Origin of the sequence: Amycolatopsis sp. CFH S0740, assembly GCF_004522315.1 — a bacterium.
GTDB classification, from domain to species: domain Bacteria; phylum Actinomycetota; class Actinomycetes; order Mycobacteriales; family Pseudonocardiaceae; genus Amycolatopsis; species Amycolatopsis nivea.
In genome coordinates this window covers 1-56,974 of the sequence record NZ_SDLS01000003.1, presented here as the reverse complement: position 1 = coordinate 56,974, position 56,974 = coordinate 1, and the positions used below count along the sequence as shown (strand labels likewise).

The 56,974-nt window shown below is 68.6% G+C and carries 54 protein-coding genes; 31 read left to right on the top strand and 23 right to left on the bottom strand.

Translation table 11 applies throughout. The annotated features are described in order from the left end of the window. Nucleotides 1-98: 98 nt before the first annotated feature. Complete coding sequence (locus EIZ45_RS06500) at nt 99-1,238, bottom strand: epoxide hydrolase family protein (RefSeq protein ID WP_134664494.1); 1,140 nt, start codon at nt 1,236-1,238, stop codon at nt 99-101. Nucleotides 1,239-1,297: 59 nt separating this feature from the next. Between EIZ45_RS06500 and EIZ45_RS06495 the strand changes: the two genes are divergently transcribed. Beyond that, nucleotides 1,298-2,254, top strand: a complete 957-nt coding sequence (locus EIZ45_RS06495) for a YafY family protein (RefSeq protein WP_134664492.1) — start codon at nt 1,298-1,300, stop codon at nt 2,252-2,254. A gap of 1 nt (nt 2,255) precedes the next feature. Here the strand turns inward: EIZ45_RS06495 and EIZ45_RS06490 are convergent, their stop codons facing one another. The 6 genes from EIZ45_RS06490 to EIZ45_RS06465 all read right to left on the bottom strand — a co-directional run bounded on the left by EIZ45_RS06490 (nt 2,256) and on the right by EIZ45_RS06465 (nt 7,856). Then, nucleotides 2,256-2,882: a response regulator transcription factor gene (locus tag EIZ45_RS06490; protein WP_009085782.1), complete on the bottom strand. Its 627-nt coding sequence runs from the start codon at nt 2,880-2,882 to the stop codon at nt 2,256-2,258. A gap of 72 nt (nt 2,883-2,954) precedes the next feature. After that, nucleotides 2,955-3,935 carry a hypothetical protein gene (locus EIZ45_RS06485; protein WP_134664490.1) on the bottom strand — a complete coding sequence of 327 codons (981 nt, stop codon included), beginning with the start codon at nt 3,933-3,935 and terminating at the stop codon, nt 2,955-2,957. Nucleotide 3,936: 1 nt separating this feature from the next. Further along, entirely contained in the window at nt 3,937-5,865 is a 1,929-nt protein-coding gene (locus EIZ45_RS06480) for a hypothetical protein (protein ID WP_134664488.1), read from the bottom strand. Between the two features lie 77 nt (nt 5,866-5,942). Beyond that, nucleotides 5,943-6,695 carry an adenylate/guanylate cyclase domain-containing protein gene (locus tag EIZ45_RS06475; RefSeq protein WP_134664486.1) on the bottom strand — a complete coding sequence of 251 codons (753 nt, stop codon included), beginning with the start codon at nt 6,693-6,695 and terminating at the stop codon, nt 5,943-5,945. Nucleotides 6,696-6,804: 109 nt separating this feature from the next. Continuing rightward, nucleotides 6,805-7,473: a Crp/Fnr family transcriptional regulator gene (locus EIZ45_RS06470; protein WP_158714396.1), complete on the bottom strand. Its 669-nt coding sequence runs from the start codon at nt 7,471-7,473 to the stop codon at nt 6,805-6,807. A 62-nt stretch (nt 7,474-7,535) separates the two neighbouring features. After that, nucleotides 7,536-7,856, bottom strand: a complete 321-nt coding sequence (locus EIZ45_RS06465) for a nucleotide pyrophosphohydrolase (RefSeq protein WP_134664482.1) — start codon at nt 7,854-7,856, stop codon at nt 7,536-7,538. Nucleotides 7,857-7,964: 108 nt separating this feature from the next. Between EIZ45_RS06465 and EIZ45_RS06460 the strand changes: the two genes are divergently transcribed. Further along, nucleotides 7,965-8,828: a hypothetical protein gene (locus tag EIZ45_RS06460; RefSeq protein ID WP_205670019.1), complete on the top strand. Its 864-nt coding sequence runs from the start codon at nt 7,965-7,967 to the stop codon at nt 8,826-8,828. On the opposite strand, the gene EIZ45_RS06455 is transcribed toward EIZ45_RS06460, so the two are convergent. The 4 genes from EIZ45_RS06455 to EIZ45_RS06445 form a co-directional block, all read right to left on the bottom strand. Further along, nucleotides 8,825-10,378: a DUF1841 family protein gene (locus EIZ45_RS06455; protein ID WP_167756359.1), complete on the bottom strand. Its 1,554-nt coding sequence runs from the start codon at nt 10,376-10,378 to the stop codon at nt 8,825-8,827. The two genes, EIZ45_RS06460 and EIZ45_RS06455, sit on opposite strands and share 4 nt — an antisense overlap. A 34-nt stretch (nt 10,379-10,412) precedes the next feature. Then, on the bottom strand, nt 10,413-10,562 hold the full coding sequence (locus tag EIZ45_RS45980; RefSeq protein ID WP_009085794.1) for a hypothetical protein: 150 nt from the start codon (nt 10,560-10,562) through the stop codon (nt 10,413-10,415). A 164-nt stretch (nt 10,563-10,726) separates the two neighbouring features. Continuing rightward, nucleotides 10,727-11,662, bottom strand: coding sequence for a type I pantothenate kinase (gene coaA, locus EIZ45_RS06450; protein ID WP_043837852.1), 936 nt, complete (start codon nt 11,660-11,662; stop codon nt 10,727-10,729). A gap of 134 nt (nt 11,663-11,796) precedes the next feature. Then, on the bottom strand, nt 11,797-12,420 hold the full coding sequence (locus EIZ45_RS06445) for a macro domain-containing protein (protein WP_043837850.1): 624 nt from the start codon (nt 12,418-12,420) through the stop codon (nt 11,797-11,799). 98 nt (nt 12,421-12,518) lie between these two features. Between EIZ45_RS06445 and pheA the strand changes: the two genes are divergently transcribed. From pheA to EIZ45_RS06430, 3 genes are all read left to right on the top strand, one after another. Next, the gene (gene pheA, locus EIZ45_RS06440) at nt 12,519-13,424 is read left to right on the top strand and encodes a prephenate dehydratase (RefSeq protein ID WP_134664476.1); all 906 of its coding nucleotides are present in this window, start codon (nt 12,519-12,521) and stop codon (nt 13,422-13,424) included. Continuing rightward, a complete protein-coding gene (locus EIZ45_RS06435) occupies nt 13,421-14,038 on the top strand; it encodes a histidine phosphatase family protein (protein WP_037807031.1) in 618 nt (205 codons plus the stop codon). The genes pheA and EIZ45_RS06435 overlap by 4 nt, the downstream gene beginning before the upstream one ends. A gap of 151 nt (nt 14,039-14,189) precedes the next feature. Next, nucleotides 14,190-14,858, top strand: coding sequence for a DUF4232 domain-containing protein (locus EIZ45_RS06430; RefSeq protein ID WP_037807032.1), 669 nt, complete (start codon nt 14,190-14,192; stop codon nt 14,856-14,858). Nucleotides 14,859-14,878: 20 nt separating this feature from the next. On the opposite strand, the gene EIZ45_RS06425 is transcribed toward EIZ45_RS06430, so the two are convergent. From EIZ45_RS06425 to EIZ45_RS06410, 4 genes are all read right to left on the bottom strand, one after another. Beyond that, on the bottom strand, nt 14,879-15,337 hold the full coding sequence (locus tag EIZ45_RS06425; protein ID WP_043837845.1) for a hypothetical protein: 459 nt from the start codon (nt 15,335-15,337) through the stop codon (nt 14,879-14,881). Nucleotides 15,338-15,393: 56 nt separating this feature from the next. Beyond that, entirely contained in the window at nt 15,394-16,635 is a 1,242-nt protein-coding gene (locus EIZ45_RS06420) for an MFS transporter (RefSeq protein WP_205670018.1), read from the bottom strand. A 153-nt stretch (nt 16,636-16,788) separates the two neighbouring features. Then, nucleotides 16,789-17,139, bottom strand: coding sequence for a metallopeptidase family protein (locus EIZ45_RS06415; RefSeq protein ID WP_037807040.1), 351 nt, complete (start codon nt 17,137-17,139; stop codon nt 16,789-16,791). A 3-nt stretch (nt 17,140-17,142) separates the two neighbouring features. After that, entirely contained in the window at nt 17,143-18,132 is a 990-nt protein-coding gene (locus EIZ45_RS06410; RefSeq protein ID WP_043837843.1) for a septum formation family protein, read from the bottom strand. 97 nt (nt 18,133-18,229) lie between these two features. Between EIZ45_RS06410 and EIZ45_RS06405 the strand changes: the two genes are divergently transcribed. From EIZ45_RS06405 to EIZ45_RS06390, 4 genes are read left to right on the top strand one after another with little or no spacing between them, the layout of a single operon-like run. Further along, complete coding sequence (locus tag EIZ45_RS06405) at nt 18,230-18,844, top strand: hypothetical protein (protein ID WP_106961492.1); 615 nt, start codon at nt 18,230-18,232, stop codon at nt 18,842-18,844. Further along, the gene (locus tag EIZ45_RS06400; protein ID WP_037807043.1) at nt 18,845-20,011 is read left to right on the top strand and encodes a glutathionylspermidine synthase family protein; all 1,167 of its coding nucleotides are present in this window, start codon (nt 18,845-18,847) and stop codon (nt 20,009-20,011) included. A 54-nt stretch (nt 20,012-20,065) separates the two neighbouring features. Continuing rightward, complete coding sequence (locus EIZ45_RS06395) at nt 20,066-20,518, top strand: DUF350 domain-containing protein (protein ID WP_037807046.1); 453 nt, start codon at nt 20,066-20,068, stop codon at nt 20,516-20,518. Nucleotides 20,519-20,555: 37 nt separating this feature from the next. Then, nucleotides 20,556-21,470: a haloalkane dehalogenase gene (locus EIZ45_RS06390; RefSeq protein WP_043837841.1), complete on the top strand. Its 915-nt coding sequence runs from the start codon at nt 20,556-20,558 to the stop codon at nt 21,468-21,470. A gap of 108 nt (nt 21,471-21,578) precedes the next feature. On the opposite strand, the gene EIZ45_RS06385 is transcribed toward EIZ45_RS06390, so the two are convergent. Beyond that, nucleotides 21,579-22,859, bottom strand: a complete 1,281-nt coding sequence (locus tag EIZ45_RS06385) for an aspartate aminotransferase family protein (RefSeq protein WP_043837839.1) — start codon at nt 22,857-22,859, stop codon at nt 21,579-21,581. Nucleotides 22,860-23,011: 152 nt separating this feature from the next. Between EIZ45_RS06385 and serS the strand changes: the two genes are divergently transcribed. From serS to EIZ45_RS06370, 3 genes are all read left to right on the top strand, one after another. Further along, nucleotides 23,012-24,280: a serine--tRNA ligase gene (serS, locus tag EIZ45_RS06380; protein WP_078870231.1), complete on the top strand. Its 1,269-nt coding sequence runs from the start codon at nt 23,012-23,014 to the stop codon at nt 24,278-24,280. Between the two features lie 26 nt (nt 24,281-24,306). After that, nucleotides 24,307-24,780, top strand: coding sequence for a hypothetical protein (locus EIZ45_RS06375; protein ID WP_134664472.1), 474 nt, complete (start codon nt 24,307-24,309; stop codon nt 24,778-24,780). Between the two features lie 76 nt (nt 24,781-24,856). Continuing rightward, nucleotides 24,857-25,858, top strand: coding sequence for a DUF3558 family protein (locus EIZ45_RS06370; protein WP_134664470.1), 1,002 nt, complete (start codon nt 24,857-24,859; stop codon nt 25,856-25,858). A 19-nt stretch (nt 25,859-25,877) separates the two neighbouring features. Here EIZ45_RS06370 and lhgO read toward each other — a convergent pair whose 3' ends face one another. Together lhgO and EIZ45_RS06360 are read right to left on the bottom strand one after the other, a co-directional pair. Then, nucleotides 25,878-27,062 carry an L-2-hydroxyglutarate oxidase gene (gene lhgO, locus EIZ45_RS06365; protein ID WP_037807063.1) on the bottom strand — a complete coding sequence of 395 codons (1,185 nt, stop codon included), beginning with the start codon at nt 27,060-27,062 and terminating at the stop codon, nt 25,878-25,880. A gap of 61 nt (nt 27,063-27,123) precedes the next feature. Continuing rightward, nucleotides 27,124-30,201 (bottom strand): BTAD domain-containing putative transcriptional regulator, encoded by a 3,078-nt coding sequence (locus EIZ45_RS06360; protein WP_134664468.1) that lies wholly within the window; start codon nt 30,199-30,201, stop codon nt 27,124-27,126. Between the two features lie 114 nt (nt 30,202-30,315). Between EIZ45_RS06360 and EIZ45_RS06355 the strand changes: the two genes are divergently transcribed. The 7 genes from EIZ45_RS06355 to EIZ45_RS06325 all read left to right on the top strand — a co-directional run bounded on the left by EIZ45_RS06355 (nt 30,316) and on the right by EIZ45_RS06325 (nt 36,293). Further along, nucleotides 30,316-31,464 (top strand): DegT/DnrJ/EryC1/StrS aminotransferase family protein, encoded by a 1,149-nt coding sequence (locus EIZ45_RS06355; RefSeq protein WP_093572722.1) that lies wholly within the window; start codon nt 30,316-30,318, stop codon nt 31,462-31,464. A gap of 26 nt (nt 31,465-31,490) precedes the next feature. Further along, the gene (locus EIZ45_RS06350; RefSeq protein WP_134664465.1) at nt 31,491-32,420 is read left to right on the top strand and encodes an NAD-dependent epimerase/dehydratase family protein; all 930 of its coding nucleotides are present in this window, start codon (nt 31,491-31,493) and stop codon (nt 32,418-32,420) included. A gap of 37 nt (nt 32,421-32,457) precedes the next feature. Then, nucleotides 32,458-33,675, top strand: a complete 1,218-nt coding sequence (locus EIZ45_RS06345) for a glycosyltransferase family 4 protein (protein WP_370318125.1) — start codon at nt 32,458-32,460, stop codon at nt 33,673-33,675. Continuing rightward, on the top strand, nt 33,675-34,292 hold the full coding sequence (locus EIZ45_RS06340; protein ID WP_134664463.1) for a DapH/DapD/GlmU-related protein: 618 nt from the start codon (nt 33,675-33,677) through the stop codon (nt 34,290-34,292). The genes EIZ45_RS06345 and EIZ45_RS06340 overlap by 1 nt, the downstream gene beginning before the upstream one ends. An 84-nt stretch (nt 34,293-34,376) precedes the next feature. Further along, nucleotides 34,377-34,949: a Uma2 family endonuclease gene (locus EIZ45_RS06335; RefSeq protein ID WP_134664461.1), complete on the top strand. Its 573-nt coding sequence runs from the start codon at nt 34,377-34,379 to the stop codon at nt 34,947-34,949. A 109-nt stretch (nt 34,950-35,058) separates the two neighbouring features. Further along, nucleotides 35,059-35,559 (top strand): SigE family RNA polymerase sigma factor, encoded by a 501-nt coding sequence (locus EIZ45_RS06330; RefSeq protein ID WP_037807080.1) that lies wholly within the window; start codon nt 35,059-35,061, stop codon nt 35,557-35,559. Beyond that, on the top strand, nt 35,556-36,293 hold the full coding sequence (locus tag EIZ45_RS06325; RefSeq protein ID WP_134664459.1) for a hypothetical protein: 738 nt from the start codon (nt 35,556-35,558) through the stop codon (nt 36,291-36,293). Before EIZ45_RS06330 ends, EIZ45_RS06325 begins: the two co-directional genes overlap by 4 nt. Here the strand turns inward: EIZ45_RS06325 and EIZ45_RS06320 are convergent, their stop codons facing one another. Further along, entirely contained in the window at nt 36,294-37,247 is a 954-nt protein-coding gene (locus EIZ45_RS06320) for a Gfo/Idh/MocA family protein (RefSeq protein ID WP_134664457.1), read from the bottom strand. It abuts the gene before it with no gap. Then, nucleotides 37,244-38,350: a DegT/DnrJ/EryC1/StrS aminotransferase family protein gene (locus tag EIZ45_RS06315; RefSeq protein ID WP_134664455.1), complete on the bottom strand. Its 1,107-nt coding sequence runs from the start codon at nt 38,348-38,350 to the stop codon at nt 37,244-37,246. The genes EIZ45_RS06320 and EIZ45_RS06315 overlap by 4 nt, the downstream gene beginning before the upstream one ends. A 191-nt stretch (nt 38,351-38,541) precedes the next feature. On the opposite strand from EIZ45_RS06315, the gene EIZ45_RS06310 reads away from it, so the two are divergent. From EIZ45_RS06310 to EIZ45_RS06280, 7 genes are read left to right on the top strand one after another with little or no spacing between them, the layout of a single operon-like run. Next, nucleotides 38,542-39,285: a UDP-N-acetylglucosamine acyltransferase gene (locus tag EIZ45_RS06310; RefSeq protein WP_134664453.1), complete on the top strand. Its 744-nt coding sequence runs from the start codon at nt 38,542-38,544 to the stop codon at nt 39,283-39,285. Nucleotides 39,286-39,294: 9 nt separating this feature from the next. Then, on the top strand, nt 39,295-39,540 hold the full coding sequence (locus EIZ45_RS06305; RefSeq protein ID WP_134664451.1) for an acyl carrier protein: 246 nt from the start codon (nt 39,295-39,297) through the stop codon (nt 39,538-39,540). Continuing rightward, entirely contained in the window at nt 39,533-40,264 is a 732-nt protein-coding gene (locus EIZ45_RS06300) for an SDR family NAD(P)-dependent oxidoreductase (RefSeq protein ID WP_134664449.1), read from the top strand. Before EIZ45_RS06305 ends, EIZ45_RS06300 begins: the two co-directional genes overlap by 8 nt. Before the next feature lie 28 nt (nt 40,265-40,292). Beyond that, nucleotides 40,293-41,702 carry an AMP-binding protein gene (locus tag EIZ45_RS06295; RefSeq protein ID WP_134664447.1) on the top strand — a complete coding sequence of 470 codons (1,410 nt, stop codon included), beginning with the start codon at nt 40,293-40,295 and terminating at the stop codon, nt 41,700-41,702. Continuing rightward, the gene (locus EIZ45_RS06290) at nt 41,699-42,751 is read left to right on the top strand and encodes an acyl-protein synthetase (RefSeq protein WP_134664445.1); all 1,053 of its coding nucleotides are present in this window, start codon (nt 41,699-41,701) and stop codon (nt 42,749-42,751) included. Before EIZ45_RS06295 ends, EIZ45_RS06290 begins: the two co-directional genes overlap by 4 nt. Beyond that, complete coding sequence (locus tag EIZ45_RS06285) at nt 42,748-43,992, top strand: acyl-CoA reductase (RefSeq protein WP_134664443.1); 1,245 nt, start codon at nt 42,748-42,750, stop codon at nt 43,990-43,992. Before EIZ45_RS06290 ends, EIZ45_RS06285 begins: the two co-directional genes overlap by 4 nt. A 14-nt stretch (nt 43,993-44,006) precedes the next feature. Then, the gene (locus EIZ45_RS06280) at nt 44,007-45,038 is read left to right on the top strand and encodes a lysylphosphatidylglycerol synthase transmembrane domain-containing protein (RefSeq protein ID WP_205670017.1); all 1,032 of its coding nucleotides are present in this window, start codon (nt 44,007-44,009) and stop codon (nt 45,036-45,038) included. A 66-nt stretch (nt 45,039-45,104) separates the two neighbouring features. Here EIZ45_RS06280 and EIZ45_RS06275 read toward each other — a convergent pair whose 3' ends face one another. Further along, on the bottom strand, nt 45,105-46,643 hold the full coding sequence (locus EIZ45_RS06275; protein WP_134664440.1) for a tachylectin-related carbohydrate-binding protein: 1,539 nt from the start codon (nt 46,641-46,643) through the stop codon (nt 45,105-45,107). A gap of 47 nt (nt 46,644-46,690) precedes the next feature. Beyond that, on the bottom strand, nt 46,691-47,224 hold the full coding sequence (locus EIZ45_RS06270; RefSeq protein ID WP_134664438.1) for a hypothetical protein: 534 nt from the start codon (nt 47,222-47,224) through the stop codon (nt 46,691-46,693). 259 nt (nt 47,225-47,483) lie between these two features. On the opposite strand from EIZ45_RS06270, the gene EIZ45_RS06265 reads away from it, so the two are divergent. From EIZ45_RS06265 to EIZ45_RS06255, 3 genes are all read left to right on the top strand, one after another. Next, nucleotides 47,484-51,449 carry a nucleic acid/nucleotide deaminase domain-containing protein gene (locus EIZ45_RS06265; RefSeq protein ID WP_167756358.1) on the top strand — a complete coding sequence of 1,322 codons (3,966 nt, stop codon included), beginning with the start codon at nt 47,484-47,486 and terminating at the stop codon, nt 51,447-51,449. Between the two features lie 130 nt (nt 51,450-51,579). After that, complete coding sequence (locus EIZ45_RS06260; RefSeq protein WP_134664434.1) at nt 51,580-52,056, top strand: hypothetical protein; 477 nt, start codon at nt 51,580-51,582, stop codon at nt 52,054-52,056. Next, nucleotides 52,049-52,468 carry a hypothetical protein gene (locus tag EIZ45_RS06255; RefSeq protein WP_134664432.1) on the top strand — a complete coding sequence of 140 codons (420 nt, stop codon included), beginning with the start codon at nt 52,049-52,051 and terminating at the stop codon, nt 52,466-52,468. Before EIZ45_RS06260 ends, EIZ45_RS06255 begins: the two co-directional genes overlap by 8 nt. Nucleotides 52,469-52,487: 19 nt before the next feature. Here the strand turns inward: EIZ45_RS06255 and EIZ45_RS06250 are convergent, their stop codons facing one another. After that, nucleotides 52,488-54,383: a DUF6541 family protein gene (locus EIZ45_RS06250; protein ID WP_240690711.1), complete on the bottom strand. Its 1,896-nt coding sequence runs from the start codon at nt 54,381-54,383 to the stop codon at nt 52,488-52,490. Nucleotides 54,384-54,603: 220 nt separating this feature from the next. Between EIZ45_RS06250 and EIZ45_RS06245 the strand changes: the two genes are divergently transcribed. Continuing rightward, nucleotides 54,604-56,121, top strand: a complete 1,518-nt coding sequence (locus tag EIZ45_RS06245; RefSeq protein ID WP_134664430.1) for a hypothetical protein — start codon at nt 54,604-54,606, stop codon at nt 56,119-56,121. Nucleotides 56,122-56,186: 65 nt separating this feature from the next. Continuing rightward, nucleotides 56,187-56,918, top strand: coding sequence for a 1-acyl-sn-glycerol-3-phosphate acyltransferase (locus EIZ45_RS06240; protein WP_043837805.1), 732 nt, complete (start codon nt 56,187-56,189; stop codon nt 56,916-56,918). The last annotated feature ends 56 nt before the right edge of the window (nt 56,919-56,974 follow it).

Genomic DNA, 56,974 nt, shown 5'->3' with positions numbered 1-56,974 from the left:
CCACTCCCTGGAAGTCGGCTACCCACAGCTCTGTCTTGGACGCCGAGAACCCCGTCCGCAGCAACGCGGGCGGGGTTTGGGCGCGGAATCAGCAGGGGTCAGTCGCGGTTAGCGAAGAAAGCGCGAATGTCGCCGGCGAGGAGGGCGGGGCGTTCCATCGCCGCGAAGTGGCCGCCTTCCTCGAAGCGGCTCCAGTGCACGATGTTGGTGTTGTCGCGTTCGGCGAAGGTCTTGATGGTCTGGAAGTCGTCCTTGAACACCGCGACCCCGGTGCGCGCGTCGCTCACCCGCGGCTCGGCCTGTGCGCGGGCGTTCTCCAGGTAGCTGCGGCTCATCCCGGAAGCGGCGTTGGCGAACCAGTTCACGCTCACCTCCAGCAGGATCGTTTCCAGCGGCACCAGCGAGGTCCCGTTGCCGAAGGAGTTGAACAGCTCGCTGTAGGCGAGTAATCCGATCGGGGAGTCACTGAGGCCAACGGAAACCGTCTGGGGGCGCGACGCGTTCATCGTGTTGTAGCCACCGACTGATTGAAACCATTGCATGTGCGCGAGGCCGGCGTGATCGGCCGGTTCGAGGCGTTCGAATTCCGCCGGGTCGCCGGACGGGAACGAGAACAGCTGCAGGACGTGCAGGCCGAGGAAACCGTCCGGGTTCAGCAAGCCGAGCTCCCTGGCGACCATCGCGCCGTTGTCCGAGCCGTGGATTCCGTAGCTCTCGTACCCGAGGCCGCGCATCAAGCGGTCGTACGCGGCGGCGACGCGGGCGACTGTCCAGCCCGCTTCGGCGACGGGCTGGGAGAAGCCGTAGCCGGGTGCGTCGGGGATGACGACGTCGAAGGCGTCCTCGGCGCGGCCGCCGTGTGCGACCGGGTCGACGAGGCGGTCGATCAGGTCGAGGTAGTCGACCGACGAGCCGGGATAGGTGTGCGCGAGCAGCAGCGGCGTCGCGCCGGGATGGGCGGAGCGGACGTGGATGAAGTGGAACGTCTGGCCGTCGATCTCGGTGGTGAAGTGCGGGAAAGAGTTGATCCGCGCTTCGGCGGCGCGCCAGTCGAAGCTCCGCCACGCCTCGAGCGCCGTCCGCAGGTAGGCGTTCGGGGTGCCGGCGTCCCAGTCGTCGGTCGGCGACGGCTGCGGCAGGCGCGTGCGGGCGAGGCGGTCGTGCAGGTCCGCGAGTTCGGCGTCGGTGACCTCGACGGTGAAGGGGCGGAGGGCGAGGGAGGCGGTTGCGTTCGTCATGAGAAGAACACTAGGAGGCTATTAGGTAGGATCAGTTCCTAATAGAATAAGGAGTTTCGATGGCCGATCCGACGGCGCGGTTGCTGGCGCTTCTCGCTCTCCTGCAGACGGCCGCTGGGCGGAGCGGCCGGGAACTGTCGGAGCGCCTGGGCGTCTCGGCCCGCACGATCCGGCACGACGTCGAACGGCTGCGTGACCTGGGTTATCCCGTCGAGGCGACGCGCGGGAACGTCGGCGGCTACCGGCTGGGCTCGGGCGGGAAGCTGCCACCGCTTCTGTTGGACGACGAGGAGGCGGTGGCGGTCACCGTCGGGCTGCGGGCGGCGGCGGGTATCTCCGGGATCGAGGAGGCCGGCACGCGGGCGCTCGCGAAGCTCGAACACGTCCTGCCGTCGAGGCTGCGTCCGACGGTCGACGCCCTGCGCTCGACAATCGACCGCGGTCCGGAGAACACCGGCACCGACGCGCCCGATCCGGAGGTCGACGGTGCCGTGCTGCAGGAGGTCGCGCGGGCGATCCGGCACGTCGAATGGCTCCGCTTCGACTACGCGGACGAGTTGCGGCTGGTCGAGCCGTACCGGTTGCTCAGCTGGCAACGACGCTGGTACCTGGTCGCGCGCGATCCGCAGGACGGCAACTGGGCGACCTACCGCGTCGACCTGATGCAGCCGCGGATGCCGACCCGCCGCCGGTTCGAGCCGAATCCCTTGCCCGGCGGGGATTACACCGGCTTCGCGATGCGCACGATCGCGGCGAGCGGGTGGATCGTGCACGCGCGGCTGCGCATCGACGCCTCGGCGGACGAGGTGCTGGCGCGGATCAATCCGACGGTCGGCGTCGTCGAACCCCTTGACGAGCACCAATGTGTACTCGTCACCGGCGCGGACAGTTTGGACACCGTGGCTGTCTACATTGGAATGCTGATGATGGACTTCACGGTCGAATCGCCGCCGGAGCTGATCCCGCGGCTGCAGTTGTTGTCCGAACGCTACGGTCGCGCCGTCGCGGGCAGCTGATTCACTTGCCGCGCCGGGCAATCCACGCCGCGGCCTGGGTGCGGCGCTGCATGCCGAGCTTCGCCAGCACGGACGTCACGTAGTTCTTCACCGTTTTCTCGGCGAGGAAAAGCCGCTCGGCGATCTCGCGGTTCGACAGCCCCTGTCCGATCAGCTCCAGGACGTCGCGCTCGCGGTCGGTGAGGGCGGCCAGCTCGTCGGTCGGCGGATGGCGCAGCTTGTCGAGCACGCGAGCGGTGCTGACCGGGTCGAGCAGCGACCGTCCGGCGGCGACCTCGCGGACCGCGTTCACCACGTCCTGGCCGCGAACCTGCTTGAGCAGATAGCCCGAAGCACCCGCCATGATCGCGCCGACCATGGCTTCCTCGTCGTCGAACGCGGTGAGCATGAGGCAGGCCGGCGGATTCGGCTTGGACCGCAGCTCGCGGCAGAGCGTGATGCCGTCGCCGTCCCCGAGCCGAACATCGACGACCGCGACATCCGGCTCGACGTGCATGGCCACCGCGAGCGCCTCTTCGACGCTCCCGGCCTCCGCGACCACTTCCAGGTCGGCCTCGTCGCTGAGCAGGTCGCGCAGGCCCCGCCGGACGAGTTCGTGGTCGTCTACGAGCAGCACCTGGATCGGCATATCTCCAGGTTACGGGGCATGGGGCGGTTCGTCTGCCGGTGGTGCCGCACGACACCAGCGGGCATTGAGACCTCATCCCGGACTCGAGCCGTTGGAACGCGGGCGGGAGCCGTTCCGGCGTTCGCCCGCCAGCGTCTCGTCCAGTGTTGCGCGCAACTTGGCCAGTTCGCTGTCGCGGCCCCGTGAGCTCGCCGAGTCGAGGAGCGCGAGCCGCATTTCCTGGCGGTCGAAGTCGTCGGCCTCGCTCATCAGTCGTCCCACCGCGTTGCGGAACGGGTCGTCGCTGTCGAGCAGGTTCCGGCCGATCGGGATGTCGTAGGTGTGGATGTAGTCGAGGACCGTCTTCACCTCCACCTTGTCCTGGCTCAGCATCATAGCGAGCAGGCTCACTTTGCCGGAATCGATCACTTCGCTGAAAAAGCTGATGCGCTCACGGTCCATTTCGCGTTGCTCACGGTCGACGATGCGAGCCCGCCGGATCGTCTCGAGTGCGTGCCGGTGCAGGGAACCGGCACCGTTGAGGCGGAAAAGCGTGTCGGCCTTGCCCCACGAGATGGGGCCCTCGCTGACCGGGATCATCGGAGCGAGCAGCCGGTCGGCGACGTCCGCGAGGTCTTCTACCTCGTCCAACGCGGTTCGGTGCACGACTGGGCGCAGCCGGTCCTCAACACTGCTGCGGATGGCGTCGAGGTGATCGAACTTCGGCCGGTAGATCAGGGCGACCGGATCGGTGACCTGCCAGATCACCGAGATAGTCGCCTCGACGATGCCGCCTTCGTTCGCTGTTTCGAACACGCTCGTAAAGGTCATGCTGGTCGGCGAGATGTCGACCTCGTAGAGGTCCTTCACGTGCTTCGCCATGCTCAGCCCGAGCTTGTGCACGCCGGTTGTGGAGCCCAGGTGCAGATTCGTGCTGGCCCACATCCCGTCGTCGCAGCGGGCGACCAGGACCCGGTCGTGCCGCTTGCGCGATTGATGGCGCAGGATGGCAGCGAAGGGACGGGGAAGCCGGCGCACCCCGTGCCAAGACTGGTAGGGCGATTCGTTCTCCATCTCAGATTTCCTTCACGATCAGATCGAGTTGACAGGCGAGTCCTCGAGAGTTTTCGCGATGTGCGTCCAGATATTTTCGGAGGTCGTATCCAAAACGCCGGACAAAATCGGAGTCGCCGGTGAGGAGGGTGTGCAGCAGGTATCTGCTCTTCGCGGCCTCGCTGGCGGAGATAGTCGCCAAGGCGCCCTGGTTGGCCAGCCATCGCATCATCAGCGGTCGGTACTTCCGGCTCGTGAGCAGTGCGGAGCCGACCAGCCGCACCGCGGGCTTGTCGCGTTCGGTGAGCGGTTTCTCCGCTCCAGCGACGAAAAGAGCCTTGATCGCGCACTGATAAGCCATGGCCTGGGCTTGTGCCCCTCCGGTGAGCAGCCACACCGCCGCGGTGCTCAGGACCAGGCTTCGATTGTTGGGCTCGGCCAGCAGCGCCTGCACGGCCCTCGGGATCAAGTACCGGAGGCTCTCGTCGCAGTTCTTGGTGAGCCTTCCCAGCTGGGTCATAGCGAATTCGGGATGAGCTTTTCCAAATTCGACTCCGCAGGCGATGGCGACCGCATGGCGGTAGCAGGCTGGTGCGTTCGGCTTGCTCCAATGCCGCAAGACGTCCTTGATCTGCTGGATGTACCCGGGATTGGCGCACAGCGCGCCCAGTACTGTCGCGGCCATGGTCTGGCTGTGGACTGGTTTGTCCGGGCCTAGCCAAGGAAGAACCCATTGCATCGGGTCGGGTTCCGCGGCGGAGGCCAGTGTGGTGCCGAATCGGGTCAGTGCCCTTCGTTGTGCTGGCGACTCGCTGAGCAGTTCCTTGGTGAGCGTGCACAGCCATTCCTGAATGACGGGCCGGACCCGTTCGAACTCGGTCCACACGAAGCTCAGCAGCCGTGGCCCCCAACCCGGACGGCTGAACCTGACCGGCCCTAGTGCGACGTTCGAACCAGAGGCGTTGCGCACGACGTGTGCGTGGACCGAGTTCAGCCGGTCGCTCCTGCTCCGATCGAGGAGATCAGGCGGCTGGTAAGGCCAAATTTCCCCGTTCTCTGGATTGGCCAGTACTTTTTCGAGTTTCTTGGCAGCGGAGGCGATATCGTAATACGGGCATTCTTCGAGCAAGGAAACGGTAATGGCGAGAGCCCTGCTGCTCACGTCAGGATGCTCTTCGAACCAAGCCTGGATGTCCTCGTCAGCACGGCTCGTCAACGTGGCTTTCACATCGGCCAACGAATGTTCTCCCGCTTCGACCGCGGCCAGCAGTCTAGCCACTTCCGCGGCATGGCGTGGTCCACGATGCACCGGCGAGACGGTTTCGAGGTCGATCTCGCTGAGCAGGTCGGCCCGGCGGTCGTCGGAGATTCCGCGCGCGGTCAGATGAGCCTGTACGACGGCTGATGTCGGTGGTGCGGCCAATTCGGCGACGTATTTAGTGACGTTGCCTAGTTCCGGCTTGCCCAGGAAAGTCAGCACCAGATACGAGTGCTGCGATCGAAGCCGCTCCGACAGTTGGTCCAGTGTGCGCTCGCAGTCCTCCGGCGACCAACCGGTGGCATCGTGATTTGCCCACAGGTAACCGGTCGTAGTCGCCTGGTGGGTCAAGAGGTCTTTCGGCGGACGGGTCGGGTTGAGGTGGTGCAGCGATTCGAGGTTGAGGTCGATCAGCAGGCGGATTCCAGAGTGGGTCCGCCCGCTTGAATGTCCGGCCAGCACGACGAGATGCCGCTTCCGGAGGATGGCAGCCGCATCGGCGAACCGCTCGGGGAAGCAGAACGCCTCGGCGGCTTGGGTGATCCGGTCCTCCGGCACCGGTCCTTCCACCAGGCTGGATTTGGCGGTTTCCGGTTCATCCGGCTTGAAGATCTGGTAGATGTCCCCGTTGTGGTCGCCTTCGACGTTTGTCCCGGTGACGGTGGGTGATTCGGTTCGTTCTGGGATATCCACCGGGCCCGCGGCGGCTGGACTGTCGGGTGCCGGGGACTCGGCGGACGGAGGTTCGGCGGGTGCTTCGGTTGCCGCAGTCACCGCGGCCCGCCAGGAACGTGGATGGTCGACTCGATCGGCCCGTAATTCGAGCCTTGCAGGTTCACCCCGTACACGGTTTCAGTGTTGAACTGCGGTGCCGACCCATTGCTGCTCGGGTTCCGCGCGACGCTTGGCGTCGAGGGCCGGCTGGGTTTCGCGGGCTCGGGCAATGCTTCCGGATCGAGCCCGGGCGCCCAGACCCAGCCCTGTTCTCCGAACTCCTTGTGGCCGAGGCGCAAGGGAGCGAACTGGTCCGGGCGCAGGTGGGCGGTGTGCCTGCCTTTCACCGCGGCCCGATAGGCCTGGTCCGAGACCACTAGGGCTACCGGCACCTCGCGACGGGCTTCGAGGTCCTTCACCAGTTCGTCGAACGCTTTCGCGGCCAGAAGCCGGGAGAGGTTGATCGTCGGCCGTTGATAGCGCTCGTCCTCCGTCACGACGACCGGTGCGGTATGCACTGCCAGCCGCAGCCGAATGGTCGGGCGGTGCCGGCGGTTGTGCTGGTACAGCTTCGGCTGGAGCAAGTACGCGGCGTCGATCAGCGCGGGCAGGTTCTGCTCTGGGAAAGCCGACAGGGAGCCGTCGCCGGTATAGGAGTAGTTGGCGCGTGCGGTCAGGTCGGCACCGGACTCCGTCAATGCCGCCTCGACGAATTCTTTCGCGTCGCGTCGGAGGTCGTCGAGCTGATCGTCGTCGACCTTGGACGAGTCGACGATGTCGTAGCCGAACAGCGCTTTTGAGCTGGGCATTGGCATTTTTTCTCCCCTTCCCGTGATCCGGTGCGGAGAGTCTTCGATACGACCTGGCCCGTCGACTACCACCTCGTGGGTAGACAGGGGAGCGGAATCGTGCTAATCGTCACCGCTCGACAAGCGCCCGTAAGCGAGGCAGATCACGCAGGACGAACAGCAACCGTCCGGTGCGGACGACGCCGTCGGAGGTCAACCGGGCGAGCGCGGCGTCAACCGACTTGGGCGACGCGCCGACAGTCTGGGCCAGCTCGCGCCGGGAGAACCCGGTGATGGTGATGTGGCTCGGGCCGGTGCGACCGAACGATTCCGCCCACGAGAGCAGGGTTTGCGCGACCCTGCCCAGCACGTCGACCGAGAGCTGGGTCAGTCGAGCCTGTTCGGCTCGCTGCAACCGCAGCCGGACCGCGGTCAGCAAGTACCGCATCGCCTGCGGGTGGCGGACAGTGAAAGCACGGAACGCGGATCCGGGGATCTCGGTGACGAACCCTGGCCGCCTGCCGACGCCAGAAGCCGATCGCGGACTCTTCTCCACCGCGCTCACCTCGCACATGAGTTCGCCGCGGCCGTAGATGCCGACAATCAGCTCGGTCCCGTCGGCGTCCGCCACAGAGACCGTGACCAGGCCGGATTCGATGAGAAACACGCTTCCGTGCGGATCGTCTTGCCGGAAGAGCCGGGTGCCGGTCCGGAAAGGACGGCGTACTCCCTGGCTTCTCAGCTCGTCGAGCGCGGCCTGCTCCATCCAGGTCGAGAACGCTGGCGGCGCACTATCCACCGGCTCAGTGTCTCTCAACCGATACTGCCAGGGAAGCGGCCGAGTCGGCGATTGATCCGGTTTCATCGGGCTAGCGGAGGGAACCTCTTCTCGTTCCGGTCCACCTTCGCGTTCGCCGCTTCCAGCAGGTCGATCCCCAGTACGTCCGCCAGCCGGACCAGGTACAGCATCACGTCGGCGATTTCGTCCTGGACGTTGAACTCCTGGGCCGGGTCCGCGCGCCAGTTCGCGGCTTCCTCCGGGGTCAGCCACTGGAACAGGGCGATCAGCTCGCCTACTTCGCCGGACAGGGCCATCGTCAGGTTTTTCGGGGTGTGGAACGGTTCCCAGTCCCGGGCGGCGGCGAAGTCGCGGAGGCGCTGGGTGAGGTCTTCTAGGGTCACCGGACCTGATTATCACGCGCGGTGCTCACCTGGGGTGTCCGGGTTGGGCCGAAAAGAGTACGCCGTTGGCCCACACGCCGGTTACGGGCCATACGGCAGACTGTTCGCGTGAGCGTCCCCGACCCGGTCGAGTACACCGCCAAAATCGGTGCGGTTCTCGATACTGTGCGGCGGCTGCTCGACTCCGGCAGCCGCGCTGATCTCGCTCCGCTCGCGCGGCGGGCGGTGGACGACATCGTGGGCATGCTCGAGCAGCACGGTGCGCTCGCGGCGGACCTCGAGGTGCGGCTTGACCAGGCGGTCGCCCTGTACGCGCGGGCTTGTGCGGCTCGGCCGCCCGATCCGGAGCAGCTCGCGGACTGGGTGCTGGAGGCGGCGTTCAGCGGGCGGGCGGGCGCGGTGGCGGATTTCGCGGCGGCGCTCGGGGACGCCGGACTCGCCCGGATGAAGTCCATTGTGGACGAAGTGCTGCGCGGGAAGCAGGCCGAAAAGCGCGAGATCGCCGAGCGGCTGCAGGAGGAAATCGCCGAGGCGAGCGGGGACGTGGACGGGCTGGTCGCCATTCTCGCGGCCAAACCGCCGCGGGTGGACGTCAGCCTCAAGATCGTCCGCGTGTTGCGGGCGGCTGGGCGGCACAGCGAGGCGATCGCTTACGCGGCGCGGGTGTTGACTCCGCAGCGGAAGGAAACACCGCGACAGAAAGAGGCGCCGCGGCAAAAAGAGGTGCCGCAGAAAGAAGAAGAGTCCATTCCGGAGTACCGCGAACGGATCGAGCAGCTGATCGCGCAGAAAGAAGCCGGCGCGTACCGGGAAGCGGCGCAGTGCCTCAAAAAACTGCGCACCCTCCACAAACAAGCGGGGACGGCGGAGGAGTTCACCGGCTACGTCGCCGAGCTGGTGAACGTCCACCGCCGCAAGACCCGGTTGCTCGCGGAGATCCGGTCGGCCCGGATCGCGCTGCCGAAGGGCTAGATTTCGGCCAAGGCGGCGCGGTAGGCGTCGAGGTCGTAGTCCAGCTGGTCTTCTTCCTCGGTTTCGGTCAACTGTCCTTCGAGGACGGTCACCAGGCGGTCGAGGACGTCGGCGCGGGAAAGGTCCTGCTGCAGCAGGTTCTGCGCGGCGGTCCACACCTCGGCGGGCTCGTCGTCCCACAGCTGGTCCACAATGGACGTCTCAAGCGCGAGACGGAGGCCGTCCGCGCCGTCGAATTCTTCCGCGGCCAGCGATTCGTGGTACTCCGGGTGCGCGCCGATCACCAGCAGCCGACGCTGTTCCGGGTCGCCGGGGTCGAGGTCGGTCAGTTCCTCGTCACCGATCACTGTGGACAGTTCGGGCACCGCGAACCGGCGGCGGGCCACCACTTCCAGTGCCTCGTCGGCGGATTCAGTGCCGTCGAGGTAGTCGCTGAAGTCCTCGTCCTCGTCGTCGTCCGAGAGGTACTCGCCGAGATACTCGGTGACCTCTTCCAGCAGTGCGGCCGTGGCGACTTCGGACAGTCCGGCGCGCGCCGCGGCCCAGCCCGCCCAGGACAGCACGACCGGTGCGACGGCGTCCTCGTCTTCCAGCTCGTATTCGCCGTCCAGCAAGGATTCGAGGAACCGCGCCAGCTTCTCCGGACCGACGCGCAGCGGGTTCGCCGGTTCGGTGCGGCAGCCGTGGTCGACCAGCAGATTGGCGATTTCGCGCGCCGCGTCGGCGTCCGGCAGGTTCGTGTCGGCGAGGAACTGGGTGACCGCTTCCTCGCGCTGCGCGGCGGTCCATTCGGCGACCGGCGGCGCCTCGGACGGCTCCGGCAGAGACCGCGCCCAGGTCAGCGCGATGGCGTGGAACCGCGTGTAGTCCTCGCCGACGTCCGGCTCGTCCAGCGCGTCCGTGGCCGCGATCCCGGACACCAGCAGCCGGTGCGCGTCGGCGGGCTCGATTTTCTCCAGTACGACCAGTTCGCCGTCTTCCTCGACCTGCGAGCGCATTTCGGCGAGCACCTCGTGCGGCTCCTCGATGACCACCAGGTCGCGCACCCGGCCGCCCTCGGTGAAGTCCAGCAGCGCCAGCAAACCGAGCGAGTGGTCGCCGCGGGAAAAGACGCACAGCAGCGACGATTCGTCGCCGTAGACATCCCCGGTGCGCCAGCATTCGCCGACGCTGACCTGTCCGACCTCGGCGGCCCACTCCGGCTCCGGGATGCCCCGGCCGAGCACGACGCCGAGCGCCTCGGCGGCCGCCGAACGCTCCTCTTCGGACTCCGCCAGCACCTTCAGCGCGGCCAGCAGCGCCGCCGCACCGGGCGTGATCTTGCGCTGGGCGAACGCGATCAGCTCAAGTCCCAGCTGCGATTCCGGTTCGTCCTCCACGACGACGTCCCGCCACTGCCCGACGACCTCGGAACCCAGCAGTTCGATGTCGAACGGACCGGGCTCGGCCGCGACCGCGGAGAAGTCCCGCAGCACGTCCTTGAACAGACCGTTGACGCTGGGGGCGGTGGGTAGGGAACTCTTCTTGCGCGCGCGGCTCACCGGACTCATGCCGCACATCTTGCCTGGACCCGAAGCTCAGGCCTCAGCTGGTCGGCTCCGCCGTGCCGCGTGCCTTCACGCGCCGTTCGCGCAGCGCGTCGTCGAAGTCGACGACGAACGCCCCGGCGGCCATCGCGACCAGCAGCGTCAATCCCAATACCGCGCCGACCCAGGTCAGGACGATAGTCAACATCGTGGCCTCCTCCGCAGGTCAACTGCTCTCGTCCTGCTGCTCTCAGGGTCGCTTGCGGACGGGGGCGCTGGTATCGGCCAAGTGGTTACGAAGACGCTGGCCGATCGGTCAATTACTCCGGCCGCTGTGCAGCACGAGACCGGAGAGACGCGTGTGGGTGACCCTCAGAGCTTCCGCAGTCGAACACGGTTGATGGCGTGGTCGGCGTCCTTGCGGAGCACGAGAGTCGCACGCGGACGCGTCGGCTTGATGTTCTCCATCAGGTTCGGCTCGTTGATGGTGCGCCACAGGTGCCGCGCTTCTTCGCGGGCCTCGTCGTCGGGCAGGCCGGCGAAGTGGTGGAAGTGCGAGGCGGGATCGGCGAACGCGGTGTGCCGCAGCTTCAGGAACCGCTCGACGTACCAGTGCTCGATGTCGTCGATGTGCGCGTCGACGTAAATCGAGAAGTCGAACAGATCCGAGACCGTCAGGCTCGGGCCGGGCTGCAGGACGTTCAGCCCCTCGATGATGAGGATGTCCGGCCGCTCCACGACCTGTTCCTGGTCCGGGAGGATGTCGTAGGCCAGGTGCGAGTACACCGGCGCGGACACCCGCTCGGCCCCGGACTTCACCTCGGTGACGAACCGCAGCAGCGCGCGGCGGTCGTAGCTTTCCGGGAAACCCTTGCGGTGCATGATCCCGCGCCGGGTCAGCTCGGAGCGGGAGTAGAGGAACCCGTCGGTCGTCACGAGGTCGACGCGCGGGTGGTCGGGCCAGCGGGCGAGCAGGGTGCGCAGGATCCGGGCGGTGGTCGATTTGCCGACCGCGACGCTGCCCGCGATGCCGATCACGAACGGAGCCTTGGTATTGCGACAGTCCTCGCCGAGGAACGTCGTGGTGGCCTCGTACAGCTGTTGCCGGGCCTTCACCTGGAGGTTGATCAGCCGCGAAAGCGGCAGGTACACGTCGGCGACCTCGGCGAGATCGATTTGCTCCCCGAGCCCGCGGAGCCGGACCAGCTCGTCCGCGGTCAGCGGCAGCGGAGTGGAGCTGCGCAGCTCCCGCCACTGTTCCCGATGCAGCTCTACATAAGGGCTGAGTTCACGGACCCGTGTGGGCATCGCACACTCCTCGGCCGTCGCCTGCGCTGGCTCCGTCTGCGCTACTTCCGTAACGCCGTATCAACGGTAGGGCTTACCGCGCGTGAACGCGCTGTGATGTGATGCACGCACCCCTGACCGGGCCGGGAGTTCGATCACCGAAGGTGACCGTTTGCCCCGAAAACTTCCTGCCACGCGGCGGCGACCTGCCGGGCGCACGCGGCCGGAGCCACGCCGCCGACGCCGGTGCCGAGCCCGGGCATCGCGATCGTCCGCACGGCCGAGGAGACCGGGCCGGAATCCAGCTGCCCGCGCTGCCATTGCAGGAACACCGCGCGTGCCGCGAGATACGGGTGGACGGTGTCGGCGGGCAGCCGTTCGCCGGGTTCGCGCATCGTCGGCGCGCTGATCAGCCACGCCGGTTCGGATTCGCCGGTCGGGACGATCACCGACTCGCCGATCGGCAGCTCACCGCCGTAAGAAGCCAGTACCGCGCTGCGCACGCTTTGCTCGATGCCGGGGAACGCCCGCGAGTAGACGGCGTCGATCCCGCCGCGCATCCAGCCGTAGGAGTTGGCCGGGCTGACCACCGCCTGTGCGGAGATGTCGAGCACCGAACCGCGGTGCACCCGGACGGAGCCGCCGAAATCCGCCACGGCGGAGGTCCACGCCGCGGCCAGCGGTTCATCGACGGCGCACAGCACCAATTCCGGCGTTCGGGGAGAACCCGGCAAACCGGCTTCCCCGTGCCCGGCGTGTGTGCCTGAGTCGGCGGTCACCGTTCCAGCATGGCAAAAAACGCCACCCGGCGTAACCGGTTTAGCCACCGGCTGTCCGAGTGAAAAGCGCCACGCCCGCGGTCGCTAGCCTGACCGTCGTGTTGCGGATCGCGTATTTCGGCCCTCAGGGCACGTTCACCGAGCAGGCCGCCCGCGCGCTCGCGCCGGGCGAGGACCTGACCCCCTACGAGACCGTCCGGCTGGCGTTGCAGGCCGTCCGCGACGGAGCCGCGGACGCCGCGTGCGTGCCGATCGAGAATTCCGTCGAGGGCGTGGTGCCCGCGACGCTCGACGGGCTCAGCGACGGGGACCCGCTCGTCGCCACGGCCGAGACGATCCTGCCGATTCACTTCAGCGTGCTCAAACGGCCGGGCAGCGGCGAAATCCGCACCGTCGCGAGCCATCCGCACGCGCTCGCGCAGGTGCGCGCATGGCTGGAAACGAATCTGCCGGACGCCACCCCGGTCGCCTCGTCGTCCACCGCGGCGGCGGCGGTCGGCGTGGTCGAGGGCGATTTCGACGCGGCGGTGTCCGCGCCGGTCGCGATCGAGCACTACCCGCTGGAGGAGCTGGCGACCGGCGTCGCCGACGTCCGCGACGCGCAGACCCGGTTCCTGATGGTGCGCCGCCCGGGCGAACTGCCCGCGCCCACCGGCGCCGACCGGACGTCGATCGTCGCGGCGGCGGTCAACCGCACCGGGACACTGTCCGATCTGCTGGTCGAACTGGCTGGCCGCGGGATCAACCTGACCCGGATCGACGCCCGGCCGACCCGCAACAACTTCGGCGAGTACCGGTTCTTCATCGACTTCGAGGGCCATCTCGCCGAACCGCGGATCATCGACGCGATGACCGCCCTGCGCCGCCGTTGCCACCTGCGCTTCCTCGGTTCGCACCCGCGGGCCGACGAGGTCGCGGCCACCATCGAAGAGGGCGCGGGGAACCAGGATTTCCTCGACGCGCAGGCGTGGGTCGATGCGGTTTTGAAGGGAGAGGGCGCATGAGGCTGCTGCTGGTCCGGCATGGGCAGACCGAGGGCAATGTTCGCCGGGCGCTGGACACCGCGTTGCCTGGTCCGCCGCTCACCGAACTCGGCCGCGAGCAGGCCGCGGCGCTCGCCGAACAGCTGAAAGACGAGCCGATCGTGGCGGTGTACGCGTCGGAAGCGGTGCGTGCGCAGCAGACCGCGGCCCCGCTGGCCGAGGCGTTCGGGTTCGACGTGCAGGTGATCGAGGGCGTCAAGGAGGTCGATGCCGGAGACCTCGAGGGCAACACGGACCTGGACTCGATCGGCGTCTACCTGCGGGTGGTGAAGGCCTGGACGCAAGGCGACCTCGAGGTCCCGATCCCCGGCGGCGAGACCGGTACGCAGGTGCGCGACCGGATGCTCGGCGCGGCGAACGAGCTGCGGGCCAAGCACGAGGAAACGTCGCCGGACGGGGTGGTCGTGCTGGTCAGCCACGGCGGCGCGATCCGGCTCGCCGGGGAATGGCTGGCCTCGAACGTGCCCGCGGAGCTGGCGAACGAGGCCCTGATCCCGAACACGAAGTTCGTCGAGCTGGAAGCCCGCGACCACGGATGGGAGTGCCTCCGCTGGGTCGATACCCGCCTTTCGTGAGCGGTCGGTCACTCGTGCGGGGAAACGCTGAGTGAAGCCGGGCCCGGTGGGGAACTCACCGGATGCGGAGCAACCCCGTCCGGACCTGGCACGTCCTCCGGATGAAGGTTTCACTCAGTTAGGCGTTCACCAGCACAGCGAGGCGAGTGAGATGGCAAACACGAAGAAACCGTGGATTTCCCTGGTCTTCCTGTCCGCAGTGGGCGCGTCGGGGGCGCTGCTGCTTTCCGCGTGCGGCCAGGGCGCACCCGCCGCGAGCGGCCCGGCGAGTTCGGACACCCCGTCGAGCAGCCCGATGTCGTCGGCTTCGTCCGCCGCGTCGTCCGCTCCGTCTTCCGCGTCGTCGTCCGCCCCCAGCGGCGGCACGGCGCCGGCCGAGAAACCACCCGCTGACAACGGCCTGTGCAAGGCCGGCGACGTGTCCCTGTCGCTGGGCGGCGGCGACGCCGGCGCCGGCTCGGAGTACCGGCCGCTGCTGATCAAGAACACCAGCAGCACGCCGTGCACCATCCAGGGCTTCCCGGGCGTGTCCTACGTCGGCGGCGAGAACGGCACCCAGATCGGCCAGGCCGCCGAGCGCGACGGCACCAAGGGCGCGCCGGTGAAGCTGGCTCCCGGCCAGACCGCCGCGGCCGACCTGCAGTTCGCGCAGGTGCGCAACTTCGACCCGGGCGTCTGCAAGCCGACGCCGGTCAAGGGCCTGCGCGTGTACCTGCCGCAGGAGACCGCGTCGAAGTTCGTGCCGCTCGACGGCCTCGGCTGCGCGGGCACGAACATCCCGGGCAAGCAGCTCGGCGTGAAGACCGTGCACAAGGCCTGACCGGTCGCTCTGCGCGTGGGTCAGCCCCGCGCGCAGAGTTGTTCCGCCTGGACGACGGCGGCCTGCCCGTCGCGGTTGTCGAAGCGGCTGCTGAGCACCATCTTGTTCACCGCGTCGAGGGCTTTGGCCAGCGGCTGGTAGTTGCCGTCGAAGGTCGCCGCCGCTTTGGCCAGCTCCGCCGCGCCGGTGGCGCGGTGCACCGAGTCGTCGGACATCCGGGTGAATTGGGCCGCGTCGACGCCGCCGGTGGTGTCCGGGATGTGCCCGACGCGCGCGAACGCGGCGCAGGCTGCCGCGGCGTCGACATTCGCTCCGGCACGCTGGCCGGACAGCCCCCACAGCAGCCCGAGCACGCATCCGCCGAGCACGAATCCGGCGACCGCGGCGATGACGAGCGGCCGGCGGGAGGCCGGCGGCGGCGATTCGAGTTCGGTGTCGCGGTCGTCGTCCGGCAGCGGCGGGGTGTCGAGTGCGGTCATCGCATACCTCCGGCGGCCGGGGTGAGGTGTTATTCCAGCACCAAACCCGCCCCGGATCACTGCTGCGAACGGACTCCGTCGCCGGTCGAGGCCGTTTTGTCATCGAGCGGGTGCCCGCGCAGCGCGAAGAGTGCATAGCCGGTCACGAACAGCAGCAGAAGGCCGGAAGCGGCGAAGGTGTCGCCCGCCGAACCGAGCAGTTTCGTGAGCAATCCGCCGAGCAGCGCGCCGAGCGGGATCGCGCCCCACACGACGGTGCGCCAGACCCCGAGGACGCGCCCGAGCAGCTCGCCCGGGACCAGCGTGTGGCGTGCGGTCGCGAGCACGACGTTCACCGCCACCACCGCCGCCGCGAACACGCCGAACAGCACCGCGGACACCACCGGCTGCCGCACCAGGCCCATGCCGCCGAAGCCGAGCGCGCAGAACAACACCCCGCCGACCAGGACCGCCCGTCGTCCGATGCGCCGGACCAGCCGCGGCGTCAACCCGGCTCCCAGCAGTCCGCCAGCTCCGCCGACGAACGCGAAAGCGCCGAAGGTGGCGTCGGACAAATGCAGGTCTTCCAGCGCGTACAGCACCAGCTGCGCCTGGGCCAGCTCGCTGATCAGGCTGAGCAGACCGGCGATCGCGAGCAGCCGCAGCAGCAGCGAATGCCGCCGCAGCCAGCGGAAGCCGTCCGCGAAATCCGCCCGGATGTGCGACTTCGTTTCCTGCCGCGGCCGGTAGCTGCCCGCCATGCCCAGCAGCACCGCGGCGCCGACCGCGAATCCGACCGACGAGAGCAGGAACGGGAAGACCGCGAACAGCGCGAAGGTGGCACTGCCGACCGGGCCGCCGAGGAACGTCTGCCCGACGATCTCGCACGCCTGCAGCTTGCTGTTGGCGCTCTCCAGCCGGTCCGCCTCGACCAGCGCGGGCGGCAGCACGTTCGCCGCGCTCTCCGCGACCGTCTCGGCGATGCCGACGAGCAGCGACGCGACGTAGATCGTCCAGATCTCCACCGTGCCGAAAGCCAGCAGCGCGGTGACCGCGGCGACCACGAGCGCGCGCATCGCGTTCGCCGCGACCATCGCCTTCTTGCGGTCGATCCGGTCGACGAGCGTGCCCGCCGGGATGGCGAACAGCAGCCACGGCAGGAACTGCACCGCCGACAGCGCGGCGATTTCCACCGGATCGCGCGTCAGCGTGGTGGCCAGCAGCGGGAAGGCGACCTTGGCGATGCCGTCGGCGAGGTTCGACGTGCCGCTCGAGGCGAGCAGCCAGCGAAGCCGGCTGTCCGTCTGACGATGCGACACGAACCACCTCACGAGGAAAGGAAACGCCCTGGTGAGGCCAGTCTAGGGAGATCGGCGGCGTTCTGTGACGCTTTGGTGACCTTCGGTGTTTTCCGTGGTCGCGGCGTGGCGTGGGGCAGGGAAGAGCAACGGGCGGGCGGGGTTCCGCCGGAATCAGCCCCAGCCGAGCTCGTGCAGCCGCTCGTCGTCGATGCCGAAGTGGTGGCCGAGTTCGTGCATCACGGTGATCAGCACTTCCTCGACGACGTCGTCCTCGGTGTCGCAGATGTCGAGGATCGGCTCGCGGTAGATCGAGATCCGGTCCGGCAGCGCCCCGCTGTAGTGGCTGGTGCGCTCGGTCAGCGCGATGCCGTGGTAGAGCCCGAGGATGTCCGGCGCTTCCTCGTTGAAGTCCTCGACCAGCACCACGACGTTGTCCATCGCCGAGGCGAATTCCGGGGGCACCTGGTCGAGCGCGTCGGAGACGAGTTCCTCGAACCGCGCCTGGCTCATCTCGACGGGCACGGCTCAGTTGCCTCCGCCGGAACCGGAGCTGGAACTGGGCGGCGGGCTCTGCTGCTGGCCGGACGAGTTCGCCGCCCCGCTCTTCACGCTGCCGGTGACGGCCTGGAACCCGCTGCCGTCCTGCAGCGTGGCCGCGACCTTGCAGTTGACCTTGGTTGACCCGGCGTCCCAGCTCTCCTGCTCGCGCGAGTCCCAGCCCAGCGTGAGCTTCTTCGCGGAAAGATCAGCGCCGCCGGTGTACTCCTTCGCGGCCTTGTTGCACTCGGTGTCCAGCCAGGACTTCTGGTCGTCCAGCTTGGGGTAGCCGTCCTTGAAGTGCGAGGCGAGGTCGAGCGTCGCGATGATCTCGTACGAGTGCGGCTTGCCGCAGTCGATCGGGTCGCCGACGCCCTTGCCCGCCAGCGCGAGGCAGGTGCCCGGGGCCCACACCATCGACTGGTCCTGGGTCTTCGCCGCGCCGGTGGTTTGCTGCAGCGTCCCGCCTGGACCGGCGAACTGCAGGCCGCAGCGCAGCTGGCGGTCGCCCTGGGACCACTGCGCCGACGTGGGCCGCAGCAGGTTGGTGGTGAGCTTGCCGTACGGGTCGAGCGGATGGCCGAGGTACGGCCGCACGTCGGCGTTGCACTGCTGCTGCGCGATGTCCTGCCACTGGTCGAGGCTCGGGAACGGAGCCTGCTGCGGGTACTTCGCGCCGATGTCGACCACGGTGGTGACCTCGAACAGGTGCGGCTGCGTGCACGGCACCTGGTGCGCGTCCGAGGCGTCCTTGGCGTTCCAGGCCAGACAGGTGCCCGGCGGCGAGTGGAACGCCTGCTGGGCGGCCTCGCTGAGCTTGCCCTCGCCGCCGCCCGCACCGCCGGCGAGCGTGTCGGTCCAGGAGAAGGCGACGCTCAAGGCCAGCGCGATGACCGCGCCGAGGAACACCCCGGCCATCACCACGCGGGTGGTCAGGGTCTGCATGCGCGAAGGGAACCGCTCCGAGCGTTGAGACATCGATACCTATGATGCCCGCGCCGCATGAACCGCGCGTGTGCCGGGTCGATTAGGGTGGAACGCGGGGTTTGCAGTGCTGGGGGATTACGGAGCGCACATGACGCAAGACGACAACAGCGGCGTGCAGCCGCCCGAGGAGCCGAAGAAGCCGGGTTCGATGCGGTTCCAGGACGCGAACACGCAGCCCCGGCAGCCCTCGGTGGCCGAACAACGGGCCCGCAAGCAGGCCATCGCCGACCAGGAACGCGAACGGCAGGCAGCCGTCGCGGCCCGGGAGGCGGCGGACGCGAAGGCGGCCACCAAACGCAAGATCCTGATCGGCAGCGGGGTCACTGTCGGTCTCGTCGGGCTGGTCGCGACGTTCTACACGATCGCGAAGCCCGCCGAGATGACCGCGTCGTGCGTCTCGTCCGACGGGGTCATCCAGGACGACAAGTACTGCGACGAGAGCTACGCGACCAGCCACGGCGGGCACTACAGCGGCGGGTTCTGGATCATCCCGCTCCCGGGCGGCGGCTACTCGCAGTACCGCTACAACTACGGCGGCAGCGGCAGCATCGGGCAGCACGTGTCCGGCGGCAGCTACACCGCGCCGTCGGGCAACACCAACGTTTCGACCAAGTCGGGCACCAGCGTCCAGCGCGGCGGGTTCGGCATCAGCGGCAAGAGCGGCAGCAGCTTCGGCGGGACCGGGAAGAGCGGAGGCTCATAGGTGTATCGGGACCGGCGGGAACCGCGCCGCGACTGGCAGCGGATCGTCGAAGAGCAGGGCCTGGTCTACGGCACCCCGGCGCGCGACGGCACCGGCAAACCGCGCCCGTACTGGGACGAATCGGTGCACTACGTCTTCGACATGGACGAGGTGCTCTCGCTCGAGGCGGACGTCGAACTGCTGCATTCGATGTGCCTGGAGGCCGTCGACAACGTCGTGACCACCGAGCAGTACCAGCGTTTCGGCATCCCGGAATGGGTGTGGCCGCACATCGCGGAGTCGTGGAAGCGGCAGGACCCGCACGTCTACGGGCGTTTCGACCTGCGCTACGACGGCAAGTCGCCGGCCAAGCTGCTGGAGTACAACGCGGACACGCCGACCACGCTGCTGGAGGCGTCGCTGCTGCAGTGGCACTGGAAGACCGACGTCTTCCCGGAAGACGACCAGTGGAACTCGATCCACGAGAAACTGGTCGAGCGCTGGGAGGAGATCGGCGGGAAGCTGCCGTCGAACGAACTGCACTTCACCTGGTCCTCCGCCGACCCGAGCGGCGAGGACCACGTGACCACGGCGTATCTGCAGGAGACCGCGGCCGAGGCCGGGCTCGACACGGTCGGGCTCGCGATCGAGGAGATCGGCTGGGACCCGGTGCTCAAGCGGTTCGTCGACCTCGCCGAGGGACAGATGTCCACGGTGGTGAAGCTGTACCCGTGGGAATGGGTCGTCGACGAGGAGTTCGGCAAGTTCGCGGTGGAGACCATGCCGCGCACGCTGTGGGTCGAACCGCTGTGGAAGATGCTGCTGTCGAACAAGACGCTGCTCGCCGTGCTGTGGGAGAACTATCCCGGGCACCCGAACCTGCTGCCCGCGTTCGCTGACGATCCCGGCCTGCTCACCGAGTACGTGCGCAAGCCGAAGCTCGGCCGCGAGGGCGCGAACGTGCAGATCGTGGCCACCGGGTACGAGACGCAGACCGACGGCGTCTACGGCGCGGAAGGCTACGTCTACCAGGCGTTCGACCCGCTGCCCGAGTTCGACGGGTACCGGCCCGCGCTCGGCGCGTGGATTGTCGGCGACCAGTCGGCGGGGCTGGGCATCCGCGAGACCAGCGGACTCGTCACCGACGACGGCGCGGCGTTTGTGCCGCACCGGATCCCGGAGTCGTGATACAACCCTGGATGTCCGATTCAACTGGCTGAATTGGCCATCCAGGGAGACCCCGTGACCACGACCCTCGCGCTGCCCGCGACCTTCGGTTCCGATCTCGTGCGCGGGATCGGCGCGATCCTGCTGTACGGCATCGTCGGCCTGCTGCTGATGTTCGCCGGCTTCTACGCGATCGACTTCACCACGCCGGGCAAGCTGTCGAAGCTGGTCACCCGCGGGCTGCCGAACGCGGTCATCGTGACCGCGTCCGGGCTGCTGTCGATGGCGTTCATCGTGGTCGTGGCGATCTACAGTTCCGCGAGCGACCTGACCGCCGGGCTGATCACGTCGCTGGTCTACGGCCTGATCGGGGTCATCGTGCAGGTGCTGGCGGTGCGGCTGCTGGAGTGGGCGACCCGGATCGACGTCGGGTCCACCATCCAGAGCGAGAAATTCGCGCCGGCGAGCGTCGTCGTCGCGGCGGCGCACCTCGGGCTCGGGCTGGTCGTCGCGGTAGCGATTTCGTAGCGTTCGCGCACTGCCGCGCGGTCCCGTTCCCACTAACGTGGGAACCGTGCGACTCCTCAGGACGCCGGAAGACCGGTTCGCGGACCTGCCCGATTTCGCCTTCGAACCTCAGTACACCGACCTGTCCGACCCGGACGGCGGGCTGATCAGAGTCGGCTACGTCGAGGCCGGGCCCGCGGACGGGCCCCCTGTTCTGCTGCTTCACGGCGAGCCGAGCTGGTCGTTCCTCTACCGGAAGATGCTTCCGGTGCTGGCCGACGCCGGGCTGCGGGCGATCGCCCCGGACCTCGTCGGGTTCGGGCGGTCGGACAAGCCGGCGGAGATCGTCGACCACACGTACGCGCGGCACGTCGAATGGATGCGGCGGTTCGCGTTCGACGTGCTCGGGCTCGAAGGGGTCACGGTCGTCGGGCAGGACTGGGGCGGGTTGATCGGGCTGCGGCTGGTGGCCGAGCACCCCGGCCGGTTCGCCGGGGTGGTGGCGGCCAATACCGGGCTGCCGACCGGGGACGTGGACATGCCGCCGGTGTGGCACAAGTTCCGGGAAGCCGTGGAGGGCGCGCAGATTCTGGACGTCGGGCGGTGTGTGCAGGCCGGGTGCAAGACGCCGCTGCCGGAAGACATCCGGGCGGCTTACGACGCGCCGTTCCCGAACGAGATGTACAAGGCCGGTCCGCGGGCGATGCCGGGGCTGGTGCCGACGCGACCGGACGACCCGGCGTCGGACGCCAATCGGGCGGCGTGGGCGACGTTGACGGATTTGGACGTGCCGTTCTTGTGCGCGTTCTCCGACGGAGACCCGATCACCGGCGCGATGGGGCCGATTCTGCAGCGTTCGATGCGCGGGGCGGCTGGTCTGGACCACCCGACGGTGGCCGGGGCTGGGCACTTCCTGCAGGAGGACGCGGGGGAGACGCTCGCGGAGCACGTGGCGCGGTTCGTCCGCCGCTGACTCTCGCTCGCGGGTGCATGGCGAGGGGCGCGAGAAGCCGTACGTGAGGGGAACCCTGAGGGAATCAGAGTCAATGAGGGTTCCCCTCACGTACGTCGGCCGAGCCGGTCAGGACAGGGCGGCCAGCGAGTCGAGCAGGATCTGCAGTCCTTCGGCTGCCTCGGCTTCGGTCAGGGTCATCGGCGGCCCGATCCGCAGGACGTTTTTGTGCAGCCCGCCCTTTCCGATGAGCAGTCCGCGCTTTTTCGTTTCTTCCAGCATTTGCTTGGCGGCTGCGGTATTCGGCGTCGTGGTACCCGGTTCGATCAGTTCGACGCCGATCATCAGCCCCTTGCCGCGCACCTCTCCGACGCAGGGGCTGTTCGCCGCGCGCAGGCCTCGCATCAACTGGTCGCCGCGGGCTTTGCAGTTGGCTTGCAGGTCGTGCTCGTCGATGTAGTCGAGGACGGCCAGCGCGCCCTGCATGGACACCGGGTTGCCGCCGAAAGTGGAGAACGACTCTGCCTGGAAGCAGTCCATGACGTCGCCCCGGGCGACCACGCCGCCCACCGCCAGGCCGTTCCCGAGGCCCTTGGCGAAGGTCATCATGTCCGGCACCACGTCGTGGGCCTCGATGCCCCAGTAATGGTCGCCGGTGCGGCCCCAGCCGGTCTGGACCTCGTCGGAAATGAAGAGGATGCCGTGCTCGTCCAGGACTTCCTTCATCGCCTTGAACAGGCCGTCCGGCGGGGAGCTGAAGCCGCCCACGCCTTGGATCGGCTCGGCGATCAGGCAGGCCACGTCGCCCGCGGTGGCGGTTTCCAGGAGTTCCACCAGGTCGGCGACGCAAGCGTCGATGTAGGCGGTGTCGGGCAGGTCGCGGAAGGGGCTGCGGTAGCGGTAGCCGCCGTGGACGTAGTTGACCTTGATCGGGCTCAGCGACGACGCCGACCAGCCGCGGTTGCCGGTGATCGCGACCGTGCCGAACGACCGGCCGTGATACGAGTTCCGCATCGCCAGCACCTGGTTGCTGCGGCGGTACTGGGTGGCGAGCATCAGCGCGGTGTCGTTGGCCTCGCTGCCGGAGTTGGTGAAGAACACCTTGGCGTCCGGGATGCCGGAGCGCCGCGCGATCCGTTCGGCGAGTTCGACCTGCGAGCGGATCAGGTACAGCGTCGAGGTGTGCAGAACGCCGGTGTCCAGCTGCTTGCGGACCGCGTCGCTGATCGCGGGGACGTCGTAGCCCATGGCGTTGGTGAGCACGCCGGCGAAGAAGTCGAGGTAGGTGCGGCCGGTGGAATCGGTGAGACGGCGATCCTGCGCGTGCACGATTTCGATCGGCTCGTCGTACAGCAGGGACATCCAGGACGGGAGCACCGCGCGGTGGCGCGCGAGCAGGTCGTCGGTCATGTGAGTTCCCTCCGCTCCGGGTTCTAGCGAGTATGGGGAGCGCGGGAAACGGGCGACAACGATCAGACTGTCGGGTTGTCTTCGGGGCGGCGCACAGTGTGTACGGGAAACCGCGTCGAAGCCACGGCTGGCCTGCGACTACCCTTCTGTCCGTGATTGACCCCAGGACTCTGCGCGAAGACCCGGAAGCCGTGCGCGCGTCGCAGCGTGCCCGTGGCGAGGACGAGGGAGTGGTCGACAAGCTGCTCGACCTCGATCAGCGCCGCCGCTCTGCGATCGCGACCGCCGACAAGCTGCGGGCCGAGCAGAAGTCCGTGTCCAAGCAGGTGCCGAAGGCCTCCGCCGAGGACAAGCCCGCACTGCTCGCCCGCGCCAAGGACCTGTCAGCGCAGGTCAAGGCCGCCGAGGTCGAGCAGAACGAGGCGTCGGAGGAGTTCGACAAGCTGTTCCGGATCCTGCCGAACCTGGTGCACCCGGACGCGCCGATCGGCGGCGAGGACGACTTCGCGGTGCTGAAGACCGTCGGCGAGGTGCCGTCGTTCGACTTCGCCCCGCGCGACCATCTCGACCTGATGGAAGGCCTCGGCGCGCTCGACATGGAGCGCGGCGCGAAGGTGTCGGGTTCGCGGTTCTACTTCCTGTCCGGCGTCGGCGCGCAGCTGCAGCTCGCGCTGCTGAACATGGCCGTGGCACGCGCGACGGCGAACGGCTTCACGCCGATGATCACGCCGTCGCTGGTCCGCCCGGAAATCATGGCGGGCACCGGCTTCCTCGGCGCGCACTCGTCGGAGGTGTACCGGCTGCGCGACGACGACCTGTACCTCGTGGGCACGTCGGAGGTCCCGCTCGCGGGCTACCACTCGGACGAGATCCTCGACCTCGCCGCCGGTCCGCGCCGCTACGCGGGCTGGTCGTCGTGCTACCGCCGCGAGGCCGGGTCGTACGGCAAGGACACCCGCGGCATCATCCGGGTGCACCAGTTCGACAAGGTCGAGATGTTCGTGTTCGCCAAGCCGGAGGACGCGGAGGCCGAGCACGAGCGGCTGCTGGGCTGGGAAGAGGACATGCTCGCCGCGATCGAGGTCCCGTATCGGGTCATCGACACCGCGACCGGCGACCTCGGCACGTCCGCCTACCGCAAGTACGACTGCGAGGCGTGGGTCCCGACGCAGGAGACCTACCGCGAGCTGACGTCGACGTCCAACTGCACCACGTTCCAGGCCCGCCGGCTGTCCGTCCGCTACCGCGACGACAACGGAAAGCCGCAGACGGCCGCCACCCTGAACGGCACGCTGGCGACCACGCGCTGGATCGTCGCGATCGTGGAGAACCACCAGCAGCCCGACGGTTCGGTCCGGGTGCCGGTGGCGCTGCGTCCGTTCCTCGGCGGGCTTGAGGTGCTGGAGCCGGTCAAGCGCTGAACTTCGCGAAGGCGAGACAACCTCAGATGGAATCCGACAGAGCCCTGATCCCCGCTCTGCGCAAGGCCGGTGCGCTGGCCACAGTGGACTATGCGCTGGCGTTCGCCGTGCTCGCGGTCGCGGGCTGGCTGCTCTTCGCCGCGGAAAAGGGGACGCACGCGTCGTTCCGGTTCGGGCTGATCGCGATCGGCGGCGCGGCGTTCTGCCTCGTCGTCAACGGGGTCATGCTGGCCCGGGGGCGGGATCGGCGGCCGATGTTCCGGTCCGCGGACGCGCAGTTCCTCGCGACGCTCCGGCAAGGCGCCCTGCGGATCTGGCTGTTCGGTCTGCTGCTCGCGGCGATCGGCTCCGGCGTCATCCTGCTGGTGCCGAACTCGCATCCGTTCCGGCCGCAGGTGAACGGAACCACGATGGCCATCGCGATCGCCGCCGCCGCGGTGGTCGTGGCGGCCGCCGGGGTTTCCGCGCTCGTCCTGCGGCGCGCGGTGCCGAAACCGTGATCTCCGGTCCTTCCTTCGCGTTCCGCAGGTGCGGAACGCCGCTGCTCAGTAGGGTGCGGAGCGGAGGAGGCAGCTGATGAGGTGCAAACAAGCGGCGGTCGCCCTGGCGGCGGTCGCGATGCTGCTCGCCGGGTGCACGCAGCAGGTGAGCGGCGTGGCTTCGCCGGTGCCGGGGCAGGGGCCGGTCACGCCGGTCGTCGAGCCGTGCCAGCTTCTCGACGCGAAGCAGCTCGCCGGGCTCGGCTACAAGCCGCCGGGCCGGTCGGTGAAGGCGCGCAAGGAACAGCGCGCGCCCGCGATGTGCTTGTGGACCGGGACGGACACCGACCACACGGTGGTCATGTCCGTCGGCTGGTCGGTGGACCTGAGCCTCGACGACTACCTCCAGGGCGCCCTCAAAAAGGCCGACCCGGTACAGCTCGGCGGCTTTCCGTGGACGCGCTACGCCGGGTTCATCAACGGCAGCTGCGACCTGTACACGACGCTCGGCCCGAAGTCGTTCGCCTTCGTGAGCGTGTCCTATCCGGACGACGCGCAGGCGTGCGAACGCGCGAAGAAGGTCATCCCGCAGGTCGCCGCGCATCTGCCGGGCGGCCAGCCCGCGCCGTCGATCGCGCCGAGCACGCCGCCGGAGGGCACCGCGCCGACCGGGCCGCTCGCGTCGGTCAACCCGTGCCAGCTGCTGAAGCCGGAGCAGGCGCAGCAGCTGAAAATGGTGCCGAACGGCGAACTCGACAGCTCGAAGGTCATCTCGCCGAACGTGACCTACTGCCTGTGGAAGGACACCGACGGCGACGGCGGGCAGAAGCCGTTCGAGGTCTGGGTCGGGCCGGACGTGCCGCTGAAACGCTGGCCCGGCATGGAGGTCGCGCCGACCGAGCAGATCGACGTGAACGGCCGGAAGTGGTCGCTGTTCCCGAACTTCAACGATTCCGGCGGCGTGATCTGCGCGGCCGGGCTGCCGGTTTCGGACACCGCCTCGATCCAGATCGTCAGCGGGCAGCTGGCCGACAAGACCAAGGCGTGCGACGCGATCAAGGCCGGAATCCCGATGGTTTCGGGGAACCTGCCTTCCTGAACCGTCTACATCGGACGGTTCAGTCGGTCACCCGGTCGGCGATGTACTTGGCGATCTCCAGTGCGCTCGTCGCCGCCGGGCTCGGCGCGTTGAGCACGTGCACCTGGTCCTTTGTGGACTCGATGAGGAAGTCGTCCACCAGCGAACCGTCCGGGCGCAGCGCCTGTGCCCGCACGCCGGAACCGTGGCGCACGATGTCGTCCTCGGTCACCGCGGGCACCAGCTGCGCGAGGCTGGCGGCGAAGCGCTTCTTCGAGAACGACCGCAGCACCTCTTCGAGACCGGTCGGGTACGCGTACTTGCGGGCGAGCTTCCAGGCGCCGGGGAAGCGGGCGACGTCGGCGAGATCCTTCACCGACACGTCCGCCCAGCGGTAGCCCTCGCGGCGCAGCGCGAGCACGGCGTTCGGGCCCGCGTGGACGCTGCCGTCCAGCATGCGGGTGAGGTGCACGCCCAGGAACGGCAGCGTCGGGTCCGGCACCGGGTAGATCAGACCGCGCACGAGGTGGCGGCGCTCCGGCTTCAGCTCGTAGTACTCGCCGCGGAACGGCACGATGCGCGCGCTCGGCGTGATGCCGGCCATCTCGGCGACGCGGTCCGCGTGCAGACCGGCGCAGTTGACCAGCGCGTCCGCGTGCAGCACCTCGGAGCCGGTGGCCACCTCGACCCCGCCGCCGCGAGCCGGGCGGATGCCCAGCGCGGGGGTGTTCAGCCGCAGGTCCGCGTCCGCCTCGTCGAGCAGCCGCACGAGCGCCGCGCACACCGCGGGGAAGTCGATGATGCCGGTCGACTCGACGCGCAGCGCGGCGACGCAGGACACCTCCGGCTCGTACTCGCGGGCCTCCGCGGGGGTGATCCGCTTGGCGGGCACGCCGTTGGCCTCGGCCCGTTCGGCGAGCGTGTCCAGCGCGGGGATCTCCTCCTCGCGGGTCGCCACGACGAGCTTGCCGCACACCTGCACCGGCACCCCGTACTGCCTGGCGAAATCCACAATGGACCGGTTGCCGCCGACCGACATCCGCGCCTTGAACGAACCGGGCTTGTAGTAGAGCCCGGCGTGCACGACGTTGGAGTTGTGCCCGGTCTGGTGCGCCGCCCAGCGAGCTTCCTTTTCGAGCACCGTCACGTCCTGGCCGCGCTGGGACAGCTCCCACGCGACCGACAGCCCGACGATTCCCCCACCGATCACAACTACGTTCCGCACGGCAGGGAAGGCTACGCGCTCCGGTGCGGCGCTGCGTACCCCCCGACGGCGTGGTACCCGTTCACTGAACCGGGGACAATCCGGCCAACGCGAGGCGTTGATGCGGTTCTAGCTGCTTACCGGCGGTGTACGCGGCGGTGAACCCGTCCGGTCCGAGCGCCTTCTCCGCGGCCGCGGTGACCTGCGCGACATCGTGCTGGCCGGGCACGGCGGCCCCGCGCACCGCGGCCGCCGCGCCGAGCAAGGCGGCGGCATCGGCGAACCGGCCCTCCTCGGCGAAGACCCCGGCGACGCCCTCGAACGCGGTGGCCAGTGACCCGTGGTCATGCCAGCGGTGCGCGGTTTCGACGCCGAGCTGCATCCGTCGGCGGGCATCCTCCGGGCGGTGCTCGGCCACGTCGATCCAGCCGAGCGCGATCGACGCGGCTGCCCGCACGATGGCGGCCGAGAACGAGTCCGCCGCGCATTCGGCGAGCGCCTGCTCGGCCAGCGCCCGCGCACCGGCCAGATCTCCGGAGCGGCGGGCGATGCCGGACAGACCGACGTGACCGCTGGCTCGCGTCTCGGGCATCCCGGTGCGGTGGGCGAGTTCGACGGTCCGCTCGTAGTCGGCCTTCGCGCCGGCGAGGTCGCCGCGCAACGCTCGGCTGTCGCCGCGACGGCACAGCAGGTCCGCGTAGTCGTCGGTCGCGCCGAGCGTTTGCATGAGCGACAGGGACTCGGTCATCGCGGCGAGCGCTTCCTCGTGGCGGCCGCGCAAAACCAGCAGTTGCGACAGGTGGTCGAGCGCCATCGACAGTCCCCAGCGTTCGCCGAGCGCCCGGTAGCACGCTTCGCCTTCTCGCAGACCGCGTTCGGCTTCGTCGAGTTCCCCGGCGAGCATCGCGCGCAGACCGTCGCCCATCGGCACGAGCGCGGTGAGCCACGGGTCGGGATGCTTTTCGAGCCCGGACAGCCGGAGCCGCGCGTCCTCGTCGTCGGGCGGCCCGAGCACGACACCGGACAGCATGAGCATCATCGGATGCTCCGGGGTCCAGGAGCTTTCTGCTAAGTACCGCTCCACATAGGACCGATAGTTCGCCGTCTCGGCGGCTTCCGGGGCGCCGGCCATCGCGGTCAGCAGGCACATGAGGAATTGCTCGCGGTGTCCTTCCGGCGGCTCCGCTTGGCAGTGGCGCACGATTTCCATCGACAGCGCCGCGCCTTCGTAACGTCGTCCGCGCAGCCACCAATACATCGACAGCGCGGCGGCGATCCGCAACGCGGTCGACGGATCTGCCGCGGCCGACCACCGGAGCGCGGCCACGATGTTGTCGTATTCAGCGTCGATTTTCCGCAGCCAGTCCAGCTGGTCCGCGGTACGCAGCTTCGGGTCGGCTTCCTCGACAAGCTGCAGGAAAACCTGCGCGTGGGCTTGCCGGAAGCGTTCGGTCTCGCCTGCGGCGTCGAGCTTTTCCACGCAGAACGCGCGGATCGTCTCCAGCATTCGGTAGCGCCCGCTCGACGGTTCGACGAGCGACTTGTCGGCGAGTTCGGGGAGCAGGTCGACGGGGACGTCGCACACCTGCTCGGCGTACGCGAGCGTCGCGCCTCCGGTGAAGACGGTCAGCCGACGGGCGAGGCGGCGTTCGTCGTCATCGAGGAGATCCCAGCTCCACTCCACGACACCGCGGAGCGACCGGTGCCGCTCGTCGGCGGTGCGGCTGCCGCGGGCTAGCAGCTGGAAGCGGTCATCGAGCCGCGCGGCGATGTCGGCGACCGGCAGCGTGCGCACGCGGGCGGCGGCCAGTTCCAGCGCGAGCGGCAGGCCGTCGAGCGCGGTGCAGATCCGCACGACGTCGGCCGCCGTTTCGTCGGTCAGCCGGAACGCGGGGTCGCTCGCCCGGGCGCGGTCGAGGAACAGCCGGACCGCGGGGTAGGTCTCCGCGTCGGGTGCGTCGGGCGGTGGGACGGCCAGGCGGGGGATCGGCGCGAGTTGTTCGCCGGTGATGCCGAGCGGTTCCCGGCTCGTCGCCAGCACTCGCAGCCCGGGGCACGCGGGCAGCAACTGCGCGACCAACCTCGCGGCTGCGGCGATGACGTGTTCGCAATTGTCCAGCACCAGCAACGTCGCCTGGTCGCGCAAGGCCGAGACGAGGCGGTCGACCGGGTCCTGGCGACCGCGGGTGCCCTCGCGCAGGCCGAGCGCGGTGAGGACGGCCTGCGGAACGTCGTCGGCGACGTGCGGGGCCAGCTCCACGAAGACGCACGGTCCCGCGTCCGCCGCGGCTTCGACGGCCAGCCGGGTCTTCCCGGTCCCGCCTGGGCCGAGCAGCGTGACGAGCCGGGCCTGGCGCAGGAGATCCGCGACCTGCCGCAGTTCGCGGTCCCGGCCGACGAAGCTGGTGAGCTGCGCGGGCAACGGGGTCGCGGCGTTCGCCGACTCGCCGCGCAAGGCGGCCAGGTGCGCCTCGGTGAGGTCTGGACCAGGGTCCGCGCCCAGTTCGTCGGCGAGCGTGCGCCGGGCGTCCTCGAACGCAGCCAGTGCTTCGGCGGTCCGCCCGGCGGCGTGCAGGGCCCGCACCAGCTGAGCCCGCGACCGCTCGCGCAGCGGGTTCTCGGCGATGGCGGTGCGCAGTTCGTCGAGGACGTCGGCGGCGCGGCCGAGCGAGATCTCCGCGTCGACCCGGTCGGCAGCCGCCTCGGCGCGGAGTTCAGTGAGCCGGGTGGCCTGGACCTCCGCGGCGGGGACGTCGGCGAACGCCGGTCCGCGCCACAGCGCGAGCGCCTCGCCGAGCAGGTCGCTGGCCCGCGTCGGGTCGCCCTCGGCCAGTTCGCGGCGGCCCTCGCCGGCCAGCCGCTCGAACCGGTGCGCGTCCACTTCGTCCGGTTCGATCCGGAGGCGGTACCCCGCCGAGGTGAGTTCGATCGGCAGTTTCAGCGCGCTGCGCAGCCGCGAAACCTGCGATTGGAGCGCGTTGGCCGCGCCGTCCGGCGGTTCCTCGCCGTAGAGCCCGTCGATGAGCCGCTCGGCGGACACGAACCGCCCGGCGTCCGCCGCGAGCAACGCGAGCAGCGCCCGGCCTCGCGGGCCGCCCACGGCGACCGTCCCGCCCGCGCCGTCCCAAGCGACGACGGCCCCCAGCACCCCGATCCGCATCCCGTGAGCCTATGCCCGGAACGGGTGCTTACCCGTGGGTTCTGTCCCCGAAACAGGAGGCAAACGCGACTTCTATACACTTTGGCGCGACCCCGCGCAATGCGGGACACCCCGATGCACAGGAGATCTACAGTGGGCGAACCCGTCCTGCTCGGGAAGCCGACCGTCGGCGACGAAGAGCTCGCAGCCGTCGCCGAAGTGTTCCGTTCCGGCTGGCTGGCCGGCGCGGGCCCGGCGTGCCGTCGCTTCGAGGAGCGGTTCGCGCAGCTGACCGGCACCGCGCACGCTCTGACCACCAGCAACTGCGGCTCCGCCCTGTTCCTGGGCCTGAAGGTGCTCGGCGTCCAGCCCGGCGACGAGGTGATCGTCGGCGACTACACCTTCCCGGCGACCGGCCACGCCGTGCTGCAGGCCGGCGCGAAGCCGGTCTTCGCCGACATCCGCCCGGACATCTTCAGCGCCGACCCGGCCGCGATCGAAGCGCTCATCACGCCGCGCACGGTCGGCATCCTCGCCGTCGACGTCGCGGGCCAGCCCGGCGACTTCGACGAGTACCGCGCCATCGCCGACAAGCACGGCCTGTGGCTGTTCGAGGACGCCGCCTGCTCCGCGGGCGCGACCTACCGCAACCGCCCGGCCGGCAGCCTCGCCGACCTGGCCGCGTTCTCGTTCCACGGCCGCAAGGGCATCACCGCGGGCGAGGGCGGCGCGCTGGTCTCGAACCGCGAGGACCTGATCGCGCACGCGCGCAAGATCCACACCTACGGCATCGAGCCCGCGATCAGCCGCGAAGGCTCGGACACGCTGCCGATCCCGTCCTTCCACGAGCTGGGCTGGAACTTCCGGCTGTCGGACATCCAGGCCGCGATCATGGGCGTCCAGCTCGACCGGCTGCCCGACCTGCTCGCCGCCCGCCGCTCGGTGGCCAAGCGCTACCACGAGGCGTTCGAGGACGTCGACGCGCTGACCGTGCCGGTCGAGGCTCCCGACCGCGAACACCCGTGGCAGGCCTACCTGATGACGGTGGCCCCGGAGATCAGCCGCGACGCGCTGGCCCTGCGGATCCGCGAACAGGGCGTGCAGTGCAACTTCGGCACCTACGCCTCCCACCTGCAGCCGGTGTACGGCGAGCAGCAGCCGCTGCCCGTCTCCGCCGACGCCTTCCGCCGCCAGTTGGCGATCCCGATGCACGCGGAACTCACCGACAGCGAAGTCGAGCGCGTGGTCACCACCGTGCGCGAAGCCGTGTCCGCTCTTTCCTGACCCGCCGACCTCCCTGAGGAGAACCCATGTCCGACAAGAAAGTTTTCTTCACCGGCGCCGGCGGTTTCATCGCCTCGCACGTGATCCCGATCCTGCTGGAGAAGGACTACACGGTCCGGATCTTCGACAACATGACCCGCGGCGACCGCGACCGCGTCAACGAGTTCGTCGCCACCGGCAAGGTCGAACTGGTCGAGAAGGACGTGCGCTACGGCGTCGGCGTCCGCGAGGCCATGCGCGGCTGCACGCACGCGATCCACTTCGCCACTGTGTCGATCAACAAGTCGATCGCGGACCCGGGCGAGTCGATCGACATCAACATGGTCGGCAACAACAACGTCTTCGCGGCCGCGGCCGACGAGGGCGTCGAGCGGCTGGTGTTCGCTTCCAGCGCCTCGGTGTACGGCGAGCCGGAGAAGCTGCCGATGCACGAGGACGACAAGCTGAACCCGCTCACCCCGTACTGCATCTCGAAGCGCGCGGGCGAGGACCTGCTCGGCTTCTACGAGCGCACCAAGGGCCTGTCCTGGAACGCGCTGCGGTTCTTCAACGTGTACGGCCCCGGCCAGAAGATCGAGGCGTACTACACCTCGGTCATCAACCACTTCATCCAGCGCCTGCGCGCCGGCCAGCCGCCGATCATCGACGGCGCGGGCGACCAGTCGATGGACTTCGTGCACGTGACCGACCTCGCCAAGGGCGTCGTCGCCGCGCTGGAGTCGGAGCAGTCGAACCTGCCGATCAACATCGGCACCGGCATCGACACCTCGATCGCCACCCTGGCGAAGATCCTCATCGAGGCGGTCGGCGTCGACGTCGAGCCGGTGTTCAACAAGCGCGACGTCCTCGTGTCCCGCCGCGCCGCGGACATCACCCGGGCCCGCGAGGTGCTCGGCTGGGAGCCGGAGATCACCGTCGAAGAGGGCATGCGCGCGTTGGTGCGGGACTCCGAGTGAGCCTCGCCGTCGGCGCGTCTTCCGAGGGGAATGCGTAATGAGCACTGCGGGCCCGGCCGAAGGAAAGCCCATGCGGATCGTGGTGGTGAACAACTTCTTCCCGCCGCGCGTGGGCGGGAGCGCGCACATGTCGGCCTCCTTGGCCGCCGAGTACGCGGCTGCCGGACACGAAGTGCTGGCGATCACCGCTGCCTACGGTGACGCGCCGGCGGAAGAGGAGCGCGACGGCTACCGCGTCGTGCGCCTCCCCGCGGTGAAAATGCCGCAGCTCGGCCTGTCGATCGACTTCGACATGACGTTCGCGTCGATGCGGCCGGGCAACTGGCGGCGGCTGTGGAAGCTGCTGAACGAGTTCGAACCGGACGCGGTGCACCTGCACGGACAGTTCTTCGACCTGTCCTGGATGGTCGGCATCTACGCGCGCCGGCACAAGCTGCCTGTTCTGCTGACCATCCACACGCTGCTGATCAGCGAGAACAAGATGTACGGCCGCGTGTTCCGGGCGCTCGACGCGATGCTGGTGAACCCGGTGCTGAAGTACCTGCGCCCGCGCTTCGTCATCCTCGACAAGCTCGGCGTGGACTACTGCGTCGAGCGCTACGGCACGAGCGACGACAACTCCGAGTACTTCCCGATCGCGGTGGACACCGGGCACTTCGCCAAGCCGGTGACCAAGGACGTGCGCGCGGAACTGGAGATCGGGGACGCGCCGCTGATCGTGTCGCTCGGACACGTGATCCCGCTGCGCAACCGCCTGCCGCTGATCGAGGCGCTGCCCGCCATTCTGGAGCGGCACCCCGGCCTGCGCGTGGTGATCGTCGGCCGGGTGTACCACGACGCGTTCCAGCAGCGAGCCAAGGAACTGGGCGTAGCCGACGCACTGATCGTCACCGGCGCGGTGCCGAAGGCGGACGTGCCCGCGTACTTCGCGGCGGCGGACATCGTGACGCACGACCTCAACGGCGGCTGCGGCACCGCGTCCCTGGAGGCAATGCTGTCCGGCACGGCGACCATCGCGTCGGTCACCGAGGACAACTACCCCGGCATCGAACTGCACAACGGCGAGAACATCCTGCTGGTCCCCCCGGACGACTCGGACGCGGTCGAGAAGACGGTGCTGTCCCTTCTGGACGACCCGGAACTGCGCGCGCGGATCGCCGAGCGGGAAAGCTCGATGGTCCGGGCCAATTTCGGGCTCGACGTGGTGACCGAGGAACACCTGCGGGTGCTCACGAAAATGGTGGCGGACAACTGATGTTCTTCGAGGACGAGCGCAGCAACCGGCTGCGCCCGATGATCCTGAACGACCTCGTGTCGCAGTACATGAACGATGCCGAGCGGGCTCGCTTCTACGGCCTGCCGGAATCGTGCCGGGTGCGCGAGCGGGTCAAGATCATCAGCCCGGAAAATCTCACGATCGGCGAGCACTGCTGGATCGGCGAGGGCGCGGCGTTGGACGCCAGCGGCGGGCTGGAAATCGGCGAACACACCAGCATCGGCCTGAACACGCTCGTGTTCACGCACTCGAGCTGGCTCGCGAACATGGCTCTGGAGAACCACTCCGGCAGCGACCTGATCGAACGCAAGCCGGTGAAAATCGGCAAGGGCTGTTTCATCGGTGGCCTTGTGGTGATCATGCCTGGCGTCACGATCGGTGACTTCGCGACCGTGCAGCCGAACTCCGTGGTCGCCAAGGACGTTCCCGCGCGTTCGCTCGTAGCGGGCAACCCGGCGCGGGTATTCCAGCGCTACGACGAGGAGTACATCGAGGCCGAGGTGAAGCGGGTCCGCGAGGAAAACGCCCGCCGCCGAGCGCTGTCGGACGACTCGTCGGGATGGGGCTCTCCGTCGGGCGACTTCACGGAGAAGTGATTCGAACACGGTGCGTCACGCGCTGGCGGATGCTCCGGGTAACATGGGACACTGCTCTCAGTCACTGTCGGTGAAGGAGATCCTATGAGTGTCCTTGAATGGCCTCACCACCTCCTGACCCTTGACGACTGGGCGGACTTTCCGGAGAACCCGAAGGTCCGGATCGAGGTTGTCGAAGGGGTTCCGTCCGTGTCGCCGCGTCCGATGTGGTTCCACCTGCGGTCCGTGACGCGGTTGGCTTTCTTGCTCGACGAGCAGCTCTGCCCGGAAATGAGCGCCGGTGCCGAGGCGGAGCTGCTCCTGTGCGAGAGTCCGCTGACGATCCGCGTTCCGGACGTCGTCGTGACCTCGGCTGAGGTCGCGGAGTCCAACCCGGCACGGATCGCCGCGGCGGATGCCGAGCTGGTGATCGAGGTGCTGTCCCCCGGCACGAAGCACGTCGACCAGGGCGCGAAGCTTTTCGAGTACGCCGACGCCGGTATCGAGCACTACTGGATCGTGGATCTCGATCCGCCGGTGAGCATGATTGCTTACCGGCTCATCGACGGCGATTACGAGAATTTCGGCGAGTATTCCGGCACCGTCGAACTCGAGGTCGCGGGCGCGCCGGTGAAGCTCGACCTGAGCGCACTTGTCGACCCTCGCGCGCAGCGCTGACCCGAACACCATGCGTCGCCGTTGAGACAAGACTGACCAGCCATTACGTCGACGCACGTCCCCCGCCCCCGTAACCTGGACAGCAAGGCCACCGGGAAACAGAGGGGGGATCGTGCGCGGGGACGACGAGTTCGCCGACTTCGTGCGGTCCTGTTCTGCCCGCCTCACCCACGCCGCCTACCTGCTCACCGGCGACCGCCACCAGGCTGAGGACGCCGCGCAGACCGCCTTCACCCGCACCTACGCCGCCTGGCCCAAGGTGCGGCGCAAGAACCCCTACGCCTACGCCCGGCGCGTCCTCGCCAATCACGTCATCGACATGTGGCGTCGCCCGATCCGCGAATACGCCACCGAGGAGATGCCGGAACCGTCGAAGGTGCCGGACATTTCGCATGCCGTCACCGATCGGGAATGGCTTTCCGACGCATTGGCCCGGCTCACCGCCCGGGAACGCGCCGTGGTCGTGCTCCGGCATTTCTTCGATTTGCCGGAACACCAAGTCGCCGAGGAATTGGGCGTGTCCGTCGGCACGGTGAAGAGCACCAATTCCCGCGCGCTGGCGAAACTGCGCGTGGACGGTGACGCGCTGGTCGGGGAGGTGAGCGCGTGACGGACGAACTCGACCGGTTGCGCGCCGCGCTTCAGGAAGCGCCCGCGGAACCCTTCGCGGAGCCCGACCTCGAGCGAATCTTCAAAGACGGCGGGCGGATCCGGCGTCGGCGGCGGTTTCTGACGTCCTCGGGAGCGGCAGTGGCCGTGGTCGCCGTCGTGTTCGGTGCGGCTTGGCTGCGTTCGCCGGGCGGTGCGCCGGAGCAGGTGCACGCGGCGGCAGCGCCTCCGCCGTCGGTAATGACAACGAGCACCGCCGCGCCGGCACCGGCTTCGACGTCGGCTGAGCCGCGGCCGCTCGGCGACGTGATTTCCACCGGCACCTACTCCGACGGCGCGGAACTTGTCTTCTACGCAACGGAAATCGACGACCCGGACACCCTGCCGACTGTCCAATTCGGAGTGATGGCCAGCCTGTCCGAACCGGACGGCAACCTGCGCCCGCTCTACCTCGCCAACGAATCCGAAGGCAGGGACCGCTCTTTCGGCTTCCACGCCACCTCGGGCGGCACCACCGTGTCCGACACCTGGGTGCCGGTCTACGGCTATTTCAGCGGGCCGGCCGCACGCATTGAGACCACAGTGGACGGTCGCACGGTCCCGGCGCACACGGCGCGCTGGAGCGAGGATCCGGACGTCGTCGTCTTCTGGTTCGACCAGGACGACGTACCGTCCGCGGAGAGCGCGACCCCGCTGGTCGCCTACTCCGCGGACGGCAAACGCCTCACCAAATAATCAGGCGGCTTCGGCCAGAACCTGCGCCACGACCTCGTGCGACGGCAGGATCAGCGCCCGCTCGACATCCGCGTCGACCTTGCCCTCCAGCAGGTCGACGAACCGGTCCAGCTGGGTCGCCAGCGGCTCGCGCGCGGTGACCAGCTCCGGGATCTCGATGACGGTCTGCTGCCGGTAGCCGAGACCGTCCGGGGTGACCGAATCGTGCGAGACGTGCCGGTAGATCGTCACGTCGCGGCGCAGCAGGTCGATCTCGATCATCCGGTCCAATTCGGACACCGTCAGCGACCGGACCTTGCGCTGCGCCAGCCGCGAGGCCGACACAGTGGCCAGTCCGGCGGGGAACGACAGCACCGTCTCAATGGTGTCCTCGGCCCCGGTGACCGACTGCGGGTGGAAGTAGCCTGCGCTGGAGGTGACCCGGCTCGGGGTCGACCCGCCGAAGAACTGGATCGCCAGGTCGACGTCGTGCACCAGCAGGTCCCACGCGACGCCGGTCTTGATCCGCGGCGCGTACGGGCCGTGGCGGCGCGCCATCAGGTGCACCGGTTCGTTCACCAGCGCCCGAGCGGTCATCACGGCCGGGTTGTAGCGCTCGAGGAGCCCGCACATCAGCGGGACGTCCTTCTTCGCCGACAGGGCAACGATTTCCTGCGAAAACTCGAGGCTGTTGCACACCGGCTTCTCGACCAGCAGCGGCTTGCCCTGGCCGAGAATCTCCTGCGCCAGCTCGTAATGCACCTCGGTGGCCGAGGCGAGCACCACCGCGTCCACATCGGACAGTGAGCCGATTTCCGGCGTCCACTGGGTTTCGTAGCGGTCGGCGACCGCGCGGCCCGCTTCCTCGCGCGGGTCGATCACGCGGGCCAGGTCCACCCGGTCGTTCTGCGACAGGACGCGCGCGTGCAGCGAGCCCATGTTGCCGGTGCCGACGAGTGCGATGCGGTGTGTCATGCGCCCAGTACCTCGCGAACGGCCTCGATGATCCGGTCCAGCTGGGATTCGGTCAGGTGCGGGTGCACCGGCAGCGAAAGCGCTTGCGCGGCAACGGCGGACGCCACCGGGAAGTCCTCGACGCGAGCGTCCGGGATCAGCGGGTGCCCGCGGTAGCAGTCGTAGTCGAAGACGATCTTCGGGTAGTAGATCCCGTTGCCGATGCCCTTTTCGGTCAGCGCGGAAGCGAATTCCTCGCGCGAGAGCATCGCGTGCGGGCCGACCAGCACGGTGTACTGGTGCCACACGTGCTCGCGGCCCGGCAGCACCTGCGGGACCTCGAGGCCCGGCGTGCCGGCGAGACCCTCGGACAGCCGCTTCGCGTTGGCCTGTCGGGCAGCGGTGAGCTGGTCGAGCTTCTCCAGCTGCGGGATGCCGACCGCGGCGTGCAGGTCGGTCATCCGGTAGTTGTGCCCGGCCATCTCGTACTGGTAGCGGGCTTTCATGCCCTGGTTGCGCATCACGCGCAGCTTGTCGGCCAGCGCGTCGTCGTCCGTGGTGATCACGCCGCCCTCGGCGGTGGTCACGTTCTTCGTCGCGTACAGCGAGAAGCAGCCGATGCCGTACGACCCGGCCTGCTTGCCCTCGAACGACGCGCCGACGGCCTGCGCGGAGTCCTCGATGATCCGCAGCCCGTGCTCGGCGGCGAGCGGCGCGAGCTTGCCCATGTCCGCGGTCTGGCCGTACAGGTGGACCGGCATCAGCACCTTGGTGCGCGGGCCGACCGCCTCGGCGACCGCGTCCGGGTCGATCGCGAAGTCGTCGCGCCGGATGTCGGCGAACCGGACGGTCGCGCCCGCCTCCAGGATCGCGTTCAGCGTCGCGACGAAGGTGAACGGCGAGGTCACCACCTCGTCCCCGGGCTGAAGGTCCAGCGCCTGCAGCGACGCGACGAGCGCCGTCGTCCCGTTGTTCACGGCGATGGCGTGCTTCGTGCCCGCGACTTGCGCGAAAGCGTCCTCGAAGCGCTTGACCATCGGCCCCTGAGCGATGGCGCCGGATCGCAGCACCTCGACGACCAGGTCCTCCGCGTCTCGGACGTCGACCACGGTAATGGGGATCATCGGCAGTCTCTCTCGGCTGGGGATTTCTGTGCGTCCGGTACAGTGCTAGGCGCTCCGGCCGCGAGGCCGGAAAGCCGCCGGTTCTGCGCCCGGCCACCCTGCATGCACGCGGGCCACACGTTACCGGGCGCCGCAGGCAGCCCTTGACCCCAGGCCGTCCAGGCCGGAAGCGACGAAACGGATCACCGACTGTGTCACCTGCGGCACCCAACCGGATTCACCCCACGGCAGTCGTCGGCGAGGGCGTGGAGCTGGGCGAAGGCAACGTCATCGGCCCGTACGCGGTCATCGTCGGCCCGGCCCGCATCGGCGACGGGAACTGGATCGGACCGCACGTGACCATCGGCACGCCGGGGGAGGACCGCGGGCGTCCGCATCCCGCGGCCTGGGAAGAAGCGCCGACCGGTGATCCGGATCAGGACGGCTACGGCGTCGTGATCGGCGATCGCAACCGCATCCGCGAGTACGTGAGCGTGCACCAGGGCACCTGGCGCACCACCACCCTCGGCAGCGACAGCTATTACCTGCGCGGCAGCCACATCGCGCACGACTGCCTGGTCGGTTCGGGCGTCACCGTCGCGTCGAACGTGATCACCGGCGGGCACTGCCACATCTGGGACGGCGCGAACCTCGGCATGGGCACGGTGCTGCACCAGCGCGTCGTGATCGGGCCGGGCGCGATGGTCGGGATGAGCTCGGCGGTCCGCCGCGAAGTGGGCGCTTTCACGATCGCGGTAGGCAACCCGGCGAGGGTGACCGGCGTCAATGTGGTCGGGCTGTCCCGGCGCGGCCTCGACGAGGCCATGATCGAGGCGCTCTCGCCGTGGCTGAAGGGCAAGGGCGACCTGCCGGACGACGGGCTGGCCGATCGCCTTCCCGGGGACCTCTCTACCGTGGTCAAGGCGTGGGACGCCCGCCCCCGCGACGAACACTAGGAGCTGTGAATGTCGGAAATCGCCCCCAAGCTGCGAGAGGTCTTCGTCGAGGCGCTGGATCTCGACGGGGACGTTGACGTCGAGAACCTCAAGTACCGCGACATCGAGGCGTGGGACTCGGTCGGTCACATGGCGCTGATCGCCGCCATCGAGGACGAGTTCGACGTCGAGTTCGACACCGACCAGGTGATCGACATGTCGAGCTTCAAGGTCGCGGTCGACATGGTGACCGAGCTGAAGTCCAAGAATGACTGATCTGTCCGGACGCGTCGCGCTCGTCACCGGCGGGACTCGCGGGATCGGCCTCGCCACGGCGAAGGCCCTGGCCGAGGCCGGGGCCACCGTGGTGCTGACCGGCCGCGACGAGTCGCGCGCGAAGGAGGCCGCGGCCGCCGCCGGCGCTTCGGCAGGCCTCGCGCTCGACGTGACCGACGCCAAAGCGGTCTCCACGCTGGTGCGCGGCGTTGCGAAGGAACACGGCAAGCTCGACATCGTGGTCGCCAACGCCGGGATCATGGAGGACGCGCTCCTCGGCATGATCAAGGAAGACCTGGTCGACACCACGCTGAGCACCAACGTCGCCGGCACCCTGCACACCGTGCAGGCCGCGGCCAGGGCGATGATGCGGAAGAAGACCGGCGCGATCGTCGTGCTGGCGAGCATCGTCGGCGAGTACGGAAGCGCTGGTCAGACGGTGTACGCGGCGTCGAAGGCGGCGGTGGCGAACATCGCGCGTTCGGCGGCGAAGGAACTCGGCCGCTCCGGCATCCGGGTCAACGCGGTCGCGCCGGGCGTGATCGACACCGACCTCACCGCCGGTCTCGCCGAGGACGCGAAGGCGGACAACATCGCGCGCACGCCGCTCGGCAGGCTCGGCGCCGCCGAGGACGTGGCGAAGGCGATCCGCTTCCTGGTGAGCGACGAGGCGTCGTTCGTGACCGGTCAGGTGCTGGGCGTCGACGGCGGCTTGGTGCTGTGAAGTGCTCTCGCGAGGGCGAGGAGGTTCGGTGAATCTGGTTGGCGAAGGGTCCCGGCTGGTCGACGTGGCCGGTGGCCGCACGCTGGCGGGCGACGAGCTGACGGCGGAGGTCGAACGGTCCGCGGCCGCGCTGGCGGAGCTCCCGCCCGGCGTGCTGTTCGCGCGGATGTCGCTGGACCTGGACAGCGTGCTGCGGTACCTCGGCGCGTTCGAGGCGGGACGGGCGATCGCGCTGATCGACCCCGCGCTCGACGCGGAGGTGCTCGAAGGCCTGATCACCCGGTTCCGGCCGGCTGCCGTGCTGGCCGCCCCCGAAGCGGACGCGCCCGACGGTTACCGGGCCGAAAACGGGCACTGGGTGCGCGAGTCGGCCGAGGGCGCGGTCCCGCACCCTGACCTCGCCGTTCTGCTCCCGACCAGCGGTTCCACCGGCAATCCGAAGCTCGTCCGGCTCTCCCGGCAGGGTCTGCTGGCCAACGCCGACGCCATCGCGCAGGTGCTGGCGATCGACGCGGAGGAGGTCGCTCCGACCTGTCTGCCGCTGCACTACAGCTACGGCCTTTCGGTGCTCAATTCGCACCTTTTGCGCGGTGCGACTGTGGTTATCGAATCTTCAGGCGTACTCGGCCGCGGATTCTGGGATTCGGTGAAGGAACACGGCGTGACTTCGCTGTCCGGCGTGCCCTATCACTACGAAATGCTGCGCCGGCTGAAATTCGACCCGGCGAAGTACCCGACCCTGCGGACCCTCACCCAGGCTGGGGGCAAGCTGCGGGACGATCTGGTCGCCGAGTTCAACGACAAGATGCTCGCGGTCGGCGGCCGGATGTACGTCATGTACGGCCAGACCGAGGCGTCCCCGCGGATGACCACGGTGCCCGCCGAGCGGCTCGCGGACAAGATCGGCTCGGCCGGTCCGGCGCTGCCGGGCGGTTCGTTCTCCATCCGCCGCGACGACGGCGAGGAAACCACGCATCCCAAAATTGTCGGTGAGGTCCTTTACCGTGGACCTAACGTGATGATGGGTTACGCGGAGGACGAAGCAGGGCTGAGCGCGGGCGACGAATACGGCGGAATGCTGGCCACCGGGGATCTCGGGTACCTCGACGACGAGGGGTATCTGTACATCACCGGCAGGCTCAAGCGGATCGGCAAGGTATTCGGCAACCGGGTCAGCCTGGACGACCTGGAGCAGGCCGTGCGCACGGCCGCGGTGGGCATCGACGTCGTGGCCGCGGTGCCCGCGGGCGACAAGGTCGTGCTGTTCGCCGAACTGCCCGAGGGCGACGGCGCGAAGGCGATCTGCAAGGACGCCGCTCGGGCGCTGGCGGAGCGGCTGCACCTGCACGCCAGCGGGTTCGACGTGCGCCCGATCGACACAGTGCCGCTGCTGGCCAGCGGGAAGATCGACTACCGGTCGCTGGAAGGACGGGTATGAGTGTGTTCACGCGCTCGCAGGCGGAGCGAGAGGCGGCGCTGCTCCCTGAGCTCGCGGAGCTGACCGCGCACCACCGGGCGAACTCCGCCGGGTACGAGCGCATCCTCTCCTCGCTCGGTTTCGCGCCGGACGCGTCGTTCGCCACGATCGCGGACCTGCCGTGGCTGCCGGTGCGGATGTTCAAAACGCACGACCTGAAGTCCATTCCGGACTCCGAGGTCTTCAAGACCCTCACGTCCTCGGGCACCACCGGGGCCGGCGCGTCGCGGATCTACCTGGACAAGGAAGCGGCGGGCGCGCAGACGAAGCAGCTCGGCGCCACCTTGCAGGAGGTGCTGGGCGGCGAGCGGCTGCCGATGCTGATGGTCGACACCATCGGCATCATCAAGAACCGCCGTTCGTTCTCCGCGCGCGGCGCGGGCGTGCTCGGCATGGCGAACTTCGGCCGCAAGCACACTTACGTGCTGGACGAGAACGACAAGCCGGACGTCGAAGCCGTGCGGAAGTTCCTCGCCGAGTACGGCGACAAGCCCTTCCTGATCTTCGGCTTCACCTTCATGGTGTGGCAGTACCTCTACGAGGTCGCCCGCGAGCACAAGCTCGACCTGTCGAACGGCATCCTCATCCACTCCGGCGGCTGGAAGAAGCTGATCGACCGCGCGGTCGACAACAGCGAGTTCCGCAGGCGGTTCAAAGAGGACACCGGCCTCACCCGGATCCACAACTACTACGGGATGATCGAGCAGATCGGCACCGTGTTCCTCGAGGGTCCGTCCGGGAACTCCTTGTACTGCCCCGATTTCGCCGACGTCGTGATCCGCGACCCGGAGAACTGGGAAGAGCAGCCGGTCGGCAAACCGGGAGTCATCGAGGTGGTGAGCACGCTGCCGCGCTCGTACCCCGGGCACGTGCTGCTCACCGAGGACCTGGGCGTGTACAACGGAATCGACGACGGCGACTGGCCGGGCAAGCATTTCTCCGTGCTAGGCAGGCTGCCGAAGGCCGAGGCCCGCGGGTGCTCGGACACGTTCCAGGGAGCGGCCGCGTGAGTGCTTTGGACCAGCGTTTTCCGCTCGGCGACTCGGTTTCGGTCGGCGCCCTGCTGGACGAACTGCGCGAGGAACCGCCCGGCGGCAGGCTGACGGTCGGCGACCCGCGGGTGGTCGAGTTCGTCACGAAGTTCGCGCGCAAGCTGCTCGCGCCCGCGCTGGCGCGGCGTTTCCCGGAGCTGGCCTCGCTGGGTTTCTTCCTGCGCAAGGGAGAACTCGCGAAGTCACTGTCCACTTTGGAAACCAACGGCGATTCGCTGCGGTTCCCGCGCGGGCTCGTTTTCCACGTGCCGCCTGCCAACGTGGACACCATTTTCGTGTACTCGTGGGCGTTGTCGGCGTTGGCGGGCAACAGCAACGTCGTGCGCGTGTCCTCGCGTTCGGCCGGTGCGGCGGAAGCCGTGCTGGAAGCGCTGAACGCGGCGATGGAAGACGTCTCGCCGGAGACCGCGGCCACCATCCGCGCCACCCAGCGCATGGTCACCTACGACCGCAGCGACGAGGTCAGCGGCGCGTTGTCGCTGGCCGCGGACCTGCGAGTGATCTGGGGCGGCGACGCTTCCGTGGCCGCGCTGCGGAAATACCCGCTGGCCCCGCACGCGCGGGACCTCACCTTCCCGGACCGCTCGTCGTTCGCGATCGCGTCGGTGCGCGGCTGGCAGGAAGCCGCGCCGGAGCAGCGCAAGGCGGCCGCCGAGGGCTTCTACAACGACTCGTACTGGTTCGACCAGGCTGCCTGCTCTTCGCCGCGCGCGGTGTTCTGGGTCGGCGACGCGTCGGGCGCGCAGGCCGCCGGACAGGAGTTCCGCGGGCTGCTCGCCGAGGTGCTGGCAGCGAAACAGCACGTCACCGAGCCGGCGATGGCCGTGCAGAAGCGAGTGTCGGCGTACGGCGCGGCGGTCGACGGTCTGGTGTCGTCGATCCGCTTCGACGGCAACGCGCTGGCGACGCTCGAGCTGGCCGACGCCAAGGTGATGCCGCGCGAATGGCTGGGCGCGGGCACGTTCGCGAACGCCTCGGTGGCGTCGCTGGACGAGCTGGTGCCGATCGTGCAGCGCAAGGACCAGACAGTGAGCCAGTTCGGGTTCACCCGCGAGGAACTGACCGGATTCGTGACGGCGCTCGCCGGACGCGGGGTGGACCGGGTCGTGCCCTTCGGCTCGGCCCTCACGTTCGCCGGGGTCTGGGACGGCTACGATCTGCTGTCCGAGTTCAGCCGGCTGGTCACGGTACAGGCCTGAGGAGCTGAGAGGCAGTGACGACCGTTCGTACGCAGAGCCCGGGGGACGACACCCCGTCCACTGAGGACACTCCGTCCGCTGAGGACGCCCCGACCACCGGAAAAGCCCGCAAGTCCACCAAGGCGCGGGTGCTCGACGTCGTGCGCTGGGTCGCCATCCTCTTGGTGATCGGCTTCGCGGCGAAGAGCCTGGCGTCCAACTGGGACGAGTTCTGGCACACGCTGTCGGATGTCGCTTGGCAGTCCTCGGCGCTGAGCCTGGTGGCGCTGATCCTGGCGATCATGGTGTCCACTTGGGGCTGGCAGGTCCTGGTTGACCATCTGGGCAAACCGATCGGCTACGCGCGCGGCGCGCAGATCTGCCTGGTCGGCTCGCTCGGCAAGTACGTCCCGGGGTCCGTGTGGGCGTACCTGCTGCAGATGGAGTTGGGTCGCAAGGCCGGCTTGGCAAGGGCCCGGATCTTCACCGGCTCGCTGATCCAGCTGGGCGTGAGCGTGGTGTCCGCGCTGGTCGTGTCGCTGCTCGCGGCACCGGCGGTGTTCAGCAACAGCCCGCGCGCGATGTGGCTGTTCGTGCTGATCCCGGTCGGTCTCGCGCTGCTGCACCCGCGCATCCTGAGCTGGGGCACGTCGCTGGTCCTGAAGCTCCTGCGCCGTCCGCCGCTCGCCGAGCCGCTGGGCTGGGGCGTCGTGCTCAAGGCGTTCGGCGCCTCCACCGGCGCGTGGGCTCTGCAGGGCGTGCACCTGTGGCTGCTGGCGAACTCCGTCGGCGCGCCGGGCTTCAACGGATTCATCCTGTGCGTGGGCGCGATGGCCGTCGCGATGACGGTCGGCACGTTCGCCTTCATCCTGCCCAGCGGGGTCGGCGTCCGCGAGGTCGCGCAGGTCGCGGTCCTCACGGCCAGCGGCCTGACGGTCGGCCAGGCGACGGCCTTCGCGGTGGCGTCGCGGGTCATGTTCACCGTGGCGGACCTGCTCACGGCCGGTTTCGCCGCGCTGGGCGCGAAGATGGCGGCCCGGCGGACGGCTCCGGTCGACGCCGCCTGAGTTCTCGCGTCTGAGGAGGCCGCCCGGGTTCGGGCGGCCTCCTCAGACGTTTGAGGAGAGCTCAGCTCACGGAACGAGCCGGCACGAGTCCGGCGCGGCAGTCGCGTGGAGGTCGGTGTTCCACCCGGAACCGACGCTCGTGCCGCTGGTACCTACCGGCAGCCAGGTGTCCGTGTTCGCGGAGTACCGGTACCAGCGCAGAACCGGGCCGTCCTTGCCGTCCCACGGGCCCGGACCCCAGGCGCCGCGGCCGTACAGGATGTCAGCTCCAGGCGAGAAGATGCCGCTGAAGATGTTCCATCCGGTGCCGACCAGTTTCTCCCGCTGAGTCCATTTCGCCGCGCCGAAGTCGTACTGGAAGCGGTACAGATCGCCGTTCGGTGTCCGGGCGTAGAGCACGCCGTCGCCGGCAGCGGTGATCGAGTCGTACTTCGTCCAGCCGGTGTCGACGAGCTGGCCATTGCCGTCGACCCACTTGTTGGCAGCGTCGTCCCAGAGATAGGCGCGCAGTTCGCCCTGGTCGTTGACCATGAAAATGCGTCCGGCCTGGTCGACGGTGATGCGGTTCTTGAACTCCGGCGTGAGATACCGGCCCCATCCGTCGCCGACCGCCTTGCCGCCGGTCAGGTTCGTGCCGTCCCATTTCCAGAGCTTGAGGACGCCGTCGCCGTACGGGTCGCCCGCGCCGTACGAACGGTGGACGTCCCACATGGCACCGTTCTTGCCCGCGACCGGCCGCCCGAACCAGCCGTTGCCGCTCGACTTGGTCGGTTCGGTCCAGCTCGCTGTGCCGTTCACCGGGCCATTGTGGATGTGCCGCCACAGGCTGCCGTCGGCCATGTCGTCCCAGACGACCGCGCCGTTCGGGCAGCTCACCGGAGTCGGAACGGTGTTCTGCCGGACCCAGTCGGCGAGGTCGTCGACCCGGGCTTCGGTGCCGCCTTCGCGGGTTTCGGTCACCGCGAGGCAGCCGTGCTGCCAGGAACGGCTGTTGACGGCCACGACTTCGACCTTGTCGCCCACCGTGCGCAGAGCGGGGCCGCCAGCGTCGCCGAGGCAGGTGTCCGAACCGTTCGCTGAAGTCACCGACGCCTCGGTGGCGTTCACCGACGAGACCGAGAACGTGGCAATGGACGGCCGAGCAGGCACCCATTCGGTCGCGGTACGGCCAAAGCCAGCCAGTTGGAGGGATTCCCCGCTCACCGGGGCAGTCGTGGCCAGTGCGACCGGTGCGATCCCGGTAGCGGGCTTGTCGAGTTTCGCCAGCGCGACATCGCGATCGGTCCGGCCGATTACCTTGACGACCTTGGCGTTCGTTCCGGCTCCGGTGCTGACGTCGACCGCGCCGACGCTGACTGTCGCGTTTTCAGTAGGCGCACCGGTGGCGCTCGCGGTCAGGCAGGTTGCCGAGGTGATGACCCAGGACGGGTCGATCAGCGCGGCCGAGCATGCTTTCGTGGGGGTCGCGATGCGCGCGAGATATCCGGAGGTACCGACTGGCACGGTCGTCCCGCCGGACACTGCGTGCGCCGGGACGGCGGTCAGTACGCCGCCGGTGACCAGGGTGGCGGAGAGAGCCAGGATGCTGCGGCTTCTTCGAGGCACAGGCGTTCTTCCTTCACGGTCCGATGGGGTGCTGGATTTTCGCTGGCTCAAGGGCTGACCGTGAGCTGGAGAAGTGTGGTGGGAGCGTTGTTCGGGTTGCTGCCGATGCCGACCGGGGTGCTGCCGTAACCGGCGACGTCGACTGTCGAGTGCTGGCCGGCGTCGGTGGTGAGGTCGGCCTTCATCCTGTGGCCGGCACCGGAGACTTTGCCGTCGCCGCGGATCTCGTAGACCGCGGGAAGACGAAGCGCGAGACGTCCGGTGGCCGCGAGGACCTTGAAGCAGACGAGTCCGTCCTTTCCTACGTTTTCCGTAGAACGAACCTGGAGCACGCCGACGTTTCCGTCGGGCGGGGTCGCACAGTCGGCGAAAACAATGTGTCCGTCGCCGGAGGTGAGAACCACGTTGTACTTCTGCTGAATTAAGGCGGCACCGGGGTAGGAATAGTCCTCCACGATCGAACCGGGTTCGTCGGCCGCGGCCTGCGGATTACCAGTGGCGGCTCCCGCGGTCCATAGGCTGAATGACGTAATTGCTGCCACCGCGGCGACGGTGCTAATCCCCAGTTTTTTGATGTGCATGTCAATCCGTTCGATTGATCGCTACAGCTCGTCCGCTTTGCTATCGCCGGTGATGTGCAGGTATTACTCGTCCTCGACGTGAGGAACATCACGGCAATTACGGTTCCTGTTGATTGCTAACCTGATGCCGCCGTGTCGCGTTCGCGGCTTCTCTGCGGGTTTAGTGCCAGGCTTTTCCAGACCTGTTTGCCGATCTCCATGTTCCGGCTTTCTTTGTCATGTCCTTTGTCAAAAACAAGACATTCCTGGGAAGAGGGTCATGAAACTGGTTCGAAGAACGTGGCGGGCGTGGCGCGCCGGCCTGATCGCCGTCCTCGTGATGGCGCTGACCATGCAACTTGGCGTCCGGCAGGCAATGGCCGCGCCAGCTCAGCCCGCCGCCGCGGCGGTTGCCGCGGACGGTCAGATCCTGACGCCGCGAGGCAAGGTCCTGATTATCTGGCGAGACGCCGGATCCCAGACAAAGGCGGCCGCCGAGCGAGCGTTGACCGGGTCGGACGCGGACGTCAACGCGTTCCTCCAAGACAATCTCGACCGGCTGACCGCGCTGGACGACCGGATCGCGGTCGATCAGCTTCTCGCCTCCGGCGGTCCCGCGGTGAAGAGTGCCGCTCAGCGGGCACTCGACGCGGCGGACACCGATCCCAAGGCACTGCGGAATTTCCTGGACACCGGCTGGGGCACCGCGTCGACCACCGACCTTCGGATCCGGGTCAACCAGATTCTCGCGGCCGCCGGTCCGCAGGTGCGCAAGGCCGCCCAGACGGCTTTGGACGACGGCAGTTCAGACGCACTGCACGAGTTCCTGAACACCACCGCGGCGAAGGCGGAGGCGGTCGACCTGCGGGTGCGGGTCAACCAGATCCTGGCCGTCGGCGGAAAGGAAGTGCAGGCCGCCGCACAGACCGCCCTCGGCGACGGTTCCCCGAACGCACTGCGGATCTTCCTCGACCGTGAGTGGGAAATCGCGGCAGCTCGGGACCAGGAGACCGACAGCATCCAGCAGTTGCTGGACTCGGCGAAGATCGCCGGGCAACAGGCTGCGGAGAAGACGCAGGCTGCCAAGGACTCCGCGGCCCGCGCGCTGGAAGAAGCTGACAAGGCTCGACAAGCGAGCGAATTCGCGGAGAAGGCCGCTGAGGCGGCCAAGGACAACGCAGCGGGCGCAGCGGATGCCGCTGGTCGTGCGGCGACGGCAGCGAATCGGGCAGCGAGCGCGGCGCAGGCCGCCATGGGCGCGGCCAACGCGGCTACGGCTGCGGCGCGGGTTGCCGCGCAAGCTGCTTCGCGTGCGGCCGCCGCTGCTTCGAAGGCTGGCAATGCCTCGGCGGCGGCGTGGAACGCGGCTGCCGCAGCGCGAGTGGATCGTGGTAAGGCTGGCGACGCGTCGAAGGCAGCGAAAGACGCGGCGTCCGCGTCGATCGAGGCGAAAAAGGCCCAGGATGCGATCGACCTGGCTCGGGTGGCACTCGGCCATGCCCGGGAAGCGGTCGACGCGGCGGGTTCGGCCGGGCAGAACGCGGAGAAGTCGGCTGCGTCCGCACGGGCAGCCGTCAAATGGGCGCAGCACGCTGGTGCGGATGCTCGACAGGCAGAGGCGGCGGCCGCGAAGGCGGCGCGGGAGGCCGACCGGGCAAATCGTTCGGCTGCTGCTGCCCGGGCCTTCGCGGACGAGGCCGACGCCGCGGCGGCACAGGCTCGCGAACTCGCCGCTCGGGCGGTGGTGGACGCAGCGTTGGCTGCGGCTGCCGCAGATGATGCGGCCCAGCACGCGGGCGAGGCCGAGCACGCTGCTCAGCTGGCAACGGACCACGCGAACGCGGCGACCGCAGCGGCGAGGATCGCCAGTGACGCGGCAGCCCAGGCCAAACGCATTTACGACGCCGCCCGGAAGGCTGACGCCGATCGCCTCGCCGTCCAGGCTGACCAGGCCACGGAAGCGGCGCACCAGGCGCTCGAGGTCCAAGATCAGCTCGGGCTGACTCGCAAGTGGAACGCCGCGCAAGAGGCACAGCGCGACGCCGAAACGAACCGCCTGCTCGCTGAGGCGACTGCGCCGGGAACAGATCCGGCGCTAGCCGTGACCGATGGTCGCAAGGTCGCGTTGCGGCTGCTGGAGACCGGCGGTCCATGGACCAAATCGGCAGCCGAAGGCGCGCTGTCCGGCGCTGACCGCGAGGTGCTCGAGTTCGTCCAGACCGGGATCACCCGTGCCGCGGGGCAGGACGATCGGGAGACGCTGCAGGAACTGGTCGCCGACGCGGTGCCTGCCAAGAAGGCGGCAGCGGAGAAGGCGCTGGCCGGAAGCGACGCCGACGTCAAGCAGTTCCTGGCGGCTCCGGATTATCCATGCGAGAACACCGATTTTCGGATCCAGGTCGACCAGGTGCTGGCCGCGGCGCGTGCGTCCGGTGATGCCGTCGTCGTCTCCGAAGCGCAGAAGGCGCTCGACGCCGGAACTGTTGAGGCGTACCGGAATTTCCTGGACACCGGGCAGAACATCGCCCGGGAAAAGGACGACCGTATCGCGCTGAACCAGCTCATCGCGAACCAGAACACCGGTCCGGAAGCACGGATGCTCGCGCAGGCCGCGCTCGCGGGTTCGCCGGACATCGTGCGGCAGTACCGGCTCAACGGTCAGTACATCGCTGCCCGGCATGACCGGGAATCCGCCGCGCACAACGCCGCCGTCGCCGGATTGGTCTCGGAAGCCACGTCGATCGCGGCCAAGGCGGCGGAAAACGCGGCTACCGCTCAATCTGTCGCGGCGACGGCGCGCAACGCGGCCAAGGACGCGGAAGCCTACGCAGCACAGGCTCGTGGCTACGCCAAAGACGCGGTGGCATCGGCAACCCAGGCTGTCCAGTCCGCACGTGACGCGCAGGAGTCCGCGCGGCAAGCCAACCAGTCCGCCGCGCAAGCCGCCGATGCGGCGAAGCGGGCCTCACAAGCGGCTGTCCGGGCGTCGCAGTCGGCGGCTTCGGCGCGACACTCGGCCAACATCGCGACGCGGTACGCGCAGAGCGCCATCGCCGCGGCGCATCAGGCGTACCAGGACGCGATCGATGCCGGCAAGGACGCGAACGACGCGGTCAAGGCCGCGAACGAAGCGCGGGACAAGGCGATAGCCAAGGCGAATCAAGAAATCGCCGATGCCAAGAAGAAATTCTCGGACGACGTCAACAACGCTTGCAACGTGATTCCGGGTGGCCCGGATCACGACGACTGCGTTGCCCGGGCCACGCGGATGGTCAACGACCCGAAGGGCGAGTCGGAACGGAACGTCGCCGTCTGCAACCAGCTCAAGCAGTACAGCGAGCAGACGTTCAACGACTGCCTCAAGGGCGCGTACAACCCGGCGCTGACGTACCTGATCAACAAGGCGATCTCGGACGCGAAGGAGAAGGCCGAGGACGAGGCGGACTCGGACCGCTGGTGGGGGATCGCGGGCGCGATCGTCGCCGGAGTCGCCGTCGGCGTGGGGATCATCTGTGCCGAGACGTGCACTGCCCCGCTGGTAGGCGCGCTGGCGGGTGCTTCGGCCGGAGCCTTCGCGGAAGCGGCCGGGGTGGGGCTCGAGATCACCATCGGAGCGGACCTCCTGACCGGAGTGGCGGCCGATTCCCTGCTCGCGACCAGACTGGGCGCGCTGAGCGAGGAGGGATTCCTCCAGGGGATCACGGTCCGCAACAAGCTCGGCGACCTCGCGCTGAATTTCATCCGCAATGCCGCGGGCTCGTGCCTGACCTTCGCGTCCGTAAGCCGTGGCGTCGCGGCTCGGGTTCCCTGCCCGATCAAAATCGTGCCGGTCTTGTACGCGCGCGCGACCGCGGATGCGAATGATCTCGCCAACCTGGCCTTCCGCTACCGGATGGAGCTGGGGTATGGCTACAAAAACGCCATGGGGCGGAATATTGCGATCGCCAAGGTTCCCGGATACATAGATCCATCGGGGAAACTTCCCAAGGGGTATATCGGTGCGATAAGTGGGCCATCCGGGCATGCCGAGGAAGTAATTCTTCAGACGCTGCGCGACGAAAAAATTGATTTCTCTAAAATTGAGCGGATGTTCACCGAGCGTTCTCCGTGTTCGGATATCTGCGCTCCGCTCTTAAGTAAAGAGCTTAGTCCGGGTACGGTGGTCGAGTATGCGATTACCTACCTGAGGCAAGACGATGCAGCAACGCTATGGGAACTGCTCAAACAGCGGGTCTTCAACTATTAACCGCCTTGGGGCGTCCCGTCCCTGACAGTCGGGTATACGCAGGTTGTGAACAGGGTATTCTCGTGAAGCGCAAGGGTGGTCCAGTCGTGCCGCTGGACCACCCTTGCGCGGACAGTGGTAAGGAGCCGACATGACCGACCCGTTCCAATTCTCCACAAAATCTCTACTTGACAAGCGTCAAGCGCTCGAGGACCGCGCTCCTGGCGAGGCGGTCGAGACCTGGGTCGAATTGGCGAAGCTGGCTCGTGCTGAACTGCGGCGGCTAGGGCTTCCCGCGTCCATCAGCACCTCCGGTGACCCCGTTTCTCTGGAGGAGCCTCCCGGGGTGCGAATACACGTAGCCGACCGGTACCCGTACGGGGTGTTGTTCAGCTGGAATGCGCCCATCACCGATTCGGAGAGTTTTCGGGCGAAGCTGATCGCGCAGCAGATGGACGATCCGCTGGTGGTCCGGGTGTTCGAGGTCACCAGGATGATCGAGCGCGCGGTGCACCGCTTGCTCGACAAGGCGGGCTTCCGGGTGCTCATCGACAATTCCGCACACATGAACTACGAGTATCGGATCTTGGCCGCTCCGGCCCGGTTGGGAGGAACCGCGAGTGTCTGATCCGCTTCGGTTAATGGAAAACCTGCCCGGGGAGGACGGCGCGGCTGTCCAGGCTTCGGCGGAAGCGGTCGAGTCGTGGACTGAACTGGCGAATCTCGCTCGCGACGAGCTGCTGCGGATGGGTATCCCGGCTGTCGTGCACGCACAGGGCGAGCCATGGGCTGAGGAGAGTCCAGGGGCGGTGCTCGAGGTCAACGCGGGGCCGCCGTACGGCGTCATCGTCAGGTGGAACCCTGCGGTCGCCGATTCGGACGATGCCGCGGAGCAGTACCTGACCGCCGCGAAGGATATTCTTGAGGAGACGATGTACTCGGTGCTCAGTGCGGCGAACTTCCGCACTCTGATCGAGAAGGTCGGGTCCGGTAATTATATTTTCCGGGTGTTGAAGAAGCCGTACTTGATCCTGGAATAACTGGACCGCGGCGTACCCGTCAGCGATTCAGCTGGTAAACCACCGAATCCTCGTTGCGATACACCTCTTTCAGGAACGGCAGCCCCGCCAACCCGTTCACGCCCGGATCCGCATAAGCGCGCTTCGGCGGAGCCGCCGGGCGGCCCAGGATCACCCAGTGGATGTTCAGGCGCTGTACGGCGGCGCGGACGGCCGGGTCCGTGTCGTAGTCGCGGAATTTCGCGGCCAGCAGCACGGCATCCGAGGGCGGGCTCGTGCCGTCGTCGTGGGCGGCGACGGTGCGGACGCCGCTGAGCGCGTAGGTCCACGGCGTGCCGTCCCAGCGGTCGTTCATCGCCCATTGGCCCGGCTTCGCGAGCTTGCCCAGTTCCGCCATCGCGCGTTCCTCGCCGGGCGTGATCTGCTCGAGGGCCGGGTCAGTGGGGTGGTACCCCTTCGCGACCACATCGCTGTTGGTCCGTGTGTACAGGCCTTTAGTGGCTCCCACGAAGGCGATCAGCACCACCGCGGCGAGCGCTGCCGGCGGTACCCGTGCGGGCAGTCGCTCCTTCAGCCACTCGTGCAGTGCTGCGATTCCGTGGCCCGCGATGAACGACAGCGGCACGGTCGCCATGGTGATGAACCGGTACGGATCGTCCCACCACGGCCGGGCCAGTGCCATGATCAGCGGCGCGTCCGAGGACGAGACCGCCAGATAGAACACGCCGGTGACCAGCGCGGTCAAGCCGATCCAGCGCAGCGCGCCAAGCCTCCGGAAGAAGATGAAGCCGACCAGCAAAGCCACTGACAGCAAGAGCTGCGGGTTTGGTTCGAAATGCTGGAACCCGAGCAACGCGCCGAGCGCGGTCGTCGCGCGCCATTCGATGGGCCAACCGAGGTATTGCACCGTCGAGCTGTTCGCCAGCCCCAGCGCACCGAACAGTTGCAGCCACGCCACGAGCATCGCCACCACTGCGATCGGCAGCAGCGCCAGCAGGTCCTTGCCGATCGAGCGCCACCGCTCGATCCAGCGCTGCACCAGCAGCGGTCCGGCGAACAGGATCGCGCCGAACAACGTGGACGAGTGGATGCAGAGCAGTCCGACCGCCCCGATCATCAGCACGAAACCGGTGTCCGGTGCGACCCGGTCGAGGTACCGGCGCAGCACCACGGCGGCCAACGGGGTGAATGCCATGCCCAGCAGGAACGGGTACAGCGGCCCGCGGTTCATCGACTCGTACAGGCCCGTCACCGGCGCGACCGAGGCGAGCGCGACGGCTCCGGCCAGCACCGCGCGGCCGCGGAACGCCCGCACCAGCACCGCGAGCGAAAGCGCCAGCAAGCCCGGCAGCAAGGCCGTGTTCACGTCCAGGGTGAGCGGGATCGAACCGCCGCTGAGCGTGTACTGCACGGAGGCGAGCAGGTGGTACGCGTTCGGGTAGAAAGGCGGTTTCCCGTCCTCGTACCAGTTCACCGTGCCCATGCCGAAAAGGCCGCCGTCGCCGGTTTCGGCGATGTAGCGCACGCCGTTGGCCGCGTACGGCGCGTCGCCGCCCTGTGCGATCGCGCCGAGGTGGCCCATGCCGTGCGCGGCCGTGTAGAACCCGATGACGGTGGCCAGGACGACGCAGGCAGCGACCGCCCAGTTCGCCCGCGGTTCCCAGGCTCGCACCTCTCGCTCGGGCCGCCACCGGCGCACCGTGAGCCACCGGAGTCCAAACGCGACAGCCGCGAAGATGACGGTGGCCAGCGCATAGGTCCAGGCGTTGAAGGGCAGCCCCATCGCCGCTGTCCACGGGCCCGCGAGGCCGCCGACGGCGTAGCTCAGCAGCGGGGTCAGGCCGGCCAGCAGCCAGCCGCGCAATCCGGCGGCGACGCCGGTGATCAGCCCGGGAATCCCGAGCACGAGCAGGCAGCAGGCGATGCTGGCTGCCACGGACAACGTTGTGGGGTCGCTCGGCACAGTCTTCCTCGAGTTATCGGCGTCCGCCTGCTCCCCGTGGCGGATGGGAATCGGGCCTTAGGCTAACCGCACCCCATATACACCCGAACGGCTGATGTCCGGGAAGCGCGGCCGCGCGCTTGACTGGAGCCGGTGAGGAACGGTCCGCCCGGGGTCGGCTGGACGGGTGAGGGGCGCGGGAGGCTGGGGGCGCGTGGTTTACGCGGTCGTGGGGGGATGGCTGGCGCTGGCCGCGCTAGTCGTCGCCGCCTGGCGGCGGATGGGGCAGGACCGGAGCTGGCGGGTCGCGGTTCTTCTGCTCGTTCTCGGGTTTTCGCTGCTGCATCAGCTGTTGTTCGCCACCGCGACCGAGGACGCGTACGTCAGCTTCCGGTACGCGCAGAACATCGCCGACGGCAACGGCCCGGTCTTCAACCCTGGCGACCGCAGCGAGACGTACTCGAATTTCCTCTGGCTCGTAACGATCGCCTTGCCGCGCGGGGCATTCGGTGCGGACGTGCCGTCGGCAGCTGTCGTATTGAGTGGCGTGGCCGCGCTGGGATGCGTGTTGATGGCGTATTTCCTCGCCAACCGCATCGCCGCGCTCGGGCTGCCGGAGGGAGCCGAGCCGCGGCGCGCGATCGGGGTCGCGGCGGCGTTGCTGACCGCGGGGGCGAACGGGCTTGCGGTGTACGGGCTTTCGGGCACTGAGCTGCCGATGTTCGCGTTGCTCGTGCTCTGTGTCGCGTACGCGTTGGTGGCGGGTCGGCCGTTGGTCGCCGGTGTGCTCGTGGCCAGCGCGGTGATGACGCGGCCGGAAGGGATTGTGCTCGCGGTCGTCGGCGCGGGATGGCTCGTTTTCGCTGCCGTGCGCGGGCGGCACACTTGGTGGGCACCGGTCGGTTTTGTGCTGGGCGCGCTGGTGTTCCTGGCTCCGTGGACGGCTTGGCGCGTTACCTACTACGACCGGTTCGCGCCGGACGTGGGTCTGCCGCCCGCACCGGATTGGTCGTATCTGGGCGGCTTCGCCTTGGCGCACTTGGGTTTTCTCGTCCCGGCCGCGGTGGTGGCGGGGCTGGTGGCATCGCGGGGACGCGCGGTGGAGGCCCGGTCGGCGTTGTGGTTGGTGCTGGCGCTCGCCGTCGGCCACACCGGGATCGTGGTGCTTTTCGAGGAGGATCCGGGACTGTCGTGGCGGCTGCTCGTGCCGGTGCCGCCCTTGCTGGCGGTCGCCGCGGTGGCCGGGTGCGGCGTCGTCGCTCCGGTACCGAGGCCGCGGGCGATTTCCCGGGTGGTTCCGGCGGTCACCGCGGCGCTCACCGGGGTCGCGGTGGCGGTCTCTGTGTTCAGTCCCGAAGTGCTGGAGCGCGTGCGGGCCTGGAGCACGCAGGGCGCGCAACTGGCCGAGGTCGGCGACTGGCTCGCCCGCTACCTGCCGCCCGGGTCCACCGTGAGCGCCGGGTCGCCGGGGCTGCTCGCGAGCCGCGCCGGTTCGCACGTGCTGGTGGTCGGGATGGACGCGGAACGGTCGACGCTCGCCGTGCCCGGCCGGTCGGGGTACGCCGATCGCCAGGATTGTGCCGACGACCTGCCCGCCTGGTACCGCGTCGCGACCTTCCGGCGCACCGGGACGCCGTTCTGGATCGCGGTCTACCCGCGCGCCGACGACGCCAGCCGGCTCGTCGGCGAACTCGACCGCGCGCCGGACTTCCACTACGTGTCCTGCCCCTGAAGTGTGGCGGAGCCGACCCGCGCGACCTACCGGCGGGAAACCTACGGTCCCGTAGCCTTGGGCGCATGGCTGAATTCGTGTACCCGCCCGTCCTGGTCGCCGCGCGGCTGATGTTCCGGCTGCTCGACAACCGCCTCCGGGTGACCGGCGCCGAACACGTGCCCGCCCGCGGCGGTGCGGTGCTCGCCTGCACACACGTCAGCTACCTGGACTTCATCTACTGCGGCCTCGGCGCCCGGCCGGCGAAGCGGCTCGTGCGGTTCATGGCCAAGCAGGAGATCTTCAGCAACCCGGTCGCCGGTCCGCTGATGCGCGGCATGCACCACATCCCGGTGGACCGCGCCGCCGGGCAGGCGTCCTACGACGAGGCTGTGGCGCGGCTGCGCGCGGGCGAGGTCGTCGGCGTGTTTCCGGAGGCCACGATCAGCCAGTCGTTCACCGTGAAGGACATCAAGACCGGCGCGGTCCGGATGGCCGCCGAGGCGGGCGTGCCGGTGATCCCGATGGCCCTGTGGGGCACGCAGCGGCTGTGGACGAAGGGCCGTCCGCGCGACCTCACCCGCAGGCACGTGCCGATTTCGGTGGTGATCGGCGAGCCGATGCGCCCCGGCCCGGAGGACTCGTGCGAAGCACTGACGACGGACCTGCGCGCCCGGATGTCGGAGCTGCTGGAAAAGGCCCAAGCGGAGTACCCGGAGGCCCCGCAGAGCGACGCCGAGCGCTGGTGGCTGCCCGCCCACCTCGGCGGCAGCGCGCCGACGCCCGAGGAGGCGGCTGCGCTCGACCGCCGTTCGTGAGCGCCCCAATGCCACATTGAGGATTTTTCATCCTGGTTTGTGCTGGTCAGGGTGTT

Coding starts and splice junctions, on each gene's coding strand:
- EIZ45_RS06500 (WP_134664494.1), bottom strand. CDS start 1,238: ATGACGAACGCAACCGCCTCCCTCGCCCTCCGCCCCTTCACCGTCGAG.
- EIZ45_RS06495 (WP_134664492.1), top strand. CDS start 1,298: ATGGCCGATCCGACGGCGCGGTTGCTGGCGCTTCTCGCTCTCCTGCAG.
- EIZ45_RS06490 (WP_009085782.1), bottom strand. CDS start 2,882: ATGCCGATCCAGGTGCTGCTCGTAGACGACCACGAACTCGTCCGGCGG.
- EIZ45_RS06485 (WP_134664490.1), bottom strand. CDS start 3,935: ATGGAGAACGAATCGCCCTACCAGTCTTGGCACGGGGTGCGCCGGCTT.
- EIZ45_RS06475 (WP_134664486.1), bottom strand. CDS start 6,695: ATGCCCAGCTCAAAAGCGCTGTTCGGCTACGACATCGTCGACTCGTCC.
- EIZ45_RS06455 (WP_167756359.1), bottom strand. CDS start 10,378: ATGAGTCCGGTGAGCCGCGCGCGCAAGAAGAGTTCCCTACCCACCGCC.
- EIZ45_RS45980 (WP_009085794.1), bottom strand. CDS start 10,562: ATGTTGACTATCGTCCTGACCTGGGTCGGCGCGGTATTGGGATTGACG.
- coaA (WP_043837852.1), bottom strand. CDS start 11,662: ATGCCCACACGGGTCCGTGAACTCAGCCCTTATGTAGAGCTGCATCGG.
- EIZ45_RS06435 (WP_037807031.1), top strand. CDS start 13,421: ATGAGGCTGCTGCTGGTCCGGCATGGGCAGACCGAGGGCAATGTTCGC.
- EIZ45_RS06430 (WP_037807032.1), top strand. CDS start 14,190: ATGGCAAACACGAAGAAACCGTGGATTTCCCTGGTCTTCCTGTCCGCA.
- EIZ45_RS06425 (WP_043837845.1), bottom strand. CDS start 15,337: ATGACCGCACTCGACACCCCGCCGCTGCCGGACGACGACCGCGACACC.
- EIZ45_RS06410 (WP_043837843.1), bottom strand. CDS start 18,132: ATGTCTCAACGCTCGGAGCGGTTCCCTTCGCGCATGCAGACCCTGACC.
- EIZ45_RS06405 (WP_106961492.1), top strand. CDS start 18,230: ATGACGCAAGACGACAACAGCGGCGTGCAGCCGCCCGAGGAGCCGAAG.
- EIZ45_RS06385 (WP_043837839.1), bottom strand. CDS start 22,859: ATGACCGACGACCTGCTCGCGCGCCACCGCGCGGTGCTCCCGTCCTGG.
- EIZ45_RS06375 (WP_134664472.1), top strand. CDS start 24,307: ATGGAATCCGACAGAGCCCTGATCCCCGCTCTGCGCAAGGCCGGTGCG.
- EIZ45_RS06370 (WP_134664470.1), top strand. CDS start 24,857: ATGAGGTGCAAACAAGCGGCGGTCGCCCTGGCGGCGGTCGCGATGCTG.
- EIZ45_RS06360 (WP_134664468.1), bottom strand. CDS start 30,201: ATGCGGATCGGGGTGCTGGGGGCCGTCGTCGCTTGGGACGGCGCGGGC.
- EIZ45_RS06355 (WP_093572722.1), top strand. CDS start 30,316: ATGCACAGGAGATCTACAGTGGGCGAACCCGTCCTGCTCGGGAAGCCG.
- EIZ45_RS06350 (WP_134664465.1), top strand. CDS start 31,491: ATGTCCGACAAGAAAGTTTTCTTCACCGGCGCCGGCGGTTTCATCGCC.
- EIZ45_RS06345 (WP_370318125.1), top strand. CDS start 32,458: ATGAGCACTGCGGGCCCGGCCGAAGGAAAGCCCATGCGGATCGTGGTG.
- EIZ45_RS06340 (WP_134664463.1), top strand. CDS start 33,675: ATGTTCTTCGAGGACGAGCGCAGCAACCGGCTGCGCCCGATGATCCTG.
- EIZ45_RS06335 (WP_134664461.1), top strand. CDS start 34,377: ATGAGTGTCCTTGAATGGCCTCACCACCTCCTGACCCTTGACGACTGG.
- EIZ45_RS06320 (WP_134664457.1), bottom strand. CDS start 37,247: ATGACACACCGCATCGCACTCGTCGGCACCGGCAACATGGGCTCGCTG.
- EIZ45_RS06315 (WP_134664455.1), bottom strand. CDS start 38,350: ATGATCCCCATTACCGTGGTCGACGTCCGAGACGCGGAGGACCTGGTC.
- EIZ45_RS06305 (WP_134664451.1), top strand. CDS start 39,295: ATGTCGGAAATCGCCCCCAAGCTGCGAGAGGTCTTCGTCGAGGCGCTG.
- EIZ45_RS06300 (WP_134664449.1), top strand. CDS start 39,533: ATGACTGATCTGTCCGGACGCGTCGCGCTCGTCACCGGCGGGACTCGC.
- EIZ45_RS06290 (WP_134664445.1), top strand. CDS start 41,699: ATGAGTGTGTTCACGCGCTCGCAGGCGGAGCGAGAGGCGGCGCTGCTC.
- EIZ45_RS06270 (WP_134664438.1), bottom strand. CDS start 47,224: ATGCACATCAAAAAACTGGGGATTAGCACCGTCGCCGCGGTGGCAGCA.
- EIZ45_RS06265 (WP_167756358.1), top strand. CDS start 47,484: ATGAAACTGGTTCGAAGAACGTGGCGGGCGTGGCGCGCCGGCCTGATC.
- EIZ45_RS06260 (WP_134664434.1), top strand. CDS start 51,580: ATGACCGACCCGTTCCAATTCTCCACAAAATCTCTACTTGACAAGCGT.
- EIZ45_RS06240 (WP_043837805.1), top strand. CDS start 56,187: ATGGCTGAATTCGTGTACCCGCCCGTCCTGGTCGCCGCGCGGCTGATG.